The organism is Nonomuraea purpurea, assembly GCF_042650645.1.
Classification (GTDB): domain Bacteria; phylum Actinomycetota; class Actinomycetes; order Streptosporangiales; family Streptosporangiaceae; genus Nonomuraea; species Nonomuraea purpurea.
In genome coordinates this window covers 1-54,454 of record NZ_JBHSBI010000050.1, presented here as the reverse complement: position 1 = coordinate 54,454, position 54,454 = coordinate 1, and the positions used below count along the sequence as shown (strand labels likewise).

General features: G+C 70.2%; 52 protein-coding genes and 1 pseudogene (1 of these 53 cut by a window edge). 29 read left to right on the top strand and 24 right to left on the bottom strand.

The window, feature by feature from the left end:
• On the top strand, nt 1-673 hold the 3' portion of the coding sequence (locus ACFOY2_RS52025; protein WP_379535619.1) for an NAD(P)-dependent oxidoreductase. It extends 248 nt beyond the left edge of the window; only the last 673 of its 921 coding nucleotides appear in the window; the start codon falls outside the window, past its left edge; its stop codon occupies nt 671-673.
• Between the two features lie 4 nt (nt 674-677).
• Here the strand turns inward: ACFOY2_RS52025 and ACFOY2_RS52020 are convergent, their stop codons facing one another.
• A complete protein-coding gene (locus ACFOY2_RS52020; protein ID WP_379535618.1) occupies nt 678-974 on the bottom strand; it encodes a hypothetical protein in 297 nt (98 codons plus the stop codon).
• 143 nt (nt 975-1,117) lie between these two features.
• Here ACFOY2_RS52020 and ACFOY2_RS52015 point away from each other — a divergent pair, with 143 nt between their 5' ends.
• Nucleotides 1,118-2,518, top strand: coding sequence for a DUF7059 domain-containing protein (locus ACFOY2_RS52015; protein WP_379535617.1), 1,401 nt, complete (start codon nt 1,118-1,120; stop codon nt 2,516-2,518).
• Between the two features lie 267 nt (nt 2,519-2,785).
• On the opposite strand, the gene ACFOY2_RS52010 is transcribed toward ACFOY2_RS52015, so the two are convergent.
• The 3 genes from ACFOY2_RS52010 to ACFOY2_RS52000 all read right to left on the bottom strand — a co-directional run bounded on the left by ACFOY2_RS52010 (nt 2,786) and on the right by ACFOY2_RS52000 (nt 8,106).
• A complete protein-coding gene (locus ACFOY2_RS52010) occupies nt 2,786-5,776 on the bottom strand; it encodes an AfsR/SARP family transcriptional regulator (RefSeq protein ID WP_379535616.1) in 2,991 nt (996 codons plus the stop codon).
• 257 nt (nt 5,777-6,033) lie between these two features.
• A complete protein-coding gene (locus ACFOY2_RS52005) occupies nt 6,034-6,678 on the bottom strand; it encodes a GNAT family N-acetyltransferase (RefSeq protein WP_379535615.1) in 645 nt (214 codons plus the stop codon).
• A 141-nt stretch (nt 6,679-6,819) separates the two neighbouring features.
• Entirely contained in the window at nt 6,820-8,106 is a 1,287-nt protein-coding gene (locus ACFOY2_RS52000; protein WP_379535634.1) for a pyridoxal phosphate-dependent aminotransferase, read from the bottom strand.
• Nucleotides 8,107-8,185: 79 nt separating this feature from the next.
• Between ACFOY2_RS52000 and ACFOY2_RS51995 the strand changes: the two genes are divergently transcribed.
• The 3 genes from ACFOY2_RS51995 (at nt 8,186) to ACFOY2_RS51985 (ending at nt 10,987) form a co-directional block, all read left to right on the top strand.
• A complete protein-coding gene (locus ACFOY2_RS51995; RefSeq protein WP_379535614.1) occupies nt 8,186-9,211 on the top strand; it encodes a LysR family transcriptional regulator in 1,026 nt (341 codons plus the stop codon).
• A gap of 92 nt (nt 9,212-9,303) precedes the next feature.
• Nucleotides 9,304-9,996 (top strand): ribonuclease HII, encoded by a 693-nt coding sequence (locus ACFOY2_RS51990; protein WP_379535613.1) that lies wholly within the window; start codon nt 9,304-9,306, stop codon nt 9,994-9,996.
• A gap of 7 nt (nt 9,997-10,003) precedes the next feature.
• On the top strand, nt 10,004-10,987 hold the full coding sequence (locus ACFOY2_RS51985) for an LLM class flavin-dependent oxidoreductase (RefSeq protein ID WP_379535612.1): 984 nt from the start codon (nt 10,004-10,006) through the stop codon (nt 10,985-10,987).
• Nucleotides 10,988-11,023: 36 nt separating this feature from the next.
• On the opposite strand, the gene ACFOY2_RS51980 is transcribed toward ACFOY2_RS51985, so the two are convergent.
• On the bottom strand, nt 11,024-11,410 hold the full coding sequence (locus tag ACFOY2_RS51980; RefSeq protein WP_379535611.1) for an SCO5389 family protein: 387 nt from the start codon (nt 11,408-11,410) through the stop codon (nt 11,024-11,026).
• Nucleotides 11,411-11,560: 150 nt separating this feature from the next.
• Entirely contained in the window at nt 11,561-12,490 is a 930-nt protein-coding gene (locus ACFOY2_RS51975) for an ATP-binding protein (protein ID WP_379535610.1), read from the bottom strand.
• A 69-nt stretch (nt 12,491-12,559) separates the two neighbouring features.
• On the opposite strand from ACFOY2_RS51975, the gene ACFOY2_RS51970 reads away from it, so the two are divergent.
• Complete coding sequence (locus tag ACFOY2_RS51970) at nt 12,560-13,039, top strand: tetratricopeptide repeat protein (protein WP_379535609.1); 480 nt, start codon at nt 12,560-12,562, stop codon at nt 13,037-13,039.
• Here the strand turns inward: ACFOY2_RS51970 and ACFOY2_RS51965 are convergent.
• On the bottom strand, nt 13,036-14,286 hold the full coding sequence (locus ACFOY2_RS51965) for an LCP family protein (RefSeq protein ID WP_379535608.1): 1,251 nt from the start codon (nt 14,284-14,286) through the stop codon (nt 13,036-13,038). The two genes, ACFOY2_RS51970 and ACFOY2_RS51965, sit on opposite strands and share 4 nt — an antisense overlap.
• Nucleotides 14,287-14,532: 246 nt before the next feature.
• On the opposite strand from ACFOY2_RS51965, the gene ACFOY2_RS51960 reads away from it, so the two are divergent.
• From ACFOY2_RS51960 to ACFOY2_RS51950, 3 genes are read left to right on the top strand one after another with little or no spacing between them, the layout of a single operon-like run.
• A complete protein-coding gene (locus tag ACFOY2_RS51960; RefSeq protein WP_379535607.1) occupies nt 14,533-15,261 on the top strand; it encodes a class I SAM-dependent methyltransferase in 729 nt (242 codons plus the stop codon).
• 19 nt (nt 15,262-15,280) lie between these two features.
• Complete coding sequence (locus tag ACFOY2_RS51955; RefSeq protein WP_379535606.1) at nt 15,281-15,781, top strand: flavoprotein; 501 nt, start codon at nt 15,281-15,283, stop codon at nt 15,779-15,781.
• Nucleotides 15,782-15,830: 49 nt separating this feature from the next.
• Nucleotides 15,831-16,775, top strand: a complete 945-nt coding sequence (locus tag ACFOY2_RS51950; protein ID WP_379535605.1) for a serine hydrolase domain-containing protein — start codon at nt 15,831-15,833, stop codon at nt 16,773-16,775.
• 53 nt (nt 16,776-16,828) lie between these two features.
• On the opposite strand, the gene ACFOY2_RS51945 is transcribed toward ACFOY2_RS51950, so the two are convergent.
• Nucleotides 16,829-17,782: a quinone oxidoreductase family protein gene (locus tag ACFOY2_RS51945; protein ID WP_379535604.1), complete on the bottom strand. Its 954-nt coding sequence runs from the start codon at nt 17,780-17,782 to the stop codon at nt 16,829-16,831.
• 97 nt (nt 17,783-17,879) lie between these two features.
• On the opposite strand from ACFOY2_RS51945, the gene ACFOY2_RS51940 reads away from it, so the two are divergent.
• Complete coding sequence (locus ACFOY2_RS51940) at nt 17,880-18,467, top strand: TetR/AcrR family transcriptional regulator (RefSeq protein ID WP_379535603.1); 588 nt, start codon at nt 17,880-17,882, stop codon at nt 18,465-18,467.
• A gap of 12 nt (nt 18,468-18,479) precedes the next feature.
• Here the strand turns inward: ACFOY2_RS51940 and ACFOY2_RS51935 are convergent, their stop codons facing one another.
• Nucleotides 18,480-19,349 (bottom strand): LysR family transcriptional regulator, encoded by an 870-nt coding sequence (locus ACFOY2_RS51935; RefSeq protein ID WP_379535602.1) that lies wholly within the window; start codon nt 19,347-19,349, stop codon nt 18,480-18,482.
• A 71-nt stretch (nt 19,350-19,420) separates the two neighbouring features.
• Here ACFOY2_RS51935 and ACFOY2_RS51930 point away from each other — a divergent pair, with 71 nt between their 5' ends.
• The gene (locus ACFOY2_RS51930; RefSeq protein ID WP_379535601.1) at nt 19,421-20,299 is read left to right on the top strand and encodes a 4-hydroxy-tetrahydrodipicolinate synthase family protein; all 879 of its coding nucleotides are present in this window, start codon (nt 19,421-19,423) and stop codon (nt 20,297-20,299) included.
• 8 nt (nt 20,300-20,307) lie between these two features.
• Here the strand turns inward: ACFOY2_RS51930 and ACFOY2_RS51925 are convergent, their stop codons facing one another.
• Genes ACFOY2_RS51925 through ACFOY2_RS51915 form a run of 3 tightly spaced genes read right to left on the bottom strand, consistent with a single transcriptional unit; the run spans nt 20,308 to nt 27,682 of the window.
• Nucleotides 20,308-25,101: a DNA repair ATPase gene (locus tag ACFOY2_RS51925; RefSeq protein WP_379535600.1), complete on the bottom strand. Its 4,794-nt coding sequence runs from the start codon at nt 25,099-25,101 to the stop codon at nt 20,308-20,310.
• Nucleotides 25,098-27,194 (bottom strand): flotillin family protein, encoded by a 2,097-nt coding sequence (locus ACFOY2_RS51920; RefSeq protein ID WP_379535599.1) that lies wholly within the window; start codon nt 27,192-27,194, stop codon nt 25,098-25,100. Before ACFOY2_RS51920 ends, ACFOY2_RS51925 begins: the two co-directional genes overlap by 4 nt.
• Nucleotides 27,194-27,682 (bottom strand): hypothetical protein, encoded by a 489-nt coding sequence (locus ACFOY2_RS51915; protein WP_379535598.1) that lies wholly within the window; start codon nt 27,680-27,682, stop codon nt 27,194-27,196. The genes ACFOY2_RS51920 and ACFOY2_RS51915 overlap by 1 nt, the downstream gene beginning before the upstream one ends.
• A 185-nt stretch (nt 27,683-27,867) precedes the next feature.
• On the opposite strand from ACFOY2_RS51915, the gene ACFOY2_RS51910 reads away from it, so the two are divergent.
• Nucleotides 27,868-28,785, top strand: coding sequence for an NADP-dependent oxidoreductase (locus tag ACFOY2_RS51910; RefSeq protein WP_379535597.1), 918 nt, complete (start codon nt 27,868-27,870; stop codon nt 28,783-28,785).
• Between the two features lie 83 nt (nt 28,786-28,868).
• Here the strand turns inward: ACFOY2_RS51910 and ACFOY2_RS51905 are convergent, their stop codons facing one another.
• Entirely contained in the window at nt 28,869-29,285 is a 417-nt protein-coding gene (locus ACFOY2_RS51905) for a GNAT family N-acetyltransferase (RefSeq protein ID WP_379535596.1), read from the bottom strand.
• Between the two features lie 254 nt (nt 29,286-29,539).
• Here ACFOY2_RS51905 and ACFOY2_RS51900 point away from each other — a divergent pair, with 254 nt between their 5' ends.
• Together ACFOY2_RS51900 and ACFOY2_RS51895 are read left to right on the top strand one after the other, a co-directional pair.
• Nucleotides 29,540-30,061, top strand: a complete 522-nt coding sequence (locus ACFOY2_RS51900; protein ID WP_379535595.1) for a DUF3841 domain-containing protein — start codon at nt 29,540-29,542, stop codon at nt 30,059-30,061.
• Nucleotides 30,062-30,079: 18 nt separating this feature from the next.
• Nucleotides 30,080-30,184, top strand: a pseudogene (locus ACFOY2_RS51895) (zinc-binding dehydrogenase); the annotation flags it as partial.
• A gap of 91 nt (nt 30,185-30,275) precedes the next feature.
• On the opposite strand, the gene ACFOY2_RS51890 reads toward ACFOY2_RS51895, so the two are convergent.
• A complete protein-coding gene (locus tag ACFOY2_RS51890; RefSeq protein ID WP_379535594.1) occupies nt 30,276-30,815 on the bottom strand; it encodes a hypothetical protein in 540 nt (179 codons plus the stop codon).
• Nucleotides 30,816-30,977: 162 nt separating this feature from the next.
• Between ACFOY2_RS51890 and ACFOY2_RS51885 the strand changes: the two genes are divergently transcribed.
• Nucleotides 30,978-31,070, top strand: coding sequence for a zinc-binding dehydrogenase (locus ACFOY2_RS51885; RefSeq protein WP_379535593.1), 93 nt, complete (start codon nt 30,978-30,980; stop codon nt 31,068-31,070).
• Here the strand turns inward: ACFOY2_RS51885 and ACFOY2_RS51880 are convergent.
• Nucleotides 31,057-31,974 carry an aminoglycoside phosphotransferase family protein gene (locus ACFOY2_RS51880; protein WP_379535592.1) on the bottom strand — a complete coding sequence of 306 codons (918 nt, stop codon included), beginning with the start codon at nt 31,972-31,974 and terminating at the stop codon, nt 31,057-31,059. The two genes, ACFOY2_RS51885 and ACFOY2_RS51880, sit on opposite strands and share 14 nt — an antisense overlap.
• Nucleotides 31,975-32,084: 110 nt before the next feature.
• Nucleotides 32,085-32,534: an ATP-binding protein gene (locus ACFOY2_RS51875; RefSeq protein WP_379535591.1), complete on the bottom strand. Its 450-nt coding sequence runs from the start codon at nt 32,532-32,534 to the stop codon at nt 32,085-32,087.
• 165 nt (nt 32,535-32,699) lie between these two features.
• Here ACFOY2_RS51875 and ACFOY2_RS51870 point away from each other — a divergent pair, with 165 nt between their 5' ends.
• The 3 genes from ACFOY2_RS51870 (at nt 32,700) to ACFOY2_RS51860 (ending at nt 35,189) form a co-directional block, all read left to right on the top strand.
• Nucleotides 32,700-33,506 (top strand): helix-turn-helix domain-containing protein, encoded by an 807-nt coding sequence (locus ACFOY2_RS51870; RefSeq protein WP_379535633.1) that lies wholly within the window; start codon nt 32,700-32,702, stop codon nt 33,504-33,506.
• The gene (locus ACFOY2_RS51865) at nt 33,506-33,715 is read left to right on the top strand and encodes a DUF397 domain-containing protein (protein WP_379535590.1); all 210 of its coding nucleotides are present in this window, start codon (nt 33,506-33,508) and stop codon (nt 33,713-33,715) included. Before ACFOY2_RS51870 ends, ACFOY2_RS51865 begins: the two co-directional genes overlap by 1 nt.
• A gap of 193 nt (nt 33,716-33,908) precedes the next feature.
• Complete coding sequence (locus tag ACFOY2_RS51860; protein WP_379535589.1) at nt 33,909-35,189, top strand: extracellular solute-binding protein; 1,281 nt, start codon at nt 33,909-33,911, stop codon at nt 35,187-35,189.
• A 71-nt stretch (nt 35,190-35,260) separates the two neighbouring features.
• Here the strand turns inward: ACFOY2_RS51860 and ACFOY2_RS51855 are convergent, their stop codons facing one another.
• Complete coding sequence (locus tag ACFOY2_RS51855) at nt 35,261-35,737, bottom strand: MarR family winged helix-turn-helix transcriptional regulator (protein ID WP_379535588.1); 477 nt, start codon at nt 35,735-35,737, stop codon at nt 35,261-35,263.
• Between the two features lie 115 nt (nt 35,738-35,852).
• Here ACFOY2_RS51855 and ACFOY2_RS51850 point away from each other — a divergent pair, with 115 nt between their 5' ends.
• Both ACFOY2_RS51850 and ACFOY2_RS51845 read left to right on the top strand, forming a co-directional pair.
• Nucleotides 35,853-36,740: an MBL fold metallo-hydrolase gene (locus tag ACFOY2_RS51850; RefSeq protein WP_379535587.1), complete on the top strand. Its 888-nt coding sequence runs from the start codon at nt 35,853-35,855 to the stop codon at nt 36,738-36,740.
• 29 nt (nt 36,741-36,769) lie between these two features.
• Nucleotides 36,770-38,032, top strand: a complete 1,263-nt coding sequence (locus ACFOY2_RS51845; protein WP_379535586.1) for an MFS transporter — start codon at nt 36,770-36,772, stop codon at nt 38,030-38,032.
• A 32-nt stretch (nt 38,033-38,064) separates the two neighbouring features.
• On the opposite strand, the gene ACFOY2_RS51840 is transcribed toward ACFOY2_RS51845, so the two are convergent.
• The 3 genes from ACFOY2_RS51840 to ACFOY2_RS51830 all read right to left on the bottom strand — a co-directional run bounded on the left by ACFOY2_RS51840 (nt 38,065) and on the right by ACFOY2_RS51830 (nt 41,135).
• A complete protein-coding gene (locus tag ACFOY2_RS51840; protein WP_379535585.1) occupies nt 38,065-38,943 on the bottom strand; it encodes a 1,4-dihydroxy-2-naphthoyl-CoA synthase in 879 nt (292 codons plus the stop codon).
• Between the two features lie 174 nt (nt 38,944-39,117).
• Nucleotides 39,118-39,792, bottom strand: a complete 675-nt coding sequence (locus tag ACFOY2_RS51835; RefSeq protein WP_379535584.1) for a response regulator — start codon at nt 39,790-39,792, stop codon at nt 39,118-39,120.
• A complete protein-coding gene (locus ACFOY2_RS51830) occupies nt 39,789-41,135 on the bottom strand; it encodes a sensor histidine kinase (RefSeq protein WP_379535583.1) in 1,347 nt (448 codons plus the stop codon). The genes ACFOY2_RS51835 and ACFOY2_RS51830 overlap by 4 nt, the downstream gene beginning before the upstream one ends.
• A gap of 216 nt (nt 41,136-41,351) precedes the next feature.
• On the opposite strand from ACFOY2_RS51830, the gene ACFOY2_RS51825 reads away from it, so the two are divergent.
• Complete coding sequence (locus ACFOY2_RS51825) at nt 41,352-42,485, top strand: alpha/beta hydrolase family protein (RefSeq protein ID WP_379535582.1); 1,134 nt, start codon at nt 41,352-41,354, stop codon at nt 42,483-42,485.
• A gap of 63 nt (nt 42,486-42,548) precedes the next feature.
• Nucleotides 42,549-43,163, top strand: coding sequence for a tyrosine-type recombinase/integrase (locus ACFOY2_RS51820; RefSeq protein ID WP_379535581.1), 615 nt, complete (start codon nt 42,549-42,551; stop codon nt 43,161-43,163).
• Between the two features lie 150 nt (nt 43,164-43,313).
• On the opposite strand, the gene ACFOY2_RS51815 is transcribed toward ACFOY2_RS51820, so the two are convergent.
• Nucleotides 43,314-43,646, bottom strand: a complete 333-nt coding sequence (locus ACFOY2_RS51815; RefSeq protein WP_043615149.1) for an ArsR/SmtB family transcription factor — start codon at nt 43,644-43,646, stop codon at nt 43,314-43,316.
• An 86-nt stretch (nt 43,647-43,732) separates the two neighbouring features.
• Between ACFOY2_RS51815 and ACFOY2_RS51810 the strand changes: the two genes are divergently transcribed.
• On the top strand, nt 43,733-43,906 hold the full coding sequence (locus ACFOY2_RS51810) for a DUF3073 domain-containing protein (RefSeq protein ID WP_379535580.1): 174 nt from the start codon (nt 43,733-43,735) through the stop codon (nt 43,904-43,906).
• Between the two features lie 326 nt (nt 43,907-44,232).
• Nucleotides 44,233-44,496 carry a hypothetical protein gene (locus tag ACFOY2_RS51805; protein WP_379535579.1) on the top strand — a complete coding sequence of 88 codons (264 nt, stop codon included), beginning with the start codon at nt 44,233-44,235 and terminating at the stop codon, nt 44,494-44,496.
• Between the two features lie 36 nt (nt 44,497-44,532).
• Here the strand turns inward: ACFOY2_RS51805 and ACFOY2_RS51800 are convergent, their stop codons facing one another.
• The 3 genes from ACFOY2_RS51800 to ACFOY2_RS51790 all read right to left on the bottom strand — a co-directional run bounded on the left by ACFOY2_RS51800 (nt 44,533) and on the right by ACFOY2_RS51790 (nt 47,904).
• Entirely contained in the window at nt 44,533-45,936 is a 1,404-nt protein-coding gene (locus ACFOY2_RS51800) for an LCP family protein (protein ID WP_379535578.1), read from the bottom strand.
• 145 nt (nt 45,937-46,081) lie between these two features.
• Nucleotides 46,082-46,741, bottom strand: a complete 660-nt coding sequence (locus ACFOY2_RS51795) for a response regulator (RefSeq protein ID WP_379535577.1) — start codon at nt 46,739-46,741, stop codon at nt 46,082-46,084.
• Complete coding sequence (locus ACFOY2_RS51790; RefSeq protein ID WP_379535576.1) at nt 46,738-47,904, bottom strand: sensor histidine kinase; 1,167 nt, start codon at nt 47,902-47,904, stop codon at nt 46,738-46,740. Before ACFOY2_RS51790 ends, ACFOY2_RS51795 begins: the two co-directional genes overlap by 4 nt.
• A 165-nt stretch (nt 47,905-48,069) precedes the next feature.
• Between ACFOY2_RS51790 and ACFOY2_RS51785 the strand changes: the two genes are divergently transcribed.
• The 5 genes from ACFOY2_RS51785 to ACFOY2_RS51765 all read left to right on the top strand — a co-directional run bounded on the left by ACFOY2_RS51785 (nt 48,070) and on the right by ACFOY2_RS51765 (nt 54,338).
• Nucleotides 48,070-48,474: a hypothetical protein gene (locus tag ACFOY2_RS51785; RefSeq protein WP_379535575.1), complete on the top strand. Its 405-nt coding sequence runs from the start codon at nt 48,070-48,072 to the stop codon at nt 48,472-48,474.
• Entirely contained in the window at nt 48,471-49,931 is a 1,461-nt protein-coding gene (locus tag ACFOY2_RS51780) for a multicopper oxidase family protein (protein WP_379535574.1), read from the top strand. The genes ACFOY2_RS51785 and ACFOY2_RS51780 overlap by 4 nt, the downstream gene beginning before the upstream one ends.
• A 45-nt stretch (nt 49,932-49,976) precedes the next feature.
• On the top strand, nt 49,977-52,253 hold the full coding sequence (locus tag ACFOY2_RS51775; protein WP_379535573.1) for a xanthine dehydrogenase family protein molybdopterin-binding subunit: 2,277 nt from the start codon (nt 49,977-49,979) through the stop codon (nt 52,251-52,253).
• Between the two features lie 186 nt (nt 52,254-52,439).
• The gene (locus tag ACFOY2_RS51770) at nt 52,440-52,907 is read left to right on the top strand and encodes an ATP-binding protein (protein ID WP_379535572.1); all 468 of its coding nucleotides are present in this window, start codon (nt 52,440-52,442) and stop codon (nt 52,905-52,907) included.
• A gap of 96 nt (nt 52,908-53,003) precedes the next feature.
• A complete protein-coding gene (locus ACFOY2_RS51765) occupies nt 53,004-54,338 on the top strand; it encodes a hypothetical protein (protein WP_379535571.1) in 1,335 nt (444 codons plus the stop codon).
• Nucleotides 54,339-54,454: the final 116 nt, after the last annotated feature.

The window sequence follows — 54,454 nt, the reverse complement described above, 5'->3', positions numbered from 1 at the left end:
CCTGCACGCCGCCGCCCGCGACCCCGAGGCGGTCGCCGAACTGACGCTCGCGCTGATGTTCGCCGTGAGCAGGAACATCGTCGCCGCCGACCGCGAGGTGCGCCGCGGCCGCGTCTACCGCAGCCGGGTGCCGCCGGCGCATCGCCACCGGGGCAGGCGCCTGGCCGGCCGCACGTTCGGCATCGTGGGCCTGGGCCGTGTCGGCCGGGCCATGCGCTGGCGCTGCGAAGGGCTCGGCATGCGGGTGATCGCCAGCGACCCGCTCGTGCCCGAGGCCACGCACACCCTGCCGGCGCTCCTGGCGGAGGCGGACGTCGTGTCCCTGCACGTGCCGCTGACCGAGGAGACCAGGGGGTTGTTCGGCTACGCCGAGTTCCGCGCGATGCGGCCGGGATCGATCTACCTCAACACCTCACGCGGGGGCCTGCACGACCTGAAGGCGCTGGTCGACGCGTTGCGCTGGGGCCAGGTGGGCGGGGCGGGGCTCGACCACTTCGAGGGCGAGTGGCTCGATCCCGCCCATCCCCTGACGGCCCTGCCCAACGTGGTGCTCACCCCCCGCCTCGGCGACGCCACGGGGGAGAGCCATGAGGAGCTGGCAGAGGCGCTGGTGGAGGACATCGCGCGGCTGCTGCGCGGGGAGGAGCCCACGCACGCGCACGCGCACGCCTGACCCCCTACGCCGGCTGCCGCAGCCGGGTCATCACCTGCCAGCACGCCCGGTCGAGCGAGATGTCCAGCCGCAGGTCGCCACGGTGCCTGCGCAGGCCGGGCACCCGCAGCAGGGCGTCGAACCTGCCGGCGTGCGGATAGCCGAACCCCAGCTCACCCGGCAGCACCCGCAGGTCGTCGCGGTTGCCGCAGCGCGGGCACGTCCATGAGACCAGGTCGAGGCCGCGGTTGTAGTCGGAGCAGGCGCTGAAGTATTCGTCGGGTCCGAATCGGGACTCGCAAGCCAAGCAGGGGATCAGCATGGGTCCGCTCCTCGGGACAGAGTGATGCCACACCTAGAGATATCGCGCGAGTCTTGTACAACGCTTGCAGAATGCTTGGACGCTTACGTAACAGTATGACCACTGACCGTATCGGATCTTGCGTGGATGCCCGCGGTGAAAGGATGGGCTCTGTGGAACGACTGCGCCATCACCTTCTGGAGACCGGCTACACCATCGACGGCGTTCGCGAGCGGCTGGGCGGTGTGGCCGCCTCGGCCCTGGCCCGGGAAGAGCTGGTGCCCGCCCTGCGGGCGACCGCCGACGGAGATCCGCTGGCCGCGTTGATCAGGTTGTGGTGGCTCGGCGTCCCCGTCCCGGCGAAGCGGCTCGCGCCGGAGGTCGTCGAGTCGGGGCTGGTCGAGAGGGAGGGCGACCAGGTCAGGGCGACCGTGCACCTGCAGCCGTGGGAGACGGGCGGCTACCTCGTCTCCGACCGCAAGGTGCGTCCCGGCGACCCGGCGCTGCGGCCCGACCACGTGGTGGGCGCCGGCGGCGCGTCGGCCAACCTGGCCCAGCTCGTCACCAGGAGACCGGTCGGGCGCGCGCTCGACCTCGGCACCGGATGCGGCGTCCAGGTGCTGCACCTGGCGGGGCGGGCCGAGCACATCACGGCCACCGACCTCAACGGGCGCGCCCTGGAACTGGCCGAGCTGAGCTGGCGGCTGTCCGGGATCGAGGGGGTCGAGCGCCGCACCGGCTCGATGTTCGAGCCGGTCGAGGACGAGGTGTTCGACCTGATCGTGAGCAACCCGCCGTTCGTCATCGCGCCCGAGCACGGGCTGACCTACCGCGAGGCCGGCGGCGACGGCTTCTGCCGCGACCTGGTCCGCCGCACGCCCCGCCACCTCGCTCCGGACGGCCAGGCCCACTTCCTGGCCAACTGGCTGCACGTCGAGGGCGAGGACTGGCACGAGCGCGTCGGCGGCTGGCTGCGCGAGAGCGGCTGCGACGGCTGGGTGGTCCAGCGCGACGTGCAGGACCCCGCCGAGTACGTCGAGCTGTGGCTCAGGGACGCGGCCGAGCAGGGCACGCCCGGCTACGCCGAGCACTACGACCGCTGGCTGGCCTGGTTCGACGAGCGGAAGGTCGAGGGCGTCGGGTTCGGCTGGATCAGCATGCGCAACTCCGGCACGCTCGACCCGGTCGTCCGCGTCGAGCACCTCGACCACCAGGTCATGCTCCCTGTCGGCGACTACGTCGACTCCGTGCTGGACGCCATCGCCGCCGCGCACCGCACGCAGGGCCTGGAGTCGGCGCTGCTGCGCACGTCCGACGGCCTGCTCGACGAGCGCATCGGCCTGCCGGGCGCGGAGGACCCGATGCGCATCGTGCTGCGGCAGACGCAGGGGCTGCGCCGCAGCAGGGAGGTCGGCACGATCGAGGCCGCGCTGGCCGGCGTGTGCGACGGCGAGCTGGCGCTCGGCCCGCTGCTCAACGTCATCGCCGAGCTGGTCGGAGACGGCGAGATCCCCGACGCCGACGCGGTCAGGCCCCTCATCGCCGAGGGCTACTTCCTGCTTTAATCGGCCGTTGATCCGACGTTGACCCCCCAGGTGCAGGCTCACTGCCAGGACACGGACCTGGGGGGTTCGAGGGCCGTGTCAGGTCCGGCCGGTCGTCTTAGTGAGGCGGCTAGCCGCCGCGCGGAGCATCCGGATGACCGGGCCCCCTAGCGACGCGTGGCGGCGAAGGATGGCCGGCCGGGCTGAACAACCACCGAAACGAAAAGTTCGTTAGGACAGGCCTTGATCAACCATGTGTGGATGACACGTCTGGACGACGAGCTGTACTCAGGACTCGACGACGGAATCGGTGACGGCGACGGTGTCGAGCAGAGCCTTGAGATCGCCCGCCTCCGGAGCGCCGAGCCGCGAGAAGATGTCGAAGGCCTGCCGTAGACAGTCGAGGCTCCCGGTCGTGCTGCCGAGACCGCGCAGCGCCTTGCCGAGGACGGTGAGCGAGAGCGCCTCCCCGTAGGGATGGCCGATCTCCCGCGAGACCACCAGGGCCTGCTCCGCGTGGCGGACGGCGTCCGGATACCGCTCGGCGGCGATGAACGTCTCGGCCAGCCGCGAGCACACCCGCTGCTCCCAGACCCGCTGCTTGCTGGCGCGGAAGAAGGCCAGGCACTCGGCGTGGTGGTGGACGGCCTCGGTCAGCCGGCCGACCCGCGACAGGACGATGCCGAGGTGGTAGCGGGCACGGGCGGTGCCGGCGCCGCTGCCGATCTCGGTGAAGATGGCCAGGCCCTTCTCCGCGGCGGCGATCGCGTCCTCGGGACGGTTCAGGCCCAGGTGGTCGCGGGCGGAGTAGCTCAGGACCAGGGCCTCGCCGGCCGGCACGCCGTTCTCGCGGTAGAAGCGCATCGCCGCCTCGAACAGGGACAGGGCCTCGGTGTGGCGGCGCTGCCTGCCGACGACGACGGCCAGGGCGTTCAGCACCTCGCCCGTGACGATCTTCTCGCCTCGGGCCGTGGACAGCTCGTGCACGATCCTGAACTGCTCCTCGGCCTCCTTCAGCCGGTTGCCGGCGAACAGCACCCGGCCGAGCACGTAACGCGCCCGCAGCTCGCCGGCCTGGTCGGTGAGGGTTTGCGCGGCGGCGAGCACGGCGCGGGTGCTCTGGTCGAACTCGCGTGTGTGCGTGCCGGACTCCAGCAGCGGCTCCATCGCCACCAGCAGGTCGCCCGCGGGCAGGAGCTGCTCGCCGGCGCGGGCGGCCGCGGCGGCCTGGTTGATGGTGGCGAACAGCGAGTCGCCTTCGGCGATCAGCCAGGCCACGGCCTCGTCGACGGTGGTGAACGCCCGGCCGCTGCCGACCACCACGAGGTTGGCCGGGATCATGCTGCCCTCGTAGGCCAGCATGTGGGCGGACTGGGCCGAGGCCAGGTAGAAGCCGAGCAGCCGGCGCAGCGCCAGCGTCCTGGCCTGGGGGCGCTCGGTCTTGTCGAGCTCGCGCCGGGCGAACAGCCTGAGCAGGTCGTGGAAGCGGTAGCGGCCGGGCGCGGGCGCCTCCAGCAGGCTGGCGTCCACCAGCGACTCCAGCACTTCCTCTGCCTCGAACGTGCTCATCGACAACACCGCGGCCGCGGCGCCGGAGGAGATGTCGGGGCCGTTGGGCAGCGAAAGCAGCCGGAACGCGCGGGCCTGGGCGGCTTCGAGCTGGCCGTACCCGAGCGCGAACGTGGCCTCGACGGCCAGGTTGCCCACGCGCAGCTCGTCGAGGCGGCGTTGCTCGTCGGCCAGCCTGGGCACCAGCGAGGCGACCGTCCATGAGGGGCGCGCGGCGAGCCTGGCCGCCACGATCCTGACCGCCAGCGGCAGGAACCCGCACGCGGCCACCACGTCCATGGCCGCGCCGTGCTCGGCCGAGACGCGCTCGGCCCCGGCCACCGTGGAGAACAGCGACAGGGCCTCGTCGGGCTCCATGACGTCGAGGTCGATCAGCTTGGCCGAGGGCAGGTCGGCCAGCTTGACCCGGCTGGTCACGATGGCCGCGCAGCCGGGCGAGCCCGGCAGCAGCGGGCTGACCTGCTCGGCGTCGCGGGCGTTGTCGAGAAGCACGAGGATGCGGCGCTCGGCCAGGATGGACCGGTAGAGCGCGGAACGTTCCGCCAACCCCTCGGGAATGACGTCAGGCGGGATGCCGAGCGCGCGCAGGAACCCGCCGAGCGCCGACTCGGGCGCGGTCGCCTCGTCGCTGTAGCCGCGCAGGTCGGCGTAGAGCTGGCCGTCGGGGAAGACCTCGTCGACGAGGTGGGCCACGTGCACGGCCAGCGCGGTCTTGCCGACGCCGCCGATGCCGGAGATGGCGGCCACCAGGACACCCTCGGATGACGACTGGGCCGACAGCAGCGTGCGCAGGCGTCCGGACACCTCCTTGCGGCCGGTGAAGTCGCCGGCGGCGGCCGGGAGCTGCGCCGGGCGCGGCAGCTCCCGCGCGGGCTGCTGCGGGGGCTCCTCCTCGTCGGGCTCGTCGGCGGGCGCCTCGCCGGCGGCCAGTGTGGGGTCGGCGGCCAGGATGCGCTGGTGCAGCGCGGTCAGCTCGGGGCCGGGCTCGATGCCGAGCTCGTCGATGAGCGCCTCGCGGGTCTCGGTGAAGACGTTGAGCGCGTCGCCCTGACGGCCGCACCTGTACAGGGCGAGCATGAGCTGGGCGCGCAGCCGTTCGCGCAGGGGGTGGTCGGCGGTCAGCGCGACGAGCTCGGAGACGACCTTGGCGTGGTTGCCCAGCTCAAGGTCCACGTCCATGAGGGTCTCGACGACGCTGATGCGCCGCTCGATGAGGCGGTCGCGCTGGTGCTCGGCGTAGGGCCCGACGGTGCCGGCCAGCGGCTCGCCCTCGAACAGCGACAGCGCGCCCCGCAGGGCCCTGGCGGACTCGGCCAGCCGGCCCGCCTTGCGCGCGGACTCGGCCCCGTTGATGCCGCGCTCGAAGCGGCCCAGGTCGAGGGAGTCTTCCGGGAGGCGCAGGGCGTAGCCCCGGCCGATGGAGGTCAGCAGCTCCGGGCGGGAGCGCGCGGGCCGGTCCGGCTCCAGCACCGTGCGGAGCCTGGAGACGTAGGTGCGCAGCGCGCCCAGGGCACGCGGCGGCGCTTCCTCGCCCCAGACCGCGTCGATCATCTCGTTGGGGGTGACCGCGTGGCCCTCACGCAGGAGCAGCATGCCGAGAATGGAACGCTGCAGAGGGGTGCCCAGGTCCAGCTCCTGGCCATCACGCCACGCGCGGACAGGACCGAGCACGGCGAACCGCAGTCCGCCTTCGACGCTCTGACCAGCCATGCCGTCTGTCTCCAAGCCAATGGAACGATTTGTTACCAAATAATAGATCTGCGGTTGCTCATCACCTAGATGCGGGCTGATCGTTAACTGACTCGTTGATCCGCCTTTAATCGAGTGTTGAGCGCGCCCCTGGATGCTGAAGGTCCGGCTAGGCATGACTCATCACGCGGGGGCGTGTCATGTAGAGCGCGTGTAGACAGGAAAAAATACAGGCCCCGCCCAACTTTCTGGGCGGGGCCATTCGGGTGGACGGGTTCTCAGGCTGCCTCGACCAGTCCGAGCCTCATGACCAGGCGTTCCCGCACGGCCGGCCATTCGGAGTTCAGGATCGAGTAGAACGCGGTATCTCGGACCGTGTTGTCGGCGCCTCGGCTATCCGCTCGCCGCACCCCGTCGAAGGTTGCGCCGAGGGCCTCGATGGCGGCCCGGGATCTGGTGTTGCGTACGTCTGCCTTCAGGGTGATGCGGTGGACGTTCCACGTCTCGAAGGCGTGCGAGAGCATCAGGAACTTGCTCTCCCGGTTGACACCCGTGCCCTGGGCGCCTGCGCCCAGCCAGGTGTAACCGATGTCGGCCACGGACGGAGTCTCGCCCACCGCGCCACGTGTACCCGGAGGCCAGGGCATGGGGCCCTGCCAGTACTCCAGGTGCATGAGACGGGTGGCACCGACCACGCGGTCGGTGTTCAGCCACCGGATGGCGAAGGGCATAGTGCGGCCCTCCGCCTGCTCAGCCATGGCGGCCTCCACGTAGGAGACAACCTCGTCCCGGCCATTCGGGACGCGAGTGAAGCCATAGGTGGAGCGGTCTTCACTCGCCGCGGCGGTCAGGTCATCGACCGCCGCGAGGCTGAGAGGTTCCAGGCGCACGGAGCGCCCGGACAGGGTGACAAGAGCGGGCATGTGCACATGATGGAGGGAACGGACCGCGCTCGTAACCATGCTGTTAGGAAGATCTTTTATGGGTTTCGGCGAACAGGGTGTTTTCGCAGGTCAGATGCCCCTTTTGGGGGTCGTTGCACTGGCCCTTGGGAAAAGATTCGCCTAACCGTGACATGGTGCTGGGATGCGCGCGGGACGGCGTTCACGTGCCGTGTCGTGGGGCACCAAGGACAGCCCCTTCAATCCCATCGACAGGTAGTCCAGATTGGCCGCGATCCAAGGAAGCCGCAGGGGGTCGGGGCTGCTCAGAGCGGTCAGCCGCTCTTCGGTGGTCTCGCCGTAGAGCAGGCTCACCGCCACGCGCACGCGCGCCGCCGCCGGGTCGTCGCCGAAGGCGTGCCCGGGCAGGACGCCGATGCCGTGCTCCTCCAGCAGGAGTTTGGTGATCTCGGCGGCGCCTCCGCGCCGCAGGTGGCTCAGGTCGGGGTAGAGGTAGAAGCCGCCCTGCGGAGGCGACACCTGGGCGCCGGCCTCCACGAACCGGTCATAGACCGCTCCCGCCACCAAGCTGTGCAGGCGGCGGCTGCTGACGATGCGTGCGAGCAGTTCGCCCGGCTCTCCGAAGGCGTAGGCCGCGGCCTCCTGCACCGGCGCCGCGGGGGCCGACCAGATCTCGCTGGCCACCGCGAGCAGCCGCCTGAGCAGCGTGTGGCCGCCCTCGGGCAGCCTGGCCACGCCGATCCGCCAGCCACCGAGTGCCAGGTTCTTGCTCAGCCCGGTCGTGACGATCGTGCGCTCGGGCGCGAGGTCGGCCGGCGAGGTGTAGGGCAGGGCAGGGTCGTGCATCAGGTCGCGGTAGATCTCGTCCGAGATGATCATCAGGTCGAGTTCGCGGGCGACCTGCACCAGCCGGCTGATGGTCGCCGGCGTGGCGAGCCTGCCGCTGGGGTTGTCGGGCAGCGTCACGAGCACCGAGCGCACGGTCCTGCCCGCGGCCCTGGCCATGCGCACCTGCGCGGCCACGAGGTCGGGGTCGGGCGCGCCGCCCTCTCCTGGCGGTGCGGGCACCAGGATGGGACGGGAGCCGACCAGGTCGGCCTGGGCCGCGTAGCTGACCCAGCTCGGCATGGGCAGGACGACGTCTCCGCCGATCGCCAGGAGCAGCCCGTACAGCAGGGACTTGCTGCCGGGGCCGCAGACGACGAGTTCGGGGTCGGTGGCGAGTCCTCGTCGTGTCCAGTAGCCGGCGGCCGCGCTCCGCAACGCGGAGGTCCCCGCGACCGGTCCGTAGCCGTTGCGTTCCGACGCGGCCGCGAGCTTGTCGCGCAGTGCCGGGTGGACGGGCAACCCTGCCTCGCCGAAGGCCAGATTCAGCACGCGTTCCCCGGCGAGCCGTCTTCGTTCGATGTCCTCGTTCGCCGCCAGGGTGGCTGACAGGGTGATGGTCATGTTTGTCACGTTCCCAGGGTGGTTGGATGAAGGCATCAGCACAAGCGAGGCTTTTTGTGGGTAGGCATAAGGAAGACTGATGCTTGATTTGCGGCGTTTGGTGGTGATCTGCGAGTTCGCTCGTCGAGGCAGCATCGTGGCGACGGCAGAGTCACTCGGTTACAGTCCGTCGGCGGTATCGCAACAACTGGTCGCGCTCGAACGCGAAACCGGCACGGCTCTCATCGACAGGACCGCGCGCAGCGCCGAGCTGACCGACGCGGGGCGCCGGCTGGTCGCGCACGCCGAACGCATCCTGTCGATGGTCGAGGAGGCCGAGTCCGACCTGTCCGCGCAGGCGGGCACCCCGTCGGGCCGGGTCGTGGTCACCGCGTTCCCGACGGCGGCGGTGGCGTTCGCGCCGGCACTGGCGCGCTCGCTGCGCCGTCACACCGAGCTGACCCTCAGACTCGGGCAGAGCAGGTCGGGCCGGGGCATGCGCGAGGTGCAGTCGGGGGAGGTGGACATCGCGCTCGTGGACGACTGGTACGGGCGGGTGCGCGACAGCGAGAACCTGCGGGTCTTCACGCTGCTGCGCGACCCCCTGGTGCTGGTCGTGCCGCGCAAACACCGGCTCGCCGACCCCGACGTGCCGGTGGACCTGCGCGAACTGCGCGACGAGCCGTGGATGGCGACGCCCGACGGCGAGCCGTCGCGGCTGGCGATGGACCGGCTGCTGGTGGACGTGGGCGGCACCAAGCCGACGCCCTGGGAGTTCGAGGGGCTGGGGACGATCCTGTCGCTCGTGGCCAAGGGCATCGGCATCGCGGCCGTCCCGGCGCTGGCGCTGGCGGCCGGGGTGCGCGGGCTGGCCGTGCGCCAGTTCCCCGGCAACCCGGTGGGGCGCGACGTGCACGCCGTCGCCCGAGGCTCCAGCGTGAACCGGCCGGCCGTTTCGGTGACGCTGCGGGCCATCCACGTGGCCGCCCGCTACATCGCCGCCGACCTCGATCCGGTACGCCCGGCCGAGCGGCCCAGCGACGACGAGGGCGACGCCGACGATCAGACCGGCGACCGGCGCGACAGGTCGGCCCGCGGCGCGATGGGCCGCGCGTTCGGCGAATGACCGCGCGCTGGTCTGCGGCGTGGTGGGCCGCCGGTCAGCGCGCGGCGTGATACGCCGAGGCGTTCGGCGAATGAGCGCCGGGTCTGGGGCGAATGGCGATAGCGTCTGCGTCCATGGCGCCGACGTACGAGATCGAGCAGCTCCTGCTCTCCCAGCCCAGCATCCGCACGGTCGCGGGCGTCGACGAGGTGGGCCGAGGCGCCTGGGCGGGGCCCGTGACGGTCTGCGCCGTCGTCACCGACCTGTCGGAGCCGCCATCAGGGCTGACCGACTCCAAGCAGCTCTCCGCCGCCAAACGCGAGTCGGTGGCGGACGAACTGGCCGGTTGGGCGGCCGGCGTCGGCTACGGCGAGGCCACCCACACCGAGATCGACGCGCTGGGCATGACCGAGGCGCTGCGCAGGGCCGCCCGCCGCGCGCTCGAAGCGCTTCCCGTGCGCCCCGACGCGGTGATCCTCGACGGCAAGCACGACTACATCGGCCCGCCGTGGCCGGTGCGCCTGGAGGTCAAGGGCGACGGCGCGAGCATCTCGGTCGCTGCCGCGTCCGTCCTGGCCAAGGTCAGGCGCGATGCCTACATGGGGACGATCGGCTGCGCGGAGTACGCCTTCGCCGAGAACGCCGGCTACCCCTCGCCCGTCCACCAGGAGGCCCTGGCCCGGCTGGGGCCCACGCCCCACCACCGGCTCTCGTGGTCCTACCTCGATGACCTGCCGCGGTGGCGCCACCTCAAGCAGCACCGCGATCCGCTGGTGGGCGAGGGGCAGGCCGCCCTGTTCGGCTAGGGACGTCATGCGCATCGGAATCTTCCTGATCGTGGCGCAGTTCCCCGGCCAGGACCCCGGGCGGCTGCTGGCCGAGGCCGTCGAACTGATCGTGGCGGCCGAGCGGGCGGGCTTCGACGACGCGTGGATCGCCGAGCACCACTTCATGTCCTACGGCGTCTGCCCGTCCGCCATCACCCTGGCGGCCGTCGCCGCGGGCAGGACCACGCGGATCGGGCTCGGCACGGCCGTGAGCGTGCTGTCCACCCACCATCCCGTCGCGCTGGCCGAGCAGGCCGCCATGCTCCACCACCTGTCGGGCGGGCGGTTCACGCTGGGGGTCGGCAGAGGCGGGCCGTGGGTGGACCTGGAGGTGTTCGGGACCGGGGCCGACCGGTTCGAACGCGGCTTCGGGGAGTCGCTCGACCTGCTGCTGACCGCCCTGTCGGCCGACCGGGTGGCCGCCGACGGCGAGTTCTTCCGTTTCAGGGAGGTACGGATGGTGCCGGCCGCCCGGATGCGGCCCGTGATCGCCTGCACCTCGGAGTCGAGCGTGGGGCTGGCGGCGGAGCGCGGGCTGCCGATGCTGCTCGGCATGCACATCGGCGACGCCGACAAGGCCGCCCTCGTCGCCGACTACGCGGCGCGCGGCGGGCCGGGGGACGCCGGGCACGTGGCGGCGGGGATCGGGTACGTGGCCGACTCGACGGCCGAGGCGGCGCGGGAGCTCAAGGAGTCGTTGCCCGCGTGGCTGGGGCCGGGGCTGGCGGGCTACGTGCCGGTGGACGACCGGGCGCGGCCGTCGCGCAGCATCCCTTCGTACGTGGACCTGCTGACGCGGATCCATCCGGTGGGGTCGCCCGAGCACTGCGCGCGGACGCTCTCACGCACCGCGGAACGCACCGGGATCGGGCACTTCATCCTGATGGTCGAAGGGCTGGGCGAGCACCGGCGGACCCTGGAGAACATCCGGCGGTTCGGGGCCGAAGTGCTGCCGCTGCTGCGCGGATGACCAGGCGGGCCGGGGCCGGCCCGCCTGGCGCGGGGTTCAGCAGTCCACCAGCTCCGGTTTCTGGTTGAGGATCTGGGCGCGCGGGGTGACGAAGTCAGCCAGCGCCTTCGAGGCCGTCGGGTCGAAGACGGCGACCCGGTGGCAGTTCTGGAAGGCCAGCCGCACACCGAAGTGACGCTCAAGCGCGCCGCGCATGGAGTCGCTCGCCAGGCAGCGCAGGAGCTGACCGCGGGCCTCTTCCGACGGCGGCGGCACCTGGTTGTCGGCGAACTCGGCCCCGGTGTGCTCACGCTCCTTGACCAGCTCGCTGATCAGTGACCACGCGTAGGGGAGTGAGTCGCGCACGCACGCGATGAAGGCGGCGTCGTCCACCTCACCCGCCCTGGCCTGGTCGAGCAGATCGTTCGGAACGGTCAGCGACATGCTGTCTCCTTTCGAATGGGGGGTCGAACCTGACGCTAGGTGGGAAATGCGGTGACGCTCCAGATACCGGGCGGCGACACTTCCTTGGTCATGCGGCCTCCTTCGTCGGCCTCATGATTCCTTGCTTACTGATGACCTCGACAAGCTCGGTCAAGGGCCATAGACGAACTCGGGGTCGATCTGGGCGGACAGGTCGACGCCGGTGCGCTTGTCGCCCCACGCGCGGGCGTTGCGCAGGTGGAACTCGGCGGTCTGGCGGCCAAAACGCTCCCAGTCCTTCTCCTGCTCGTCGACGGTCTTGCGGAGCACGGTCAGGGCGTCGGCGTTGGCCGGCTCCAGGGCGTCGAGCGTGAAGTGGAGGCCCTGCTCCATGGCGCGGACGGCCGCGGAGTGCTCCATCCAGGTGAGCAGGTCGTCACCCACGTGCTCGCGCAGGAAGTCGACGTCGGACGGGCCGTGGACCTTGTTGCCGACCACGGCGAGCGCGACGTCGTACTTGGCCGCATACTCGCGGTACTGCCGGTAGACGCTCACGCCCTGCCTGGTCGGCTCGGCGACGAGGAAGGTCAGGTCGAAGCGGGTGAACAGGCCGGAGGCGAAGGAGTCGGCCCCGGCCGTCATGTCGACCACGACGTACTCGCCGTGGCCGTCGATCAGGTGGTTGAGCAGCAGTTCCACCGCGCCGACCTTGGAGTGGTAGCAGGCCACGCCCAGGTCGTCCTCGCTGAACGGGCCGGTCGCCAGCAGGTGTACGCCGTCGGGCGTGGTCAGGCTCCACGGGTCGGCGGCCAGGTCGTCGACGCTCAGCAGCCTGGAGCCGCGGCCCGGCGGGGTCGTCTTGACCATGACGTCGGCGGAGGGGATGCGCGGGTTGGTGCCGCGCAGCCGGTCTTTGATCTTGGTGAGGTGGGCGCCGAGCGGCTCGGGCTGGCGGTCGAGGCCGAGCACGAGAGCCAGGTGCTGGTTGATGTCGGCGTCCATGGCGACCACCTGGCCGCCCTGGTTCGCCACGTGCCTGGCGAACAGCGCCGAGACCGTCGTCTTGCCGCTTCCGCCCTTTCCGACGAACGCCACTCTCACTGCGGACCCCCCGGTGAGTATGAAAATCGTTTCCATCTGGGACGGCCACCATCATGCCACACTCGGCGCATGCGTAATGACGAATTGGCGCACGCCGTGCGGCTGCGTGAAGAGGGCGATCGGGAAGAGGCCAGGAAACTGCTCGTGGACCTGGCGCGGCGGCATCCCGACGACGCCGAGGTGGCCTACCAGACGGGCTGGGTGCACGACGCGCTCGGGCTGGAGGCCGAGGCGGCGCCCCACTACGAACGGGCGCTGGCCGGTCGGGGGCTGGGCGCCGACGACCGGTTAGGGGCCTACACCAAGCTGGGCAGCACGTTCCGGGTGCTCGGGCGTTACGACGAGGCGCTGGAGACCCTCGCCAAGGGGCTGGCGGAGTTCCCCGGGGACGCGGGGCTGCGCACGTTCACGGCGATGGCCCTGTACAACGCCGGGCGCTCGCAGGAGGCGGTGTCGACGCTGCTCAAGGTGGTCGCCGAGTCCGACAAGGCCGGGGGCTACCGGCGGGCCATCGAGTACTACGCCGACCACCTCGACGAGAAGGTCTAGTGGCAGGTCGCGTCGAGGGCGACGGGGTCGTCCTGGCTCGCCGTGGGTGACGGCGAGTGTGCCGCCGGCCTGGCCGTCCGGTTCTCCTCAAGGGCCTCGGAGACCTTGCGGCGGATCAGGTACCAGTCGGGGGCGGCGGTGTTGATCAGCGGCGGCACGAAGCTGAGGCTGCGGATCCTGGCGTCCTTGACCTTCTGCGACAGGTCCACGACGGCCGGCAGCAGGTCCTGCGGGATGTCGGTGGAGATGGCCCGCTTCGTGGCCGCGGCCAGGCTCTCGAAGCTGTTGAGTACGGTCATCGGGTCGGCCTGCTTGGCGACGGCGTTCAACAGGCACTTCTGACGGCCCATGCGGACGTAGTCGTCGCTGTCGGTACGGGAGCGGCCGTACCACAGGGCCTCCTCGCCGGACAGCTTGCGGGTGCCGGCGGGGAGCAGGCCCTCGCGGGAGCGGCCGTACACGATGGGCTCCTTGACGGTGACCCGCACGCCGCCCATGGCGTCGATGATCTCCGCGAAGCCCTTCATGTCCACCATGGCGTAGTAGTTGACGGGGATGCCGAGGATGTCGCCGATCGTCTGCTTGATCAGGGCCGGGCCGCGCTTGCCGGTCTCGACGCCCGGGACCACCTCGGGGTGGTCCTCGGCGTACTGGAAGACCTCGTTGAGCAGGCCGGGGGTGTCGGGGCCCTCCCCGGTGAAGCCCCAGGGGAAGTGGTCCCTGGCGGGGCCCGCGGGGAACTGGACCTGCTCGAGGTTGCGCGGCAGGCCGAACAGGGTGGTCGCGCCGGTGTCGGTGTCCACGCTGGCCACAGTCATGCTGTCGGTGCGGACGCCGGGCCTGCTGGGCGCCGAGTCGCCGCCGATCAGCAGGAAGCTGACGCGCGTGGCGCCGTTCCAGGGGTCCTGGGCCATGATGGGCGCGTTGCCGGCCGAGGAGAACAGGGTGTTGACGACGTCGCGCGAGAGGTAGGCGAGCCTGGCGGCGTAGGCGGTGGGCGCCAGGACGAGGGCGCAGAGGGAGATCGTCAGCGACGTGGTCAGGACGCGGCCGACCACGTCGGAGCGCGGCGGGCGTACCAGGACGAAGGACCAGACGATCACGGCGGTCCAGGCGATCGCGATCACCGCCAGGCCGACGGTGAGCCCGGTCAGCCAGCGGGGCTGGACCGCGAGCGAGAGCAGTTTGGTGGTGAACGCGGTGAGCACAGTGAGCACACCCACGAGCATCAAGACATAGGCGGACATGAGCGCCAGGCCAGTCTTCTGACGGCCGGCGGCCAGGTGCGCGATCCCCCACAACAAGGCCGAGCCGAGCGTAAGCGCGATGCTCGTGCCCAGGCGAAATCGCCGCTCTTTGCCTATCATGCCTGGTCAAACCCCCATTGCGTGCCCATCTCAGCCACCTTAGTAATGCCTTGTGCGTGATTGACGGTGCAAAGGGAAGGGGTCACTCAATTCCCGGTCAAGACCATCTTGAGATATAACGTGAGTGTGAGCAAGCGACACGGTAGATACGGATTTGATGCCCCTTGGGCGCTCACCGGATTGGTGTTAGGGGCGATCCCGTTGCTGGCGCTGGCGGCGGCGTCCTTCGCCTCCGACATCCTGGCGGCGGGGATCGCGTTCCTGTTCGGCGGGCTCTACACGCTGACCAGCGCGGCCAGTTACCTCTACACGACGCGACGCGGCAAGTTCGCCGTCTGGACCGAGGAGTTCCAGCGGCTTGAGGGCGACGAGCGGCTGCTCGACCTCGGCTGCGGGCGCGGGGCGGTGCTCATGCTGGCCGCCAGGCGGCTGGAGAACGGCCGGGCGACCGGCATCGACCTGTGGCGCTCCAAGGACCAGTCGGGCAACGCGGAGCCGGCCGCCAGGGCCAACGCCGAGGCCGAAGGCGTCTCCGACCGGGTCGAGCTGGTCACGGGCGACCTTCGCGAGCTGCCGTTCGACGACGGCGCGTACGACGTCGTCGTGTCGAGCCAGGCCATCCACAACATCCCCGACGAGAAGGGGCGTACGCAGGCCGTGCGCGAGGCGCACCGGGTGCTGCGGCCCGGCGGGCTCATGCTGATCGCCGACTTCCAGCACACGTCCGCCTATGAGACGACGCTGCGCGAACTCGGCGTCGTGGACGTCCGGCTCCGCGACGCCGGCTGGCGCTTCTGGTACGGCGGCCCCTGGTTCAGGACGGGAATCATCGAGGCAAGGAAGCCCTCCGCGTAGTCATGACACCCTGGAAGGCGTGACCGAATCGCCGGGGAAGATTCTCTACGTCATCGTCTGCGCTGCGGGGCCCGCCGCGGAGGTCGGCCACCTCGTCGCGTCGGCGCAGGACGAGGGGTGGATCGTGCAGATCGTCGCCACGCCGTCGGCGCTCGACTTCATCGACGTGGCGGAGCTGGAACGGCGGACCGGGCGGCCGGTGCGCAGCTCCTACCGCAAGCCGTACGAGCCGAAGCCGCCCAGGGCGGACGCGATCATCGTGGCGCCGGCCACCTACAACACGGTCAACAAGTTCGCCCTGGGCATCGCCGACACCTACGCCCTGGGCCTGCTGGCCGAGGCGCCGGGGCTCGGCATCCCCGTGGTCGTGCTGCCCTTCGTCAACCCGGCTCTGGCCGTGCGCGCCCCTTACCTGCGCAGCGTGGCGGAGTTGCGCGCCGACGGCGTCCGCGTCCTGGCCAGTCCGGGGGAGGACGAGCCGTTTCCCTGGGAGAGTGCGTTGGTGGAGCTCGGGCGTTGATCCTGACATGGTGTGAGGTGGTATGCCTGGATGTTGGAGGAGGACGCTGATGACGATGGCCGAGCGGGTCGACGAGGTGCTGCGGGCGGGAGCCGCGCCCGGTTTCCATGGGCTTGTGGTGATGCGGGGTGGGGAGGTGGAGCTCGAACGGTATGGGGCCGGGGTGGATTCCCGGGTCGGGCAGTCGCTCGGGCACGTGACGTTCGATCGGGACACGCTGCACGATCTGCGGTCGGTGTCCAAGAGCGTCGTGGGGTTGTTGTACGGGATCGCGCTCGGGGACGGGCTGGTGCCGGAGGTGGGGGCGGGATTGATGGCCCAATTCCCGGAATATCCCGATTTAGCGGGTGATTCAGCGCGGGCCGGCATCACCATCGAGCACGCGCTCACCATGACGCTCGGGCTCGACTGGAACGAGGACGCGCCCTACACGAGCGCGGCCAACAGCGAGATCGCCATGGAGCTGGCCCCCGACCGCCACCGGTTCGTGCTGGAACGCCCCGTCGTCGAGGAACCGGGGCGGCGGCGGGTGTACTGCGGCGGCGCGACCGCCCTGCTCGGCGGGATCATCGCGCGCGGGACGGGACGCCCGCTGGAGGAGTACGCGGCGGACGCGCTCTTCCGCCCCCTCGGGATCGGCACGTTCGAGTGGAGCAAGGGCGACGACGGGCTGGCGATGGCGGCGGCGGGGGTGCGGTTGCGGCCCCTCGACCTGGCCGCCATCGGCCGGCTCGTGCTCGACGGCGGACGGGACATCGTGCCCGCCTCCTGGCTCGACGAGATGACGCGGCCCAGGGTGGCGGTCGGGGACGGGCTCGACTACGGCTACCACTGGTACGTGGGCGGCGGCATGCTGCAGGCCATGGGGAACGGCGGGCAACAACTGGTCGTGGTGCCCGGCGAGCAACTGGTCGTGGCGGTGACCGCCGGCGAGTACGACCGCCCGGCGACCAGCACCGCAGCCGTGTTCGACGCCATATTCAAGAAGCATTAGGGCGGCTCCGGGATCGGGGGGCTTTAGGCTTTTCGGGAATTTCGGGTTTTGGGTCATGGGATGAGCAGGATGCGGCCCGTGGTCGTGCGGCTCTCCAGGATGCGGTGGGCCTGCGCGGCCTCCTCCAGCGGCAGCGTACGGTCCACGAAGGCGCGGCTGCGTCCTGAGGCGAGCCTGGCCAGCATCTCCGGATAGTGCGTCCCGAACACCTCCCCGGCCCAGCCGGGGCCGCTGCAGCCGGTGATCGTCACGCCGCGCGCCATGAGGTCGGCCGCGGTGACGGCGGGGGGCTCTCCGCTGAGCAGCCCGTAATAGAGCATGAGCCCGGAGCCGGGCGTGAGGTGGTCGAGCACCTGCTTGGCCGACGCGCCGCCGATGGACTCGAAGGCGACGTCCACGTCCGGCAGCTCCTCGGGCCAGCCGGGCCGCCCGTGGTCGAGCACGGTGTCGGCGCCGAGTTCGGCGGCGCGCTCGCGTTTGGCGGCCGAGCCCGCGGTGGCGATCACCCGCGCCGCCCCGAACTCCTTGGCGTGCTCCACCAGGTACGTCCCGACCGAGCTGGTCCCGGCCTCCACCAGCACGGTCTCCTTCCCCTGGAGCCGGGCCTTGTGCAGCAGGGCCAGGGCTATCGCGCCGGGCGCCGCCACGGCCAGCGCCTCCACCGGGGTCACCCCGTCCGGCACGGGGCAGGTCATGGCGGCGGGCAGCGCCACGTACTCGGCGTAGGCGCCCAGCCCGCCGGTCACTCCCAGCAGCACGGTCCCGATCAGCTTCTCGGAGACCCCTTCGCCCACCTCGACGACCTCGCCCGCCGCCTCGGCGCCGATCACGGCGGGCAGGGGCAGCGGGAACGGCATCACGCCCGACCGGATCTGGGTCTCGGCGTAGCTGACGCCGACGGCCTGGGCGCGGATGAGCACCTGGCCCTCGGCGGGCCGTGGGCGGGGCAGGTCGGCTGCTTCCAGCCGTTCGGGGCCGCCCGTTTCCGACAGGACGATCGCGCGCATACGTTCTCCTCAGCGAAGTGAACCAACGGTCCAGTTAATATATGGATCATCGGTCGAGTTTGTCCATAGGGTGGAGTCGATGGGCAAGAATGGGCCGATGGAACGTCGAGAGCGGGCCGACGCCGTCCGCAACAGGCAGGCGATCCTGCGGGCGGCAGAGGAGCTGCTGCGGCTGCACCCGCCTGAGCAGGTCTCCGTCGAACGCGTGGCCGTCGCCGCCGGTGTGGGCAAGACCACGGTCTTCCACCGGTTCGGCAGCCGTACGAGTCTCATGCGGGAGCTCATGCAGGAGCGCGCCCACGAGATGGAGCTGGCCGTCACCGCCGGGCCGCCACCGCTCGGGCCCGGCGCGGACCCTGCCGAGCGGCTGGTCGCGTTCTTCGCGGCGGTGGCGGAGCTGGCGGCGCGCAACGGCAACCTGCTGGCCGCCCACGAGCACGCCATGCTCACCCGCCGCTCCGCCGCCGAGCAGCCCAGGGAGGCCAATCCGACCTACCTGTTCTGGCATCGGCACGTGTCCGGGCTGATCGCGCAGGTGCGGCCCGACGTGGACGCCGAGCAGATCGCCCACATGCTGCTCGGCGTGCTGCACATGGAGCCGATCGCCAGCGAGTTGCGGGCGGGCGAGCACAAGAGGCTGGCCGCGAGCTACGCCGACATGATCAGAGGGCTGCTCAAGGGGTGACGCACCCGCGGCTCAGAGGGGCAGGTGGGCGATCGCCGTCCGGAAGGCGGCGACGGCTGCTCTGATCGCCGGGTGCGCGCCGTTCCCCCTCCTGAACGCCGCCAGCGTGCGTCGGCTCAGCGGCAGATGCGTCAGCCGCACCCCGGGCGGCGGATCGACCGCGGCCAGGTGCGGCACGAGCGCGACGCCCTGACCGGCGGCGGCCAAGGCCAGCACGGTGTCGAAGTCGTCGATGTGGTGCCGTACCCGCGGCTCGAATCCGGCCGCCTGACACGCCCTGATCGCCATGGTGTGGCAGAGCGTGCCGGGCTTGGCGGCGATCCACGCGTCGGCGCGGGCGGCGGCGATCGAGGCCCGGTTCGTCAGGTACATCGGCTCGCTGAACAGCGGCTCCGTCTCGATGGACGCGTCGGTGACCGGGGGGACGAAGTCGTACTCGTGCACCAGCGCCACGTCCAGCTCACCCGCCCGCAGCGCGGCGGAGACGTCGGCCGGGTCGATCTCGGCGATCATCGGCTCCAGGCCGGGGTGGGCGCCGGTCAGGTCCGCCAGCGCGGGCGGCAGGAGCACCCGGGCGGCCGTCGGGAAGGCGCCGATCCGCAGCGGCCCCGACGGCCCGCCACGGGCTGCGGCCAGCGCCGCCGACGCGCGTTCGAGCTGTTCGAGTACGGCCTGCGCGTGCTCCACCAGCAGGTGCCCCGCCGGGGTCAGGGCCACGGTGCGGCCCGTGCGTTCGAGCAGCGGCACGCCCGCGTCCCTTTCGAGGGTGCTGAGCTGCTGGGAGACCGCGGAAGGCGTGAACGCGACCGCCTCGGCGACGGCGGCGATCGTGCCGCGTCTGGCGAGTTCGCGGAGCAGGTGGAGCTTGCGCGGGTCGAGCATAAGTTCAGCTTAACCTGAAGCGAAGTAATCATCGCTGGACCTAACGGGTTCGGACAGGCGACGCTCTAAGCATGTTGAGAGGAATCCACGTACCGCTGGTCACCCCGTTCGCCGAGTCCGGGGAGGTGGCCGTGGACGCGATCGAGAAGCTCGCCCACCACGTCCTCGACCACGGCGCGGCCGGGCTGGTCGCGCTGGGCACCACCGGTGAGGTGGCCGCGCTCGACCCCGAGGAGCGGGCGCGGGTCATCGAGGTCTGCGCGGGCGTGTGCGCGCGGCGGCAGGCGCTGCTGACCGTGGGGGTGACGGGGAACGACACCCGTTCCACGATCAGGGCGCTGCGGAGCCTGCCGGAGGGGGCAGGGGCCGCGCTGGTGACCGTCCCCTCCTTCCTGCGGCCCGGCGAGCAGGGGGTCATCGCGCACTTCGAGGCGCTGGCGGAGGAGACGCCGGTGCCGCTGGTGATCTACCACATCCCCTACAGGACGGGGCAGGCGGTCGGCGCCGCGACACTGCGGCACCTGGGCGCGCACCCGATGATCGCGGGGGTGAAGTACGCGGTGGGCGGGATCGACCAGGACACGATCGACCTGCTGGGGGACCTGCCCGAGGGGTTCGAGGTGGTGGGCGGCGACGACGCGTTCATCTCGCCGCTGCTCGCGCTGGGAGCGGCGGGCGGGATCCTCGCCTCCGCGCACCTGGAGACGCGGGCCTTCACCGAACTGGTGGACGCCTGGCACGCGGGCGACGCACCCAGGGCCAGGGCGCTCGGGCACCGGCTGGCCAGGCTCTCGGCGGCGCTGTTCGCCGAGCCGAACCCCACCGTCATCAAGGGCGTGCTGCACGCCCTCGGCCTGATCCCGACCCCGGACGTGCGCCTGCCGCTGGTGCCCGCGGGGGAGCGGGCGGTGTCGAAGGCTCGCCTGGTCGCGGTGCGTCCAGGCGAGTGACCCCGCCTCTATTTGGCGTGTCTGATGGCCGTGCCGACGTCGCTCACCCGGTCGGCGAGCAGGCCGAGCGCGCCCACCGCGCGCGTCATCGGGTCGTCGTCCGTGCCGCCGAGCGCCTTCGTTCTGAGGTAGGCCGTCTTGATCTCCGCCCACCGCTCTGCCTGGGCGGGGGTGAGGCGGCCGCGCAGTTCGGCCAGCTTGAGCAGGTTCGCCTCGGCGTCCGAGGTGAGGGTCTGGGCCTCGCCCAGGTAGTGGTCGTCGATCACCGCTTCCAGCTCGGCGTCGTTCATGGCGGGGACGATGCGTTCGGCCAGCTTGTTCATGTTCCGGTAGGAGCCCTGCAGCCGGTACGGGGGCTCGGTGCGGGCGGCGTCCGACTGGGCGGCCGAGGCGATGTAGGCCCGGTTGTTGGCCAGGACGACTTCCTGGACGCGTACCAGCTTGGCCAGGACGCTGAGGATCTGGTCGAGTTCCGGCTTGGTGTAGGGGTGCCCGAGCTGGTCGGGGCGGACGGTCGAGTCGCCCTTCGCCAGGCGTACCAGCAGCTCGACGTCAGAACGGTCGCGGCCGGACAGGGGCGCGAGCACCGGGTTCGAGGTCAGGGCGTTGTCGATGTAGCTGAGGGCGAACAGGTCCTCCTTGCCGGACAGGACGTCGCCCAGGTTCCACACGTCGGCCCGGTTGGCGAGCATGTCGGGGATGCGGAAGCGCCGTCCCGACTCGGTGTACGGGTTGCCCGCCATGCACACCGCGAACCGCTTGCCGCGCAGGTCGTAGGTGCGGGTCCGGCCGTTCCACACGCCCTCGATGCGGCGCTGGGCGTCACAGAGCGAGATGAACTTCTGCAGCAGCTCCGGTGAGGTGTGCTGGATGTCGTCCAGGTAGAGCAGTGTGTTGTTGCCCGTCTCCAGGGCGAACGAGATCTTCTCCACCTCCTGCCTGGCCGTCGCGTTCGGCGCCTGCGCCGGGTCGAGCGAGGTCACCTCGTGGCCCAGGGCAGGGCCGTTCACCTTGACGAACACCAGGCCGAGGCGGCTGGCCACGTACTCCATGAGGGTCGTCTTGCCGTAGCCCGGCGGCGAGATCAGCAGCAGGAGACCCATCTGGTCGGTGCGCTTGCCCGCGCCCGTCGCGCCGAGCTGCTTGGCCAGGTTGTCGCCGATCAGCGGCAGGTAGACCTCGTCGAGCAGGCGGTTGCGGACGAAGGCGCTCATGACCTTGGGCCGGTACTCCTCCAGGCGCAGGCGGGCGCGCTCGGCCTCGACCAGTTCGCTTCTTCGGCGCTGGTAGGCGCGGTAGGCGGGGACCCGGTCGTGGTGGAAGTGGCGGGTTCTGGTGAGCAGCTCGTCCAGGCTGATCTCCAGTTCGCGGTCGTTGATCCGCGGGTGGGTGCCCAGAAGGCCGTCCACCGTCTCGGTGGTGGCGGCGCTGGAGTCGTGGCGGGGCAGGTCGCAGAGCTGGACGGCGATCGCCTCGGCCACCTCGGGGCCCTGGTGGAAGGCGCCCAGCCAGGCGTGGGCCAGTTGCACGCGGTCGGGGAGGGGGACGCTCCGCAGGTCCTCCTCGAACTCGCGCACCTTCGCGGGGCCCAGGGCTTGGTGGAAGCGGTCGAGGAGGTCGCGGGCCGTCTTACTGGTCACGAAACCGGCCGCCTCCCCGCCCAACTCCTCGACCAGGTACTCACCGGCCAGATCGGCTACCGAACCGAGGTCGCCGACCACGGCCCCAAAGGAGGCGATCGAGGCGCCCAGTTCCGCGGAGAGCGCCTGCAGCGCGGGCGTCACCCCGAAGACGGTCCGGGCGCGCAGCAGCGACACGGCCCGGGTGGTGAATGTTTTACGTGAAACCTCTTCGCTTCCGAAGGCCCAGAAGAGCTGGGCGGCGGCTCGGGCGGCGGCGGGGTAGCGCAGGAGGCCGGCGCCTTCGCGGAGCCGGACCAGGGCGTCCAGGATGCGGGCGGCGTCATGGTCGTGGACGCCGCGCTCGTAGCCCTCGTCGTAACGGGAGGAGGCGGCCTGGCGTACAAGGTCGGCCACGGCAACCCCGGGGACGGCGGCGGGCAGCAGGGAGGCGGCCAGGTATTCGGCCCGATACACCTCGGGCGTCTCCGACACCAGGAGCTGGTCCCAGAAGGGCCGGGTGTCGGCGAAGGAGGCGGGGACGGGCGCGCGGTAGTCGGTGCCGGTGATCGCGAAGTGCATGGCGCCGTCATGGGGCACCAGCGTCAGGTCGATGGGCTGGGTGTTGACGGCGAAGCGGTGGTGGCCCAGGCGAAGGGTTTCGCCCCCGTCGGAGAACAGGTCGAGCCGGTCCCGCAGCGCCCGCCCCGCCTCCTGCTGGGCCGACTTGACGCGTCCTTCCAGCTCCTCGGCCCGTACGGCGTCCCCGAGTGTCCGCAGCTCGTCGGCGGTCGAGCGGACCTTGGCCACCATCGGGTCGGTGGCGAAGTAGGTGTTGACCTCGTCCATGGACGACAACGACGCCAGCCGTCGCGTGACGCTGCCCAGGATGCGTTCCGCGGAGGCGAACAGGCGGTCGGCGCGGCGGGCCAGGGTGTCGAGCTGGGTCTGCTTGCGGGCGGAGAACGCCTCGTACACGTCGTCGCGTTTGGCGGAGAGCTGCGTGGCGAAGTCGTCGAACTCGCCGAAACGGGATTCGAGGCTCTCCAGCTGGAGCATCAGCCGGCCGAGCTGCTCGTCGCACTTGCCGGGGGTGTCGGCGATGGCCAGCGCGCCGGTGATGGCCTGTCCGAGCAGCGAGAACTCGGCGGCGAACGCGGCCCGCCCCTCCGTGCCGAGCAGCTCGCGGCGGCGGCCGTCGAGGACGGCGCGGGCCCGGTTCACGCCGCCGAGAACCTCGGCGATCCGGCCCAGGATGGAGGTTCTGACGGTGGCGTCGGCGATGTCCAGCGAGCCGACGACCTCCGTCACCACCTCCAGCCCTTCCGCCTGTTCTGCCAGCCGGTCGGCGACCGGGGCGGCTTCGGCGACCGTGGCGATGGCGGCGGCGTCGGCGGCCAGCGCGTCGACGGTGGCGTGATAGGCGGTGAAGGCGTCCGCGCCCTCCATGAAGGCCACGGCCCGCCGGCCTGCCGAGTCCAGCTCTTGTGTGACCGAGGCGGCCATCGTGTCCAGGGCGTCCAGGTCGATGTGGCGGATCTCGCGCAGCGTCACCAGGTGTCCCTGGTTCCTGCGCAGCGCGGCCAGCGTGCTCACCCAGGCGTCGGCGGTGGCGGGATCGTCGGCGCGCGCCGCGCGTACCAGGGCGGTGGTCTGCTCCTGCGCCTCACGCAGGCTCTGGGCCGCCTGGGCGGTGAGCTGCTCGACGTTCTCGTACTCGTCGAGGACCTGCTCGGCGGTGGCGCGGACGTCGGCGAGCGGCCCGCGCAGGTCGTGCTCCCCGAGCCAGTGGTAGGAGTCGAAGGCGCTCGTGCAGGCGGCGATCAGCGCCTCGAACGTGCCCGTCGAGGGCGCCATCTCCTCGATCATGCGCGACACCGACAGGCAGTCGGAGATGCCACGGACGAGTTCGGCGTTGCCGATGCGCTCCAGCGGCCCCGTCCCGGCGGGCTGGGCGGCGGCGTAGGTGTCGGAGACGTACGGGGTCTGCCAGACCTGCATGGGGTGGACCCGGGTCGGCTCGTCGGAGGTGGCGCGGAAGACCACCATGGTGCCGTCGTCGAACAGCGAGTACCCGTGGCAGACGATGGGGTTGGCCACCTCCTTCCTGATCACGTTGTACGGCAGCAGCAGCGAGCGCCCGTCGCCCCTGGCGTGGAAGACGTACAGGACGTCCTCGCCGTTGGGGGAGCGGACCACCCGCTCGAACTCCAGGTCCGTCACGTCCGTGTCGAACGTCTTGCTGATCCCGGTCGTCAGGTAGTAGCCGCCGGGGAAGATCAGCCCCTGGTCCTCGGGCAGGCGCCGGCACGCCTGGCCGATGCCGTCGAGCCGGTCGACCGCCTTGGTGCGGGTGTTGAAGACCAGGTGACGCCAGTCGGTCTCCTTGTACGGCCTGATCCGCATGAGGATGAGCGGGCCCACCCTGGCGTGTTCGACGTCGGCGTCCGCCAGGCTCTGGAGGGGTTCTGCGACCGGCTCGGAGTAGATGCCCGCGCCGGTCTCCGTGTTGTCCTCGATCTTGATGGTCAGGTCGCCGCCGACCGTCTCGACGAACACCTCGCCGCCGATGGAGATGTGCGGGTGGCGGCCGAGGACGTGGTCGTCGCGGGTGGTCGGCGTCCACTCGAAGTCGTGGGACGGGGGGAAGACGTGGTCACGCTCCCCCCTGTTGTCCTGATATTTCGCGACACCGACGTTGTTGACCGTCCAGCGGAGCACCCGCAGATCCGCCGGACCCGTCTGGAAGACCGCCAGCAGCTTGCCGTCCACGCGCCTGAGCTGCTGGAGCCGCGTCTCCTTGTAGTAGCGGTACAGCTCGGCGAAGTCCTTCCTGAACGCCGGATCGTCGAGCGTCTCCAGCCGGTCGGCGTCGAACCTGAAGGCGTCGCCGTCCCGGGAGAAACGGTGCACCGCGAAGACGTCCGCCACGGTCGTCTCCGGCTTGAGCCCGATGAAGACGTTGTAGCCGAACAGCATCACCCCGCCCAGCGAGACGATGTCCCTGGGGACGCAGTTGTTCTCGGTGCGGATCCGCTCGGTGCCCAGCAGGCGCAGCTCCGCGCCGCCGAAGACGCGCAGCCGCTCCTGGTTGACCGCCTCGGCCGCCGCCGTCAGGGCCTTGGCCTGCGCCTGGAGCCGGTTCCTGAGGACCTCGTACGTCCCCGCCTCCAGATCGCTCAATTCCGCGCTCCGGTCAGCGCCGCCACCGAGGACTCGGCCACGCCCAGCCGCCGGGCCGTCTCCAGCAGCTCGCCGAGCGCGCCCGACTGCGGGCCGCCGTCCTGCATGAGCCGCATGAGCAGGGCGGAGACGGTCACGTTCTTGAGATCCTCGGTGCGCACGCCACCGACCACGTTCGCGAGGTCGGCCGCCAGGCTCGCCGTCCCGTTGACGTACGGCGCCACCATGGCCCCCGCGACCTGGGAGTGGTCGACGAAGCCGTCCACCACCTTGCCCGCGGTGATCGAGCCGACCACCTTGTCGAAGAACATCGTCTCGCCGCCGACGATGTCGATGTTGGCCTTGGCCAGTCCTGCGGCCAGGACGCTCGCCTGCGACTCGGCGATCTGCCGTGACACGTCGATGTGCTTGAGGCGGATCTCCTTGTCGGCCTCCAGACGCAGGCGGTACTCCTCGTGCGCCCTGCTGGCCTCGTCCAGCGCCGCCATCGCCGCGGCCTTCTCGGTGAGGCCCTCGGCCTCGGCCTTCAGCTTCTCGCCCACGGCGGCGGCCCCGGCCATGGCCATCGCCTGCTCGCCCTCGGCCTGCGCCTTGAGCCTTTCGCCGTCGACCAGCGCCATGGCCTTGGCGCCCTCGGCCTCGGCGGCGAGCCGCTCGCGCAGCGCCAGCGCCTCGGCGCGGCCGACCTTCTCGATGGCCTCGGCGTCGCGCTCCTTGACCTGCACCTGCGCCAGCCCGTCGGCGGCCGACTCGGCCTGGACGCCCTCGGCCAGCCGAATCTTGGCTCGGCTCTCCAGCTCGGCGGCCTGCTGCCTGGCCTCGGCGAGCACGAGCTCCTCGCGGGCCCTGAACTTGGAGGCGGCCTCCGCGGCCTCGGCCGCCTTGATGTCCTTGACCAGGTTCTCCTGGGCCTCGGCCTCGGCGGCGATGATCACCTGCTGGCGGGTGCGCTCGGCCTCCTCGACCACGCGCAGCCGCTTGATGGACTCCTCCTGCTCGGCCACGGTCTTGTCGACCGCGATGCGCTCGCGGATGACCTCGGCGATCACCCGCTTCTCGGTCTCGACCTCCTTGTCCTTGGCGATGCGCGACAGCTCGGTCTCCCGTTCGCGGGCGATGACCTCCAGGACGCGGTCCTTCTCGATGCGCTCGCTCTCGATCGCGATGACCCGCTCGCGGTTCTTCTCGGCGACCGCGACCTCGCGGGCGCGGTTCTCGTTCTGGACGCCGAGCTGCTCGTCGGTCTTGATGTTGGCAGCCTGCGCGCGCAGCCGCTCCTCGGCCTGGACGCGGGCGATCTCCGCCTCCTCGCGGGCCTTGACGGTCTCGATCTCGCGGCGCTGCTTCAGTTCGGCGTCGGCCTGGCGGCGCTGGAGTTCGAGGATGGCCTCGCGGGCGTCGACGTTCTGGCGGGTGATCTCCTTCTCCTCGTTGCGCTGGTACTCGTTCGTGCGCACGTGCTCCAGAGCCGTCAGCTCGGTGATCTTGCGGATGCCCTGAGCGTCGAGGATGTTGCTCTTGTCGAGCTGGCCGAGCGCGGTCTGCTCCAGGTAGTCGATGGCGGCGTCCTCAAGGCTGTAGCCGTTGAGGTCGGTGCCGATGAGCCGGACGATCTCGTCCCTGAACTCGTCGCGCTTGGTGTAGAGGTCGACGAAGTCGAGGTGCTTGCCGGCCGTCTTGAGCGCCTCGGAGAACTTCGCGCTGAACAACTCCTGCAGCGTCACCACGTCGCTGGCCCTGGCGGTGCCGATGGCCTGGGCGACCTTGATGACGTCCTCGGCGGTCTTGTTCACGCGGACGAAGAACGTGATCTTGATGTCGGCCCTGATGTTGTCCCGGCAGATCAGGCCGTCACGGCCGGCGCGTTCGATCTCGATGGTCTTCACCGAGATGTCCATGATCTCGGCCTTGTGGACGACGGGCAGCACGACGGCGCCCGTGAACGTCACGTCGACCTTGTTGACCTTCGACACGATCAGCGCCTTGCCCTGTTCGACCTTGCGGAAAAGGCGGCCGATGACGACGAGCAGACCAATCACGATGACCAGGATGACGGCTAGAAAAACGCCGAAACCGGTGGAGATGACATCCATCAGTGCTCACTTTCGTAGGGCATGACCCAGAAGAATTCGCCGTCTTTGTCGTACTCGAAGATGAGTGCGTGGTCGCCGCGCGCGAGCCGGTCCCGGCCGGTTGTCCGCACCTGCACGACCGCGGACGACCCGTCGGCGGCGGTGACCTCGGCCTGACCGAACTCGGGGGTGGCCGTGCCGGTGCGGATCACGCACATCTGGCCGACGAAGTCTCCGCGCGAGTGGCTGTCTCCTTCGGGAAACAGCTTGCGCAGCGGAGCCCGCAGGCCACGGGCCACGAACCAGGCCGCGCCCGCGGCGGCGAAGGGAACGGCGAACAGCAGCGCGCCGCTCGTCACCACGCTGCCGATCAGGCAGAGCAGCCAGGCCAGCGCGATCAGCAACGAGAGCGCGACCCCCGCGGGGACTCCCCCGAGTCCCAGCCAGGCGGCGTCGTCCTCCAGCTCGAACAGCCCCGTGATCACGGCCAGCCAATAAGCGGCGACCACCAAGAGAAGGAAAGTGAAAACGACTGTCGGAAAGCTCAATGCAGTAGCTAAGAACCCGTTCATCCCGCCCCGGTATGCCCCATCCCCCGTCGTGCTTTAACTATATAAAGTGCAACTAAAGCGGAAAGTTCCCGAAAGGTCCAGCGGCTTGACCTCAAGCGCGATCGAGGTTGCAGGCTCGACCCATGAGCGAACTGATGCGAGCCGCCGCCTTCGCCGAACCGGGCGGCCCAGAGGTGCTGAAAGTGATGGAACTCCCGGCCCCCCAGGCAGGCCCGGGGCAGGTCAGGGTACGCGTGCGGGCGGCCGGCGTGCAGCCCTTCGACCTGTCCGTACGGGCGGGATGGTTGCCGGGATTCCTGGGGGAGGTGCCGTGGCCGAGAATCCCCGGCAACGAGTTCGCCGGCGTGGTGGACCAGGTGGGCGTGAGCGGGATATCCGTAGGGGACGAGGTGCTCGGGTTCACCGCGCTGTTCGCCTACGCCGAGTACGTCGTCGTCCCGGCCGCCAACGTGACGGCCAAGCCCGCGGGCGTGCCCTGGGAGGTGGCCGGGGGCCTCACGGCGGGCGTCCAGACCGCCGAACTGGCCATCGACGGCCTCGGCCTCGCCGATGGCGAGACACTCCTCGTCCACGCGGCGGCCGGGTCGGTGGGCACCGCGGCCGTGCAGATCGCCAGACGGCGCGGCGCCACCGTGATCGGCACCGCCCGCGAGGCGAACCACGACTACCTGCGCGCCCTCGGCGCCATCCCCGTCGTCTACGGGGACGGGCTGGCCGACCGGGTGCGGTCGCTGGCCCCTTCAGGCATTGACGCCGCTCTGGACGGAGCCGGCGGCCACGCGCTGGAGGTCTCGATGGAACTGGTCTCGAACCGTGGGCGCATCGTCACACTGGTCGAACACGACAAGGCCGCCGAACTGGGCGTCCGGCTGGTCCAGGGAGAACGTTCAGCCGAACGGCTCGGACGCTACGCCGCCCTGTACGCCGAGGGCGCGTTCAAGTTCCCGGTGCGGCGGACGTACCGGCTGGAGGAGGCCGCGGACGCCCACAGGGAGATCGAGACGGGCCACGGCCAGGGCAAGGTCGTCATCACCATCTGAGCCGCATGGCCTCGGCGACCGCGAGCCGGATCGGGCTGAGCTCGCGGTCGCCCGGCCATCGGCCGAAGCGCGCATTCAACCGATCAGTTCATCGGCCAGGCGTACTCGAACTCGGGCAGCTCAAAACCCTGCTGAAAACGGCACATCCGCTCGTCTGTGCGGCGTGCGCCGTGTCGTTCGTAAAAGTCGATGGCTCGCGTGTTCGCACTGAGCACCTCCAGATAGACCTCCCCGCTGGGGTGCTCGTCCGCCGCCCACGCCAGCCCTCGCCGCAGCAGTTGCGTTCCGATGCCTGAGCCAGTGCTCCCCGGCCGCACGTGGAGGTTGTCAAGCAGGATCCGCCCACCGGGAGCCGGAAGCAGGTAGACAAAGCCAAGCAACTCTCCATCGCCGTCGTGAGCGACGAACAGCCCCGATCCCTGCACAGGCGAAGCCAGCCGTTCTCGCCACAGCGTCAGTCGGTCGTCGGTCAGGGGTCCGTTCAGGAAGTTGTCGGGCATGATCCCCGCATACGCCGAACGCCAACTCTCCACGTGCAGAGCAACGATAGGGACAACGTCATCAACTTTTCCGCTTCTTATCTGCATGGCGCAGAGCATCCCATACAGGACGGGCTGGGACCCGGGAGGCCCTGACCAAGGAGGGGTCGTCCAGCGATGACCGACCAAGCTGAATGATCAGCGCTGAACAAGCTCATGACCTAGGCCGAATAATTGCGTGGATCGTTCTGTTCCCACGCTGGCACAATCTCCCGATGCGTTTGTGGACGGTCCAGCATCGAGCGGTTCTCAAGTCGCTGGAGGATGCCGGCGAGCTGGTCGGGAACTGGGACCGGATCATGGTCCCGAACTACCGGGCTTGCTACGAGGAGATGGTGGCGGAGATGGCACGGCGTGGCCTCGACGGTGGAGGCCGGCCGCCGGTGTGGGCGTGGACCGGGCCGGACACCCGCGACAACCGCGTGGCGCTCGCGGCGGAGATGCTCCTGTCCCCACGGACCCCGGAGGAGTACGCCCGCTATGTGGTGCTCGACCTGGACGTGCCGGACGAGGTCGTCCTGCTCAGCTCGTACGGGCGCTGGAACGACTTCATGTACGCGATCATCATGGGCGAGGGATCGCCGGACATGGATTGGGCGATCGGCCGAGAGGAGCTCAACGGGGTGCAGGCATGCCTGGGGCGTGTCGCAGCCGGATGGGTTCTCGGCGTCCGTCCGTTGGAGCCGTTCAGGCCGGAAGAGGAGGACGCGGACGAGGAAGGCGGAATCAGCTCCTGACCGTGCGCCGAGGGCGCGTTCAGGTTTCCTGCGCGGCAGGCGTACCGGCTGGAGGAGGCCGCGGACGCCCACAGGGAAATCGAGATGGGCCACGGCCAGGGCAAGGTCGTCATCCCCATCTAGGGCGCATGGCCTCGGCGATCGCGAGCTGGATCGGGCTGAGCTCGCGGTCGCCCGGCCATCGGCCCTTCACCTCCCGGCGCAGTGCGGCAGCTTACCGATGGTGCACGGTCATCTGCCGGATCGGCTCCCCGCCTGCGATCTTCTCGCAGATGCGCAACATGTCCAGGTTTCCCGGGTTACGCAGCCGCAGATAGCCCTGCGGCGGGTGCCACGAGCCGAGATGCGCGCGCAACTCCGCCCCCGACAGGCCCTCGAACTCGCGCACCCGCAGAATCGGAATCGCGTACGCCTGCTCCAAGTCCTGGACGTACTCCAGCACGCTGGCCCCGTTGCCGGGCCGCACCCGCTCGGCGATCGCCGCGATCTCCTCCGGGCTGCCCACGATTGCCGGGCCGAGGTCGATGACCGCCATCAGCCGGGAGACAGGCGCGTTCAGGTACACCCACCACCTCGCCGGCTGGTCACGCAGGAACCGGCGCCGGAATTCGTGCGTCTTGAGCCCCTGCCACATCAGCTCGTAATAATCGGCGTACAAGGTCATCACGATCGGTTCCGGCTCGGCGGACGGGCCGCTGAACAAGGCGTCCTGCACCTTCGACTCCACGAGTTGGCCAGGGGGTGAGAGACCCATCGTGCCCTCCCCGTCGGCCTCTTTCAGGCGGATCAGCCAAACAGCACGGCTGCTCGATGCCGGGGCGTGGACGAAGTTGCCCGGATGCCGCTATCCGCCCGATGTCATCAGAGGACGGCAAATTGGTGGTTGCAACGTGGATGTGGCGTTGCCAGCTGGCCCGTGCGACGGACGTACCGGCTGGAGGAGACTGCGGACGCGCATAAGGAGGTCGAGACGGGCCACGGCCAGGGCAAGGTCGTCATCGCCATCTGAGGCGCATGGCCTCGGCGATCGCGAGCTGGATCGGGCTGAGTTCGCGGTTGCCGCTCTGGACGTCCCACAGGCAGTTCTGCAGTACCCGGCCGAGCGTCCAGCCGGCCGCCCGCTGGGCGTCGAGGCCTAGCCCGTCCACCATGAGGTCGAAGCGGTGCAGCACCGCCCGCGTCACGTCCCCGGTGGCGACCACCTCGTCCCACCGGTTGTGCAGGGCGGGCAGCAGGTCGAACCCTGGGTCGCCGGCCAGTGGCTTGGGGTCGATGCCCAGCCACGGCTCGCGGTCGCCGGCCAGCACGTTCTCGTAGTGCAGGTCCCAGTGCAGCAGCCGGTCGCCGGGCTCGGAGACGAGTTCGGAGACCGCGCCCGCGCACCACCGCAGCCAGTGGCGGTCGCGTTCGCCCGGCAGCTCCGCCACCGCCGCGTCCACGTCGCCGAGCATGCCGCGGGCGATGTCCCCCAGGTGCCGCAACCCCTCAGGAGCGGGCACGGCCACCAGCCGACGCAACAGCCCGGTCAGGACGTCCAGGGCCTCCATGACGTCCGGCACGTCGGCCAGACTGCGGTCGCCCTCCAGCCGTTCGAGCAGCAGGGTGCCGGTCTCGGAGTCGGAATCGAGCAGCAGCACCGACCCGTCGCCTGCCCACGTCCGCAGGGCGACGGCCTCGGCGGCGGTCTCGTCGTTGACGGGCTGCAGCTTGAGTGCGGCCTTCGTGCCGTCCTCGCGCACCACGGGCAGCACGAGCGCGACCACCCCGTGCCGGGGCTCGCCGTCGAGCCGCAGCCCCCACTCCTCCAGGAAACGTTCACCCAGCGCGGGCAGCCCGGCAGTCCAGGCCCGCCCGGCCTCCCCGTCGTAGTGCACGTGGGAGTCCTTCAACGCCGTCGGAACCGTGATCCGCATGGATTCCAGTCTGCCTGTTGGAGTGCCCCGGCCGCGCAAGCGGGGAAGGCGCGGCAGCGGCCGGGGACACCACACCCCGGATGAGGGCCGGACACCTCAACCGGGGCTGCTCATCGGGAAATCAGCGCCCACACCACCCGTTCATGAAAACTATTGACGTAGTGGCCCCAAAAACCGCCGGTAATCTCGTGTACGACTCTGAGACCGCGAAACCGCCCAACCTCTGGGCCGGGATTGATATCAGGAGATGAGCCGTCGTCGGCCTTCCTGATTTGCGGGAATTGTTCACTCCGCCCGGGGTCGGTGACGGCGAAGTGGAAATTGCCCGGCTCTGAACTAAGCCTCATGCGTACCCATCCGGCCTCTGGTCCGATCCCATATCTGATGGCATTCGTCACTAATTCGCTGGCAACGGTCTGAAGTTCCCACACTCGAGCGTGATTTGCCCCCACCCAGTTCGTAATGGTGACCCTTGCCTTGGCGGGGATCAACTCGGGATCTGTCTGTTTGATCACGAACGTTTGCTGACCGGCCATTGGCGGGTGGAGCGACGCCTGCATGGGATCACCTCGAGACCTACATGTTGCACCTGTGTCTGTGTGGTGGCGTGTTTAAAGCATGGCCCTAGTCGTCGGGGATTTCTTCAGAAACTCCACTACAAAAATTTCACGAGTTGTGCTTGAGTGGTGCGTAAGGTTGTGCGGAGGGAGAAGAAAGGGCGTGATATGGCAGAAATGGGGAATAGTAGCGCGAGAAGCGCCAGCGAGGAATATCGGGCGCGAATGCTGAAATGTCGGACAGCGAAGAACCTCACTCACGCCTCTCTCGCTTCGCTGCTCCCCTGCAGTGAGAGCCTGATGGGCGCGGTCGAGCGGGGAACCAGGCTGCCTACCGAGTCATTCACTCGGCAGCTCGAAAGGGCGCTTGGGCTGAATGGAGAGCTGCTTGAACTCCTTCCCGCGATCAGAGGCTTGGGCCCGAGGTGGTTCAGGAAGTGGCCGGCAGCTGAGCAAGCCGCACGGTCCATCCGGCTCTATGAGCTGGCCCTGATCCCTGGCCTCCTCCAAACCGCCGACTATGCCAGGGCCATCTTCCAAGGAGAGCCGGGCGCCTACCCAGGCGAGGTGGAGAAGGCCGTCAACGATCGGCTTCAACGTCAGGCCATCCTGGCCAAAGCCAATCCCCCCACGCTCTCCGTCATCCTCGACGACAGCGTCCTGAGACGGGAGATCGGTGGCTGCGAAGTGATGCGAAGGCAGCTCGAATATCTGCTGGACATGATGGATCGTCCATGTATTACCGTTCGAGTCATCCCCCTGTCCTCGGGAGCGACGGCGGGATTGGGCAGCTCGTTCGCGATAGCCGACACTGGTGACGGCACGCAGGTCGGCTACATCGACAGCGTCGAGATTGGAGAGGTCACCCACCAGACAGACGTAATCCAGAAGCTGAGCGAGCGATGGGAGTTGCTGTCTGCTCTCGCTCAGCCCACCTACGAAACGGAAAAGATCATCCGGAAGGTGCTGGAGTAATGACGGACAAGGAACTGACCACGGCCGCATGGCGGAAGGCCACGGCCAGCGGAGGAAATCAAGGCAACTGCGTTGAGGTCGCGCCCCTCAGCGGTGGGCGTGTCGCGGTGAGGCACAGCAAGGATCGCAGCGGCCCAGCCTTGGTGTTCACCGAATCCGAGTGGACGGCCTTCAGGGACGGTATGTCCAAGGGAGAGTTCGACTTCTAGAAGCACGACCAAAGGGGACCTGCGCTCGTGGCGGGTCCCCCCTTCTTGCTCCGTGATCCCTGCCCGCGTCCCACGGCTCTGAACACCGGCAGCGATGTGACGTGGCATCTTTACGCCTTGTCGATCATCGCGCTAACGTCGGATCTTTGATTCGTGCTTTGGGCACCGCAGTGACCCATAGGAGGTACAGCGCGTGAGCTCTGGTAAGAAGATCTGGTCGGCGGCCTTACTCGCCACCGCCATGCTGGCGGCCACTGCGGCCTGCGGCAGCGGCAGTGGTGAGAGCGCCGACGGCAAGATCAAGCTGCGCTTCTCCTACTGGGGCAGCGGCGCGCGTCAGAAGATGACCGACGAGGCGATCGCGAAGTTCGAGGCGAAGAACCCGACCATCGACGTCGAGGGCGAGATTTCCGACTTCCCCAGCTACTACGACACGCTGTCCACGAAGGTCGCGGCCAAGGACGCGCCCGACATCATGGCCCTGGAGATCCGTGCTCTGCGTGAGTACGCCGAACGCGGCACGCTGGCCGACCTGGCCGCCAAGGTCAACACCGCCGACATGGATGACAAGGTGCTGACCACCGGCGTCATCGACGGCAAGCAGTACGCCATCCCCAGCGGTGTCAACGCCTTCTCCATGGTGGTCAACCCGGGCCTGGCCAAGCAGGCCAAGGTCACGCTTCCCGATGACGGCTCGTGGACATGGGAGGACTTCGTCGAGCTGAGCTCCAAGGTCACCTCCGGCAGCGGCGGCAAGGTCACGGGCACGCAGTTGACCTGGAACCCCGCGTACCTGCAGATCTACGCCGCGCAGAAGGGCGAGCAGTTCTACGACGGTAACAAACTCGGCATATCTCCGCAGACCCTCAAGGACTGGTGGGTCATCACGCAGAACCTGATCAAAACGAAGGGTTCCCCCGCCGCCGCCAAGAGCTCCGAAATATACGACGTCGGCATCGAAGAGACGCTGATCGGCACCAATACCGGCGCGACGTCGATGATCTGGAGCAACGTCCTCGGCGCGGCCACCAAGGCGTCGGGCCAGACCCTGGAACTGCTGCGGATGCCGAAGATCGAGGGCGCCACGACCGGCGGCATGTTCCTGCAGCCGGCCATGTTCTACACCGCCTCCTCCACGTCGGAGCACGCGGCCGAGGCCGCGAAGTTCATCGACTTCATGGTCAACGACCCCGAGGCCGGTCAGATCATCCTCAGCGACCGCGGCCTGCCGGCCAATGCCAAGGTGCTGTCGGCCGTCAGCGACAAGCTGCCGGACGCGGACCAGAAGACGATGGCGTTCGTGGACAAGATCCGGGGCGAACTGGTCGAGTCGCCCGCCGCCCCGCCGAAGGGCTCCAGCGCCATGGAGGACGTGATCCGGCGATACACCGAGGAGGTCGTCTTCGGCCGGATGACCCCCGACGAGGCCGCGCAGAAGTTCATCGCGGAGGCCAACGCCATGCTCTCAGGCTGAGCACCGCGCCTTCCCTCCGCGCGTTGATCGCGTCTCCGTACGTCGGCACAGCGAGCCTTCACTAACGACGGTTATCCCGCGACCGCGCTTGGGACGTCTCCGTTCCCCGGGTCAGGTTTCGATGCGGGGGGAGTAACCGCGCGGTTGAGCAGCTCGTGCAGGGCGTGCTGCTCCTGGGCGGTCAGTCCGCCCAGCGGCGACTGCTCGACCAGCAGTTCGATCAGGCGGGCGCGGAGTTCCGCGCCCGCGGGGGTGAGGACGAGCTGCTTGGCGCGCCGGTCCGTGCGGTGCGGGCGGCGTTCGATCAGGCCGCCCTGCTCCAGCTTGTCGACGATGAACGTGGCGTTGGACGGCTCGCAGCTCATCCGGACGGCCAGCTCTCTCATGGTCATCGGCCCGGTCATCTCGCGGAGCGCCGTGGCCTGCGGAGCTGTCAGGCCGAGCGTGGTGGCCCGCCGTCGCACATGGTCCTCGATCTGCTTGGCCAGACCGTTCACCAGACCGCACAGCTCGCGTTCGGCGACGGCCTGCGGTTCGGGGATCGTCATGCGCTCATGCTAGCAACTGCGTCAAGCCAGCATATTTACAGCTTGAATTATTCAATCTGTAAGTTTAGTCTCGCTTCGTTGCCGACGTCCGCGACCCCCATGAAAGAGACGTGCCATGTCGATCACCCTGTCGACCTCCGAAGACCGCCTGCGCCGACCGGCCCCGATCCGTTCGCTGCGACTCGGCGACCTCACGGTGACGTACGTGCCCGACGGAGCCGTGCAGTTGCGGCCTCGTGCCTGGCTCCCCGCCACCACCGACGACGTGTGGGCCGCCCACCCCGAATACCTCGACGAAAGCGGAAACCTGGTGGCCAGCATCGGCGGACTACTGGTGGAACGGGGCGAACGCGCGCTACTGATCGACGCGGGCTTCGGCCCGCAGGCGTTGCCCGCCGAGCCGGGCAACCCGCACGGCGCCATCCACGGCGGCGCCCTGCTGGACAATCTCGCCGCGCTCGGCCGCGAGCCTGCCGACATCGAGGTGGTGGCCTTCACCCACCTCCACATCGACCATCTCGGCTGGGCCTGGCATCCGGCGCCGGGCAGCGACAGGCCCGCCTTCGTCAACGCCGCCTACCTGATCTCCGAACCGGAATGGACGCACCGCCACCTGTCCGAGGCGCAGGGCACCGCCCGCGAGATCCTCGACATCCTGGCGCCCCGGGTCCGCACCGTGACCGACGGGCAGGAGATCTTCCCCGGCGTCACCGTACGTGTGACACCCGGGCACACCACAGGACACGCCGCGTACGTCATCGCCTCAGGCGGGCAGCGCCTCATCGCCTTCGGCGACGCCCTGCACTCCTCGATCCAGATCGACCACCCCGACTGGTCGGCCGCCTCCGACCATGACTCTGCCCAGTCCACCGCGTTCCGGCGTCAACTCGTCGCCGACCTGGCCGAGCCGGACACGATCGGCTTCGGCATCCACTTCGCCGACGCACAATTCGGACACGTCAGCCGGGACGGTGCCACCCCTGCCTGGCGTCCCCTCCCGTAATCCAGCCGCCGTTCCACAAGGCCTCCTTCATGAACCCCGCTTCCACCGGGCCGGTTGCCGTGCCCCCTGCGAACGTCCCCATCCCGCCCACCTCGGGCGTATCCGCCGACCGGCCTTCCGGCCACTGGCCCGGCCTGATCGCCACCGCGCTCACCGCCACCGTGGCAGTGATGCCCGGTTTCACCGTCGGCGCGCTCGCCACGTCGATCGAAGCCGACCTGAACATCTCCCGTAGCGCGCTCGGCCTTGCGATGAGCGCCTTCTACGCCGCCACCGCCCTGGGCTCGCCCTTCGCCAAGCGTCTGGCCGCCCGGCTGCCCGTACCGGCCTCGCTCACGATCGCCGCGCTGACCGCCGCCGCGGTCATGACCGTGGCCGCACAGATACACACCCTGACCGCGCTGACGGCGCTGCTCGTCGCAGGCGGCCTGGCCAACGGGCTCGTCCAACCGGCGGCCGGACGCCTGATCGCCGCCCGCGCCCCGGCGCACCGCCGCTCGCTGGCCGCCGGCCTGGTGGGCGCGGCGCTCGGCGCGGCCACACTGCTGCCCGGCGTGCTGGTGGCATTCGTCGAGCCGGAGTACGGCTGGCGTGCGTCCATGCTCGTGGCCGGGCTGATCGCCCTGCTCCCGATCGTCCTCGCACCGCTGGCCAAGGCACCCCCCACTCCGCCCGATTCACCTACGGCCGTGGGCGACAACCGATCGTCGTCCCCCGCGACGACCGGCCGCGTCCTGGTGCTGTGGGCGTTGGCCGCCGCGCTCTCGGCGACCGGTAACAACGCCGTGGCCACCTACTTCGTCCAACTCGGCGACCACGCCGGACTACCCGCTCTTCTCACCGGCAACCTGCTGTCGCTGAGCGCGGTCCTGGCCATCGCGGTACGGCTGACGGCCGGCGCGCTCACCGACCTGGCCCCCCGCCACAACCCCACCGTCATCACGGCCATGATGGCGGCGGGCGCCCTCGGCCTGGTCCTGATCGCGACCGGCTCCCCAGTGCTGTTCGTGGCCGGTGCCGTACTGAGCTTCTCGGCGGGCTGGGGCTGGACCGGCCTGCTGCTGGCGACCACCCTACGCCTGGTGCCCGGCCGGACTGAGAACGCCGGTCACACCGTCCAGGTGGGCATCTACAGCGGCGCCACCGTCGCGCCCTTCGCGTTCGGCGCGCTGTCCAGCACGCTCGGCTTCACCGGCACCGCGCTGATCGCCGCCCTCGCCGCCATGGCCGCCGCGGTGGCCATGGCGGCGGGCACGCTGACGCTCCGACGTCAACGGACCGGCACGCCTTGATGCCCGGAAGGTTCGGACGTCTTCCGCGAAGGTCAGAAGTGCCAGGGGAAGGGGGACCAGTCGGGGGTGCGCTTCTCCAGGAATGAGTCGCGGCCCTCGGCGGCCTCGTCCGTCATGTACGCCAGTCGCGTCGCCTCGCCCGCGAACACCTGCTGCCCGACGAGCCCGTCGTCGATCGCGTTGAAGGCGAACTTGAGCATGCGCTGCGCCGTCGGCGACTTGCCGTTGACCTTGCGGGCCCACTCAAGGGCGGTGCGCTCCAACTCCTCGTGCGGGACGACGGCGTTGACCATGCCCATGCGGTGGGCGTCGGCCGCGGTGTAGGTGTCGCCGAGGAAGAAGATCTCGCGTGCGAACTTCTGGCCCACCTGCCGCGCCAGGTAGGCCGAGCCGAAGCCGCCGTCGAAGCTGGCCACGTCGGCGTCGGTCTGCTTGAAGCGGGCGTGTTCTGCGCTGGCCAGCGTGAGGTCGGAGACCACGTGGAGGCTGTGGCCGCCGCCCGCCGCCCAGCCGGGCACCACGCAGATCACGATCTTGGGCATGAACCGGATCAGGCGCTGCACTTCGAGGATGTGCAGGCGGCCGGTCGAGGGTGTGCCGTCGGCGTACTGGTAGCCGTCCTTGCCCCTGATGCGCTGGTCGCCGCCCGAGCAGAAGGCCCAGCCGCCGTCCTTGGGCGAGGGGCCGTTGCCGGTGAGCAGCACGCAGCCGACGTCGGTGGTCTGCCGGGCGTGGTCGAGGGCGCGGTAGAGCTCGTCGACCGTCTGCGGGCGGAAGGCGTTGCGCACCTCGGGACGGTCGAACGCGATGCGTACGGTGCCCTGGTCGACGGCACGGTGGTAGGTGATGTCGGTGAAGTCGAATCCCTCGACCGCCTGCCACGCCTTGGGATCGAACAGCTCGGAGACCATGGTTGAGAGCCTAGTGGATTGCTTTGCGGCCATTCCGCACGTTCGTACTGTTGAGCGACAGGAGAGTGTCGGTGGGCTGCGACACCAACTATCAGTAACAGAGTGTGATCAGTCGCCGACGTCACGACGCTACCGCGCAGCATGCTCTTCCCGGATCGGCATGACCATGCACGGTCACGTCGCGCTTGGAGAGACCAGCCCGGTCTCGTAGGCGAGCACGACGGCCTGCACCCGGTCCCTGAGCCCGAGTTTGGCCAGGATGCGGGCCACGTGGGTCTTCACCGTCGCCAGGCTGAGGGTCAGCCGTTCGGCGAGTTCAACGTTGCTCAGCCCGGTGGCCAGCAGTCGCAGCACCTCCAGCTCCCGCGCAGTCAGCTCCGACAGGTCGCGGTGCAGGGCCGGAGGGGCGGCGGCGTCCCGGCGGGCGAACCGCTCGACCAGACGCCGGGTGATGGCCGGGGCGAGCAGAGCGTCGCCGGTGCGCACCAGGGTCACCGCGGCCACCAGGTGCTCGGGGGTGACATCCTTGAGCAGGAAGCCGCTGGCTCCGGCGGCGAGCGCAGTGTAGACGTAGTGGTCGAGGTCGTAGGTGGTCAGGATGAGCACGCGGGTGCCGCCGGCTGCGTCGTCGGCGAGGATGCGGCGGGTGGCCTCGATGCCGTCCATGCGCGGCATCCTGATGTCCATGAGGACGACGTCCGGCCTGGTGCGCCGGGCCGCCTCCACCGCTTCGGCGCCGTCTGCCGCCTCGGCCGTCACCTCGATGCCGTCGGCGGCCAGGATCATCCGGAACCCGGTGCGTACCAGGGCTTGATCGTCGGCGATGATCACGCGGAGTGGGTGGCTCATGAGGCTCGCCATGGTACTCGGGCCAAGATTCGGTAGCCGCCCGCGGGGGTGCGGGCCGCATCCAGGGTGCCGCCGTAGACGGCCAGCCGTTCGCGCAGCCCGATCAGCCCGCGCCCGTCCGTGTGCGACGGGCCGCGCCGCGTGCCGCCGGTGTCGGTGACCTCGATCTCCAGCCGGTCGCCCTCGTGGCGGATCGCGACGGACGCCGCCGCGCCCGCCGCGTGCTTGATCGTGTTCGTCAGGGCCTCCTGGACGACGCGGTAGGCGGCCAGATCGACCCCGGCGGGCAGCGGGCCGGGCGGCAACGACAGCTCGACGCCGACCTGAATCCCGGCGGCCCGTACCCGGGTGACCAGCGCGTCGAGCTGATCGAGCCCAGGCTGCGGCGCGAGCGCGCCCTGCGGACCGGGCGGCCCGTTCTCCATGACCTCGTTCTTCATGGCCCCGTGCCTCATGGCCTCGTTCTCGGTGGCCAGCAGGCCCATGACGTGACGGAGTTCGGACATGGCCGCCCGGCCGCCCGCCTCGATCGCGAGCAGCGCCCGCTTCGACTCCGCGGGCTCCGCGTCCATCACCTTGCGCGCCGCCCCGGCCTGAATCACCATCACGCTCACGTTGTGGGTCACGATGTCGTGCAGTTCGGCGGCGATTCTGGCTCGCTCCTGGTCGACGGCCGCGCGCATGGCCTCCGCCTGGGCCCGCTGGAGCGCGTCGATGCGATCCCGGCCGGCCCGCAGTCGCCCCTGCCAGAAGCGGACGGCCACCGCCAGCGCCCCCGCCCCCGCCAGCACGACGATGGGGCCCAGCCAGGACGGCAGCGCGGGGACGACGTCCTGGAAGACCACGCCGGTCAGCACGGCCGCCGCCGCCAGCCCGCCCGCCGCCGCCAGCCGGTGACGGCTGTAGGCGAGCGCGCCATAGGCGGCAACACCGCAGGCGAACACGGTGATCCACGTGGCGGCCTCGTGGGTGGCCAACGCGGCGAGCACGACCGTCCAGAAGACGGCCAGCGGGTACCGCCGCCGCACCGCCAGCGGCAACGCGGTCAGGACCACCAGCAGCGGGTGCGGACCCTGCTCTGAGCCGGCCCGCGGGCTCGGCGGGTCCGGGCTCACCGGCCGGGCGGGTGGATCGGGACGCAGCCGCAGGGACACGGCCGCCGGCCCCTGTCGCCCCTCGGTGGAGGCGTCGTGCAGATCGGCCACTGCGGCCACCGCGAGCACGGTCAGCAGCAGCGCGAGCACCAGGTCGGCCACCAGCGCTCCGCGTGACGGCCGGGCGCGCGGCTCCTCCGGACGCAACACCTCCCGCACGTACTGCCGCCACCTTCGTTCCGCCGTCATCGGGACATTGTCACGGCTGCGCGACCGGCCACGCATCCGTCCCGATGACGGGAGCGTCGTCCGCCGGGACTACATCGCAGGGATGACACCGGGCTCGGATCGTTCCTCGGAGCTACCCAGATTCGGCACGGCGGCCGACGCGCCCGCCGCATGACCGCGCCTAGCGTCGTCCCGTCCGCGGACGACCGCGGCCTCCCGAGGAAAGGCGACACACTGATGGTTCTTGCGAGAACGGCGGCCCTCGCCCTGGCCGGGCTACTCACCCTCACGGCCCCCGCCGCCCCCGCTGCCGCTGCGGCGCCGGCGGCACCGCGGCTGCCCGCGCCGACGGGCTCCCACGCGGTCGGCGTCACGTCCCTCCACCTGAAGGACGCCTCCCGGCGTGACCCGTGGGTCCCGGCGGCGACGTCGAGGGAGCTGATGGTCTCCCTGTGGTATCCGGCGGCCGGGACGGGAGGCAGGCACCAGGCCCCGTACGTGACGCCGAAGGAGTCCGAGCTGCTGATCAAGGACGCGGGGCTGCCCGGCGTCGCACCCGACACGCTGAGCAAGGTCCGGACCAACGCCTTCACCGACGCCGTGCCCGCGGGCCGCAACCGCAGCCTGCCCCTGGTGGTGCTCTCCCCCGGCCTCGGCTCCCCGCGCAGCTCACTCACCAGCCTGGCCGAGGACCTGGCCAGCAGGGGCAACGTGGTGGTCGGGATCGAGCACACCTACGAGAGCGTCGCCACCGCCTTCCCCGACGGGCGGGTCACCACGTGCGTCGCCTGCGGGAACAAGGACGCGGACTTCGGGGAGCAGGTGGTCCGGAGCCGCGCGGCGGATGTCTCCTTCGTCCTCGACCAGCTCACCGGCGCAAAGCCGAAATGGCGGGGAGCCGCGCTGATCGACCGGTCGCGCATGGGAATGGCCGGTCAGTCCGTCGGCGGCGCGAGCAGCATCGCGGCCATGGTGCGGGACAAGCGCATCCGCGCCGGGGTCAACCTGGACGGCACCACCTTCGCTCCCATCCCCGAGCGCGGCTTGTCCCGGCCGTTCCTGTTCATGGGGTCGCCGACGATGCACAGCCCCGGTGGCAAGGACGGGAGCTGGGGACGCGACTGGAAGAAGCTGATCGGCTGGAAGCGGTGGCTGGTGGTGACCGGCGCGGAGCACGCGTCCTTCACCGACGTCCCGCTGCTGGCCGAACAGATCGGCCTCGACCTCGGGTTCGCCATGACCGGAGCCCGCTCCGTGGAGATCACCCGCACCTACGTCGCCGCCTTCTTCGCCCGCCACCTCACCGGGAAGCCGCAGCCCTTGCTGGACAAGCCGTCCGCCCACTATCCCGAAGTGACGTTCGGCGGCTAGGCCCGATTTGCCCAAGCCGGAACCGGTGCGCCATGCATCATCGGGATTGAGATCGAGTGGCCAGTGGCGATAGCGGGCCCGGCGCACCTGGACGACTTCCTCACCGACCTGGCCAACGCCGGGAAGTCGGCGCACACCCGGCGCGCCTACCGCGGCGACCTGATCGCTTTCGCCGCCCACCACGGCGAGGAGATCGGCGAGCTGACCGCCGTGCCGGTTCGCGCGTTCCTGGCCGGGCTCGCCGAGCTGTCGCCGGCCAGCCGCAAGCGCAAGCGCGCCGCGATCGCCTCCTTCGCCAAGTGGGCCGTCCGCCACGACCTCCTGGCCGCCAACCCGATGGACCGCATCGACACCGTCAAGGTGCCCAAGAGCCTGCCCCGCCCGGCCGCGGCGGCCGACGTGGCCGAGGTGCTGGCGGTGATCTGCTCACGGCGGCCGCGCAAGGAGACGCCACTGGACCGGCTGCGCGATCGGGTGCTGTTCGAGACGGCCTACGTGTGCGGCGCCCGCGCCGGCTACACCGCCGGGCCGCTGTTCCGCGCCTTCACCAACGGCCGTGGCGGACCGCTGTCCTACGACGCCGCCCACCACCGCTGGCAGACCTACTGCGCGCAGGCCGGCGTCGAGCGGCTGACACCGGTGTCGCACCGACTGTCATCCGTTGTCGTTCGCCACTGACATTCCGTGTCGCTCAACACGTACCCCGATCTGGTCGGGCCGCGCGCACGATGACGCCGCGTGAGGTCTGGGAGACCCCGCGTTTCATCGCGCGCTCGCGGTCAAGGTGCTCACGTTCACGGCCTGAGCGAGGGCCACGGGACGGAACCGCTAGGTGACCTCCGCCCGGAGTTCGGCGAGCAGTTCCCCTTGATCGGCGAGCATGTCGGTGAGGATGCGGCGGGCGGCCCCGAGCAGATCGGCAAGCTCGGGAGTGGCCAGTGTGTAGACCACGGTGCTACCCTCGCGGATCGCGCTCACGATCCCCGCCCTGCGCAGGACGGCCAGTTGCTGGGAGAGGCTCGAAGCCTCGATGTCGATCTGGGCCAGAAGATCCCTGACGGGAAGCGGCCCTTCCTGGAGTAGTTCCAACACTCTGATGCGAGCGGGGTGGCCGAGCGTTCGGAAGAAGTCGGCCTTGGCCTGATAGACCTCCACGTGCATACAGAAAGACTAATCCAGCGCAGTTGCATAATTCTTCAAGTCGTAACGTTGTTGGATAGCATGACAGCGGGGACTAGGGAGTAGCCATGGGCCGAGGAAGAGCCAAGGCGAAGCAGACGAAGGTCGCTCGCCAGTTGAAGTACACGAACCACAACATCGACTACGACCGGCTCCGCGAGGAGTTGGGCGCCGACACGGGACGCGAGGAGATCTACCCGCCTACGCCGTCCGAGCCGGAGTCCGAGCGCGGGCGAGGGTGACGTTCGTCAGCCGCCTGGCCTCCGGTGCCTGATCAGGCGCCGTGAGCTCCAGGCGGTGCGGTACCTCGCAAATGATCACGCGTATCTCCAGCAGCGCGAACTGTGCCCCGACGCAAGAAGCGCCGTCCCCCCAAACGGCATCCAGGCCCTGCTCCGGGGCCCGTCGAGGCAGCGCTCGTGGTGGGATCGTGGTGCACGGGCAGGATGAACGGCCCGGCGTTGCCGGCGACTTGGCGCGCGGCGTCGGGTCGAGGAGCCTGCGGTGGTGCCGCGCCGATCGGCTGGGATATGGCATGCTTCGGACGTCGATCACGAGGAGAGCAGCGATGGCTCAGTCTTTCGGCGTACCGCCCGCGCCCCGTCGCACTCCGCTGAGCGCGGAGGAGAAGATCCGCGGGGTGGCGAACTTCGCCCCCCTGGTCATCGAGCAGCTCGTCACCACGGGGCGGTTCCGGGTTACGGCCGACACGCCGGAGATGGTGGAGCTGTTCCAGAACGTCGCGCGCAGGGTGGGCGACACGCTCCAGCGGCCCGTGGTCAGTTACGCCAACGGCAGGGACATCGTGATCACCTTCGGCCCCACCGGCTGAACCCGGCTGTGAGACCGTTGGCGCCGGTCCGCGCGATTACGTGGCGCAGGTGTCGTGCGTGGCGTCGAAGCCCTTGATCGACTCCGTGTCGTCGGAACGCAGCGGCTTCAGGCCCTTCCAGTCGTCGCCGATCACCAGCACCAGCCGGCTCGTCTGAGCCTTCGCCAGCAGCTTGGGTGTGGCGGCGAGCAGGTCGTTCGTGAGCGTGGGCACGCGGGTCTCGCCGTTCGGCCCGTAGAGGATCGCGGTCTTGGGCTGCGGCTTGCGCGCCGAGTCGCCGATCTTGGAGATGTGGTAGCCGCGCTGCTCAAGGAAGGCGGCCACCTGGGTGCCCAGCCCGCCGCGCCAGGTGCCGTTGCGCAACTCGATCTCGATCTTCGTCCGGCCGACCTTGGCCTGGCCGCCCTTGACGCCCTGCACGCTCTGATCCCGGGACACGATCTGGAACAGCCGGCCCGCCTGCGGCTGCACCCACTCCACCCGGCCCGGCTGGGTGAGCGAGTAGTGCCAGGGGGTGGTGATGAAGCGGATCTGCCCGGCGTCGAGCCCCTGGAGGCTGGAGGCCAGATCCCGCATGACGCCCACGGACAGGCCCCGGTCGGTCGTCACGGCCTTGGTGCCGGCGTCGAGGATGGCCAGCAGCTTGGCCGGGTCGGTGAGCGTCTCGCCGCTCATGATCTTCTTCACCATCGAGGCGATGAACATCTGCTGCCGCTGGATGCGCCCGATGTCGGAGCCGTCGCCCAGGCTGTAGCGGGCGCGTACGTAGCCGAGCGCCTGCTCGCCGGTGAGCGTCTGCCGCCCGGCCCGCAGGTGCAGCAGGGCCTTCTTGTCGTTCACGGGCTCGGGCAGGCAGACCTCGACGCCGCCCACGGCGTTCACGATGCCCTTGAAGCCGGTGAAGTCGACCTTGACGAAGTGGTCGATGTGGATGTGGGTGAGCGTCTCGATCGTCTTCCAGGTGCAGGCGATGCCGCCGGAGTTGAACGACTCGTTGATCATGCCGAGGTGGGCCCGCTGACCTGGCAGCCCGCCGGCGGAGCGGCAGGCGGGCAACTGGACGAGCGAGTCGCGCGGGAAGCTGATGACCATCGCGTTGTCGCGGTTGGACGACACGTGCACCAGCATGATCGTGTCGGTGCGCTCGCCCTCGAACTTGCCGTACTTGGCGTTCTTGCCGTTGCGCTGGTCGGAGCCGACGACCAGGACGTTCATGGCGGTGCCCGCGACCTTGGGCGGCCGGGTGGCGCCGAGGTCGTCGGCGGTCACGTCGATGTGTTTGACGTTGCCGCTCAGCTTGGCGTAGACCCCGACGGCCACGCCGACGACCAGGAGGAGGACGGTCACCGAGATCGCGGTCGCCCAGCGCAGCCAGCGGCGTCGCCGCCGCGGTGGCGCGCCGGACCCGGAAGGCGGTGCGTCGACAAGCCCGCTGCTCACGTGACTCCCACAGGGACGGGGCCGAGGGCAGCCGCCCATGGCCAAGAGCCTCGCCGTAACAGATCTCGGCCGGTTGAACGTGCCCGAGTGTACTCAGTCAGGCGGGGTCACGCGCTCAGTCGACAACGTTGCCCGTTTCAGCCGGTCATTTCCGCCGGGGCGTGACCAGGCCCGATTCGTAGGCGAACACGACGAGCTGGGCGCGGTCGCGCGCCGCCAGCTTGGTCATCGCCCGGCTGACGTGCGTCTTCGCCGTGGTCGGGCTGATCACCATGTGCGCGGCGATCTCGTCGTTGGACATGCCGCGGGCCACCAGGGCGGTCACCTCGCGTTCGCGGTTGGTGAGCCTGTCCAGCCCCTCGGTCTCCGGCTGAGGGCGGCGGGCGACGTACTCGCCGATCAGGCGGCGGGTGATGGCGGGTGACAGCAGGGCGTCGCCTCGGGCGGCCACCCGGACGCCCTGCAGCAGGTCGGCGGGTTCGGTGTCCTTGACCAGGAAGCCGCCGGCCCCGGCCCGCAGCGCGTTGAAGACGTACTCGTCGAGGCCGTAGTTGGTGAGGATGACGACGTGGACCTCGCTCAGCCTGGGGTCGGCCGCGATGCGCCTGGTGGCCTCGATGCCGTCCATCACCGGCATCTGGACGTCGACGAGCGCCACGTCCGGCAGGTGTTGGAGGGCGAGGGCGATGGCCTGCTCGCCGTCGGCCGCCTCGGCCACCACCTCGATGTCGTCCTCGGCCTCCAGCAGGGCGCGGAAGCCGCCCCGGATGAGCGCCTGGTCGTCGACGAGCAGTACGCGGATCACGATGCTTCTCCCGTGGGAAGTCTTTCCAGGGGCAGTTCTGCGCGTACGGTGAAGCCGCCCTCGGGGCGGGGCTCGGCGCGCAGCCGGCCGCCGAGCGCCGTGACGCGCTCGCGCATGCCGAGCAGGCCGACGCCGGGCACCGGCGGGGCGTCGGGGCTGGCCTGGCCGTCGTCGTCCACCTGCACGACCAACTCGTCGCCGCCGTAGTCGATGCGCACGGAGGCCGTGGCCCCGCCCGCGTGCCTGGAGACGTTCGTGAGCGCCTCCTGAACGATCCGGTACGCGGCGCGGTCGACCTCGGCGGGTAGTTCGTGACGGACGCCGGAGATCGCCACCGTGGCCGGCTGGCCGGTCGAGCGGGCCCGCTCGACCAGGTCGCCGAGCCGGTCGAGGCCGCTGGCCGATGGCTCGTCCTCCGAGCCGCCGTCGGGGGCGCGCAGCACCTCAAGCGTGGCCCGCAGCTCGCGTATGGCGTCGCCGCTGGCCTCCTGGATGGCCACCAGCGCGGCGGGCACGTCCTCGCCGCGTTTGCGCGCCAGGTGCACGGCCACCCCGGCCTGCACCTTGATGATCGAGATGCTGTGCGTGAGCGAGTCGTGCAGTTCCCTGGCGATGCGCAGCCGCTCCTCACCGGCGCGCCTGCGCGCGGCCTCCTCGCGGGTGCGCTCGGCCTCGGCGGCCCGCTGCTCGGCCTGCTCCAGGTACGCCTGCCGGTGCCTGGCCACGGTGGCCGTCACACCGGAGGCCACGAACCAGCCGATCAGCAGGATCGTGGACTGGAAGACCTGCAGGCTGTCCTGGGAGGTGGCGGTGGCCAGGTTGGCCGACAGGCTCGCGCCGAGGAACACCGCGCCCGCCAAAGCCGCGAGCAGCCGGTGGCCGGCCTGCACCGCGCCGAACACCGACACCATCACGGGGAAGGCGGCGGGCGGGCCCGGCTGGGCGTGCACGGCGTAGATCAGCATGCAGACCGTGCTGACGAGCAGCGCGACCAGGGGCGCCCGGCGCCAGGCGACGAGGGCGAGCGAGCCGACCAGGACGGCCACCAGGTCCAGCGCCCCGGCCCCCGGCGTGATCGCCACGGTGGCCGCGAGCACGACGGCCAGCACCGCGGCGAGTGCGCCGTCCACGGCGAGCGGTCGCCATCGGTGCACAGAGCTCATTACTGCAGATTATGGCCTGCGTCGGACACGTTCCTCGGCACCTGGTCGGATATCGCTACTACTTCGGGCGAAGTAGTAGCGCACAGCCTGCACCGTGGGGAGTAGCGCAGGAATCTCCCCACGCACGACGACCGCGGGCGGGGCGGAAGAGCACGATATGCGGCCATGGACACAGTTGCGAATCCACCACAACACCTCGCCCGCACCTCCTGGTACTCCCACGCGCTCACGGCCGTGGCGATCCTGCACCTCGCGGCGCTGCTGTTCCAGGCGGTGACGGCGGGCCTGCTGCTCTCCTCGCCCGGCGGCCGGGCGCTGCACATGACCTCCGCCATGGCGCTGATCGTCATCGGGCTCGTCCACGTCGTCCTGGCCGTCCTGGTGTGGCGGCCGGGCGGCGGCTCGGGCCGGTTCATCGTCGTCGCCGCAATGCTGCTGGTGCTGACTGTGGTCGCGGCCGCGCTCGGCGTCGCCGGGGTCAAGTCCGTGCACGTGCCGCTCGGGGTGCTGCTGTTCGGCGGCGGGGTGGCCCAGGTCTTCCGGCTCAGGTCCAGCCCCGGTGCGGCATGAGCCCGACGAGACGTGAGGTGCTGCGGCTGGCGGGGCTGGGCGCGGTGGCCGCGGCGGGCGTGCCCGGCTGCTCGCTGATCGCGGGCACCCCGCAGCCGCAGCTCCTGACCAGCGCGGCGCCGCTGCCCGCGCCGTTCGCCAGGCCCCTGCCCGTCCCCGAGGTGGCCAGGCCCGTCAGCAGCGCGGGCGGGGTCGACTTCTACGAGCTGACCGAGCAGGTGGCGCAGGCGGACGTGCTGCCGGGGCTGCGCACCCCGATCTGGGGGTACGGGGGCACCTTCCCCGGGCCGACCATCGAGGCGCGCAGCGGGCGGCGCACGGTCGTGAAGCTGATCAACCGGCTCGGCGAGCCGACCGTCCTGCACCTGCACGGCGGGCACACTCCGCCCGAGTCCGACGGCTTCCCGACCGACCTGGTCGCGCCCGGGGCCTCAAGGGAGTACGTCTTCCCGCTGGAGCAGCGGGCCGCCACGCTGTGGTACCACGACCACCGCATGGACTACACGGGGCCGCAGGTGTGGCGCGGGCTGGCGGGGATGTTCCTGGTGCGGGACGCGGAGGAGGAGGCGCTGCCGCTGCCCGCCGGGGAACGCGACCTGCCGCTGCTGATCTGCGACCGGTCCTTCGGAGCCGACGGCGTCATGCTCTATCCGGGGCTGGGGGAGCGGCCGGGGGTGCGGGAGGCGTACATGGGCGGGGTGCTCGGCGACGTCATCCTGGTGAACGGGGCGCCGTGGCCGGAGCTGCGGGTCGCCAGGGCGCGCTACCGGCTGCGATTGTGCAACGCCTCCAACGCCCGCGCGTACGAGTTGGCGACCGGAGGCCCGATGATCCGGATCGGCGGCGACGGCGGGCTGCTGGCCGCGCCGCTCACGGTCGAGCGGATCCGGCTGGCGCCGGGCGAGCGGGCCGACGTGGTCGTCGACTTCTCCGCCTACAAGCTGGGCCGGCGGGTCGAACTGCGGAACCTGGCGGGGGAGGGAGCGCAGGGGATGGTGATGCGGTTCGCGGTGGACCGCGACGAGGCCGACGACTCGGCCGTGCCGCGGAAGTTGTCCGAGGTCGAGGCGCTCGACCCGGGCAGGGCGGCGGTGAGGCGGGACTTCGAGTTCGGCAGCGGCAGCATGCACGGCGGCACGGGCTGGCTGGTCAACGGCCGGCCGTTCGACCCGAAGCGGATGGAGGCCAGGCCCAAGCTCGGCGACGTCGAGATCTGGCGGCTGACCAGCGACGTCGCCCATCCGGTGCACCTGCACCTCGATCACTTCCAGGTGCTGTCGGTCAACGGCGAGCGCCCGCAGGGGCCGCCGGAGTGGAAGGACACCGTGGAACTGCGCGAGGCCCAGACCGTCGAGATCGTCACCCGCTTCACCGACTACCGGGGACGCTACGTCCTGCACTGCCACAACCTCGAACACGAGGACATGGCCATGATGGCGGCCTTCGAGGTGGTGTGAGCTCTTCGTATGGACCGTCCGGCGTACGGCGCTCACAATCGGGCCATGGGCGATGGGTATGTCGGCGCTCGGACGCCGCGACGGGAAGACGCCAGGCTGCTGACGGGAAAGGCCAGGTATGTCGGGAGTGTGCGGCCACCCGGCACCGTCCACGCCCACGTCGTGCGCAGCCCCATAGCGCACGGGAGGCTGCTCGGCTGCGACGCCAAGGCCGCGCGGGCGCTCGACGGCGTGCTCGACGTCATCACCCCGGCCGACGCCCCCGACCTGTGCCTGCCCTGCGTCCACCAGATGCCTGAACAGCCGATGCTCTCCTACAGGGCGCTGGACGACACGATCAGGTACGCGGGCCAGCCGCTCGCCGTCGTCGTCGCCCGCACGCCGGAGGCCGCCAGGGACGCCGCCGACCTCGTCGATCTGGACCTGGCCGAGCTGCCCCCGGTGATCGGGACCGAGCAGGCGCTGCGCGACGGCGCCCCGCTGCTCCACCCCGAGTGGGGCGGCAACGTGTTCACCGACTTCACGATGGGCGACGCCGACTGCGAGGCCGCCATCGAGGGGGCCGAGCACGTGGTCGAGATGACATTCAGAATGGCCCGCATCTCCCCGCACCCCATCGAGCCGCGCGGCGTGGTGGCCTCCTACGCCGACGACGAGCTGACCGTGCACATCTCCTCGCAGGCGCCGCACCACGTGCGCGAGCACCTGGCGGGGGCGCTGGGGCTGAGCCTCGACCGGGTACGCGTCGTCAGCCGCGACACGGGCGGCGGCTTCGGCGGCAAGGAGCACCTCTACCCCGACGAGGCGCTCATCTGCCTGGCCTCGATGCGCCTGGGCCGTCCCGTGGCCTGGTCGGAGTCGCCGGGGGACCGGGTGCTGGCCACGCTGCCCGCGCGGGCCGCCGAGCACCGGGCGCGGCTGGCGCTCGACGGCGACGGGCGGTTCGTGGCGCTGCACGTCGAGGTGGTCGCCGACATCGGCGCCCACCCGTCCAACGTCGGCGCTTCGACGGCCGCGGTGACCGCCACGCTGCTGCCGGGCCCGTACCACTTCGACCGGGCCGCCGTCCGGGTCGTCGGCGTCGTCACCAACACCACGCCGACCGGCTCCTACCGGGGGTTCGGGCAGCCGGAGGGCACCCTGACCAGGGAGCGGCTGATCGACGAGGCGGCACGCAGGCTGGGCGTGGACCGGATCGAGCTGCGGCTGCGGAACATGATCAAGCCCGAGGAGTTGCCGTACACGACGCGCGTGTACCAGTCGTACGACTCGGGCGACTACCCGCTCGCCCTGCGGACCCTGCGCGAGATGGTGCGGCCGGTCGAGAAGGACGACGGGCGCAGGCGCGGCATCGGCTACGCCTGCCACGTCGAGACCACCGGCCTGGGCCCGTCCATGGAGATGAAGGCGAGCGGCATACAGGCCGGCGGCTTCGAGACGGCCGTGCTGCGCATGGAGCAGGACGCGTCCGTGGTCGTCTCGGCGGGGGTGGTCTCGATCGGGCAGGGGATCGAGACGACGCTGGCCCAGCTCGCGGCCGACCGGATGGGGGTGCCGATCGAGCGGGTCCGGGTGGTGCTGGGGGACACGGCGCGGACGCCGTACTCGGGGCTCGGGTCGATCGCGAGCCGTTCGCTGACGGTCGGCGGCGGCGCGCTCACGCAGGCCGCGGCCCGGCTGCGTGACAAGCTCCTGGCCATCGCCGCGCACCGGCTGGAGGCGGCGCAGGACGACCTGGAGCTCGTGGACGGCCACGTCCGGGTGAAGGGCGACCCGCACGCCTCGGTGACGCTGCGCGAGCTGGCCACGGCGGCCTGGCGCGGCTGGGACCTGCCCGAGGGCGTCGAACCCGGCCTGGAGGAGCGCGTCAGCTACGACCCGCCCGGCTACACCTTCGCCTACGGCGCGCACGCGGCGGCGGTGGCCGTCGATCCGGAGACGGGGGCGGTCGAGGTGGAGGGCTACTGGGTGGTCAACGACTCCGGCGTGGTGGTCAACCCGGCCGTGGTTGAGGGGCAGCTTCGCGGCGGCGTGGCCCAGGGCATCGGGATGGCGCTGACCGAGGAAATCGTCTACACCGACGAAGGCCAGCCGATCACCGACTACCTGCTCCCGACCACCCGCGAGGTGCCCGACATCGAGGTCGCGATGCTGCGGACGCCTTCGCCGCGCACGCCGGGCGGGATGAAGGGCGCGGGCGAGGGGGGCACGATCGGTCCGCCCGCCGCCATCGCCAACGCGGTGGCCGCGGCCCTGCCGGAGATCGCGGAGAAGATCACGGACGTGCCCCTGACTCCGGCCTCCGTGTGGTCCCTGCTGTAGGGGCGCTGACGATCGACAAGAGGGCGCGGGCATCCCGGCGAAAAGAATGGCGATTTTTTTCGCGGAAGATTCGACCCGAATGGCCGCCGCGTGCGTACAAGTTTCGACAGCACGTCAACTCAAAGGCAGGCCCTCTTGTTGAGCGAAACGCGTATTCGCTGCCCCTCCGCGAAGGAAAGGGACGCCATGACCACGCTGCGATCGACTCGCCGGAGCCGTAAGCAGTACGTGTGGTCGCTGCACGAGGACGCGCGCACGGTCGGTCAGGCGCGCGCGATCATCCGCCGGGAATTGTCGGAGCTCTCCCTTTCCGCGGACCTCATCGACGACGCTGCCCTGATGGTCAGCGAATTAGTGACAAATGCCTTCATGTACGGTGACGGCCCGTACGAACTGGCGCTCCACGTGGACGCCAAAGAGATCATGTGCGTGGTCGTGGACAGCAGTCCGCTGCTTCCCTCCCCCTCGCCCCATGACCTGGGGGCCGAGCACGGGCGCGGCCTGAGCATCGTCGCCCGGCTCTCGGACGGCTTCTACGGCTGCCACCCCCAGCGCTACCTCACCCGTCCGGACCTTGTCGGCAAGGCCACCTGGTTCGCTCTCCCACGTCAGGGCGTGTCCGGAAATGTGGTGCCCATTAGGGCGGGAACATAACCCGTGATTTCCGACAAAAACGTGTATAAGGTGTCAGCCGCAAGCCGGGGGTGATCTTCGTCGCGTGACGGAGCCCCGGCCGTTCTGGAGGCTGAATTGTCAGGCTGGAACCTGCGGACCGGAGCGGCGTTAGCCGCCCTCACACTCACCGCCACCACCTTGGCGACGGGCACCGCATCCGCGGTGGTGGGCACCTTCCACGTGGACGCCGTCAACGGCAATGACTCGGCGGATGGAAAGACCCCCGCCACCGCGTGGAAGACCCTCACCAAGGCATCGAGCGTATCTCTGGAGCCCGGCTCCAAGCTGCTGCTGAGCCGCGGCAGCACGTGGAAGGGGCAGCAGCTGCAGATCAGCGGGAAGGGCAAAGCGGAGGCCCCGATCGTCGTCGACGCCTACGGCACGGGCACGGCCAGGCCCGTGATCGCCGACGACTCCGAGGCCTGCGTGTGGCTGTCCGGCGAGCACATCGAGGTCTACAACCTGCAGGTCGGACTGACCCAGGACGGCTCGCGCTGCACGTGGGCCGGCATCAAGGTGACCGGCGACAACAACGTCATCGAGCGCAACTACATCACCGGCGCGGCCGCCGGCGTCTACATCGAACAGGGCGTCCAGTACACCGCGGTGACGGCGAACGAGTTCGTGGACAACAACCTCATGAGCAAGAACGATGAGGAGGACCCCAACGACGACTCGGGCGCGTTCGCCATCCTCGTCCAGGGCGACAACTCCAACATCGGCTGGAACGAGATCCGCGGCTCGATCGCGGACAGCAACGACTACGGCATGGACGGCGCGGCCGTGGAGATCTTCCTCGGCTCTGACAACCGTATCCACCACAACATCGCGATCGACAACGAGTCCTTCGCCGAGCTGGGTACGAGCAGGGCCACCAACCCGGACGGCACCCCTGTGGACCCCGACGGCACCTCGGGCAACATTTTCGAGTACAACGTGATCACCGGCCCGCAGACCCAGGGTGGGCTGGTGACCCGCGGCCCGCAGGAGCCGGGTGAAGCCCCCGACCCCAACGGCCCGGTGCTCTCGACCGCCTTCCGCAACAACACCATTCGCCTGACCCACCCCGACTCCCAGGGCGTCGTCTGCGACGCGGGCTGCACCAACGCCCACCTGTCGATGTCGCAGAACATCGTCCAGGTCGTGTTCAAGACCGCCTACGGCCCCAACGTCACCGACAGCCACCACAACGTGTTCTTCGGCGCCAGGCAGCACCAGATGGGCGGCTCGAACAACAAGACGGCCGACCCGCTGTTCAACCTGACCGACCCGAACAACCCCAGCCTGCGGGCCGGCAGCCCGGCCATCGACTTCGGCATCACGAAGTTCAGCGACAACGACGTGACCGGCCGCGTCATCGACGGCAGCGACGGCCCCGTCGACGCCGGGGCGTACGAGTTCGACAATTGACGTCCTCCCCGGCGTAAAAGCCGGGGACTCCCCCACGTCGCCGTGGGGTCCTTACTGCTTCTGCTACGCCGCGTGCGCGTCGTAGGTTTCGGGCTGTGCCAGGGTCGGAGTTGCCT

What these genes read in the sequence shown, in the direction of transcription:
- ACFOY2_RS51865 (WP_379535590.1), top strand. Translation starts at nt 33,506, where the DNA reads ATGACGGACAAGGAACTGACCACGGCCGCATGGCGGAAGGCCACGGCC.
- ACFOY2_RS51970 (WP_379535609.1), top strand. Translation starts at nt 12,560, where the DNA reads ATGCGTAATGACGAATTGGCGCACGCCGTGCGGCTGCGTGAAGAGGGC.
- ACFOY2_RS51980 (WP_379535611.1), bottom strand. Translation starts at nt 11,410, where the DNA reads ATGTCGCTGACCGTTCCGAACGATCTGCTCGACCAGGCCAGGGCGGGT.
- ACFOY2_RS51945 (WP_379535604.1), bottom strand. Translation starts at nt 17,782, where the DNA reads ATGCGCGCGATCGTCCTGTCGGAAACGGGCGGCCCCGAACGGCTGGAA.
- ACFOY2_RS52000 (WP_379535634.1), bottom strand. Translation starts at nt 8,106, where the DNA reads ATGACCATCACCCTGTCAGCCACCCTGGCGGCGAACGAGGACATCGAA.
- ACFOY2_RS51825 (WP_379535582.1), top strand. Translation starts at nt 41,352, where the DNA reads ATGGTTCTTGCGAGAACGGCGGCCCTCGCCCTGGCCGGGCTACTCACC.
- ACFOY2_RS51770 (WP_379535572.1), top strand. Translation starts at nt 52,440, where the DNA reads ATGACCACGCTGCGATCGACTCGCCGGAGCCGTAAGCAGTACGTGTGG.
- ACFOY2_RS51950 (WP_379535605.1), top strand. Translation starts at nt 15,831, where the DNA reads ATGACGATGGCCGAGCGGGTCGACGAGGTGCTGCGGGCGGGAGCCGCG.
- ACFOY2_RS51805 (WP_379535579.1), top strand. Translation starts at nt 44,233, where the DNA reads ATGGCTCAGTCTTTCGGCGTACCGCCCGCGCCCCGTCGCACTCCGCTG.
- ACFOY2_RS51835 (WP_379535584.1), bottom strand. Translation starts at nt 39,792, where the DNA reads ATGAGCCACCCACTCCGCGTGATCATCGCCGACGATCAAGCCCTGGTA.
- ACFOY2_RS51780 (WP_379535574.1), top strand. Translation starts at nt 48,471, where the DNA reads ATGAGCCCGACGAGACGTGAGGTGCTGCGGCTGGCGGGGCTGGGCGCG.
- ACFOY2_RS51920 (WP_379535599.1), bottom strand. Translation starts at nt 27,194, where the DNA reads ATGGATGTCATCTCCACCGGTTTCGGCGTTTTTCTAGCCGTCATCCTG.
- ACFOY2_RS51935 (WP_379535602.1), bottom strand. Translation starts at nt 19,349, where the DNA reads ATGCTCGACCCGCGCAAGCTCCACCTGCTCCGCGAACTCGCCAGACGC.
- ACFOY2_RS51845 (WP_379535586.1), top strand. Translation starts at nt 36,770, where the DNA reads ATGAACCCCGCTTCCACCGGGCCGGTTGCCGTGCCCCCTGCGAACGTC.
- ACFOY2_RS51965 (WP_379535608.1), bottom strand. Translation starts at nt 14,286, where the DNA reads ATGTCCGCCTATGTCTTGATGCTCGTGGGTGTGCTCACTGTGCTCACC.
- ACFOY2_RS51810 (WP_379535580.1), top strand. Translation starts at nt 43,733, where the DNA reads ATGGGCCGAGGAAGAGCCAAGGCGAAGCAGACGAAGGTCGCTCGCCAG.
- ACFOY2_RS51910 (WP_379535597.1), top strand. Translation starts at nt 27,868, where the DNA reads ATGAGCGAACTGATGCGAGCCGCCGCCTTCGCCGAACCGGGCGGCCCA.
- ACFOY2_RS51900 (WP_379535595.1), top strand. Translation starts at nt 29,540, where the DNA reads ATGCGTTTGTGGACGGTCCAGCATCGAGCGGTTCTCAAGTCGCTGGAG.
- ACFOY2_RS52015 (WP_379535617.1), top strand. Translation starts at nt 1,118, where the DNA reads ATGGGCTCTGTGGAACGACTGCGCCATCACCTTCTGGAGACCGGCTAC.
- ACFOY2_RS51855 (WP_379535588.1), bottom strand. Translation starts at nt 35,737, where the DNA reads ATGACGATCCCCGAACCGCAGGCCGTCGCCGAACGCGAGCTGTGCGGT.
- ACFOY2_RS51890 (WP_379535594.1), bottom strand. Translation starts at nt 30,815, where the DNA reads ATGGGTCTCTCACCCCCTGGCCAACTCGTGGAGTCGAAGGTGCAGGAC.
- ACFOY2_RS51905 (WP_379535596.1), bottom strand. Translation starts at nt 29,285, where the DNA reads ATGCCCGACAACTTCCTGAACGGACCCCTGACCGACGACCGACTGACG.
- ACFOY2_RS52020 (WP_379535618.1), bottom strand. Translation starts at nt 974, where the DNA reads ATGCTGATCCCCTGCTTGGCTTGCGAGTCCCGATTCGGACCCGACGAA.
- ACFOY2_RS51785 (WP_379535575.1), top strand. Translation starts at nt 48,070, where the DNA reads ATGGACACAGTTGCGAATCCACCACAACACCTCGCCCGCACCTCCTGG.
- ACFOY2_RS51930 (WP_379535601.1), top strand. Translation starts at nt 19,421, where the DNA reads ATGTTGAGAGGAATCCACGTACCGCTGGTCACCCCGTTCGCCGAGTCC.
- ACFOY2_RS51815 (WP_043615149.1), bottom strand. Translation starts at nt 43,646, where the DNA reads ATGCACGTGGAGGTCTATCAGGCCAAGGCCGACTTCTTCCGAACGCTC.
- ACFOY2_RS51990 (WP_379535613.1), top strand. Translation starts at nt 9,304, where the DNA reads ATGGCGATAGCGTCTGCGTCCATGGCGCCGACGTACGAGATCGAGCAG.
- ACFOY2_RS51870 (WP_379535633.1), top strand. Translation starts at nt 32,700, where the DNA reads ATGGCAGAAATGGGGAATAGTAGCGCGAGAAGCGCCAGCGAGGAATAT.
- ACFOY2_RS51985 (WP_379535612.1), top strand. Translation starts at nt 10,004, where the DNA reads ATGCGCATCGGAATCTTCCTGATCGTGGCGCAGTTCCCCGGCCAGGAC.
- ACFOY2_RS51875 (WP_379535591.1), bottom strand. Translation starts at nt 32,534, where the DNA reads ATGCAGGCGTCGCTCCACCCGCCAATGGCCGGTCAGCAAACGTTCGTG.
- ACFOY2_RS51940 (WP_379535603.1), top strand. Translation starts at nt 17,880, where the DNA reads ATGGAACGTCGAGAGCGGGCCGACGCCGTCCGCAACAGGCAGGCGATC.
- ACFOY2_RS52005 (WP_379535615.1), bottom strand. Translation starts at nt 6,678, where the DNA reads ATGCCCGCTCTTGTCACCCTGTCCGGGCGCTCCGTGCGCCTGGAACCT.
- ACFOY2_RS52010 (WP_379535616.1), bottom strand. Translation starts at nt 5,776, where the DNA reads ATGGCTGGTCAGAGCGTCGAAGGCGGACTGCGGTTCGCCGTGCTCGGT.
- ACFOY2_RS51840 (WP_379535585.1), bottom strand. Translation starts at nt 38,943, where the DNA reads ATGGTCTCCGAGCTGTTCGATCCCAAGGCGTGGCAGGCGGTCGAGGGA.
- ACFOY2_RS51880 (WP_379535592.1), bottom strand. Translation starts at nt 31,974, where the DNA reads ATGCGGATCACGGTTCCGACGGCGTTGAAGGACTCCCACGTGCACTAC.
- ACFOY2_RS51775 (WP_379535573.1), top strand. Translation starts at nt 49,977, where the DNA reads ATGGGCGATGGGTATGTCGGCGCTCGGACGCCGCGACGGGAAGACGCC.
- ACFOY2_RS51830 (WP_379535583.1), bottom strand. Translation starts at nt 41,135, where the DNA reads ATGACGGCGGAACGAAGGTGGCGGCAGTACGTGCGGGAGGTGTTGCGT.
- ACFOY2_RS51995 (WP_379535614.1), top strand. Translation starts at nt 8,186, where the DNA reads ATGCTTGATTTGCGGCGTTTGGTGGTGATCTGCGAGTTCGCTCGTCGA.
- ACFOY2_RS51850 (WP_379535587.1), top strand. Translation starts at nt 35,853, where the DNA reads ATGTCGATCACCCTGTCGACCTCCGAAGACCGCCTGCGCCGACCGGCC.
- ACFOY2_RS51790 (WP_379535576.1), bottom strand. Translation starts at nt 47,904, where the DNA reads ATGAGCTCTGTGCACCGATGGCGACCGCTCGCCGTGGACGGCGCACTC.